Below are 57,374 nucleotides of genomic sequence, written 5' to 3'. Positions count from 1 at the left end.
GCTGCCAGTTGCTGGATCAAAAAAGCGGTACATCTGAATCGAACAAAACAAACGAACAAAAGAGCGCAGCAAATTCATCTACCCAGCAAAACTCAAACAATACAGCAGATTCATCGGATCAAGAGCTGACATTAAAGAGTGAATATTTCAATGACATCAAGGTGGTAAGTGGGTTGAAAACCATTCAAAATCCTGCAAACGTGCTAGCTCTTGTCAACAAAGAATACGCATTACCAGGAACCTATAAACCTTCTGATCTCGTTGTACCAAAAGTAGAATTCTCTTTTTCAGAGGATATTGAAAAACGATATATTCGTAAAGAAGCAGCGGAAGCACTTGAGAAGTTATTCAAAGATGCGAAAAAGAAAAACTTCGAGCTGGCTGCAGTATCTGGCTATCGCTCCTATGACCGTCAAAAAGTCATTTTTGATAGTGAAGTCAAATTAAAAGGCAAAGACAAAGCGCAGGAAGCAGTAGCTTTACCAGGCGAAAGTGAACATCAAACAGGCCTTGCCATGGACATTTCCTCAAAAAGTGCCGGCTTTGACATCTCTGAAAAGTTTGGTGAAACACCTGATGGCAAATGGGTGGCTAAAAACGCCTATAAATATGGTTTTATCATTCGTTATCCAAAAGGAAAAGAAGATATTACAAAATATGAATATGAGCCGTGGCATCTGCGCTATGTTGGAAAAGAAGCAGCAAAAGCGATGCATGATCACGATTTAACATTTGAAGAGTACATGAACAAAGTGAAGAAAATCTAATCAAATAAAAAGGCCTCCCAGCTATTCGGGGGGCCTTCTTTATTCTTCTTTTAAAAAAAGAACAATCCTGCTAATGCGAAACCTGTAATGAAACCAAGCCCGATGCCATAAGCCGCACCCCAGCCGTAGTACCCTCCGTAATAACCAAAGCCAAAGCCGCCGCGAGAACCGCCGACTGGACGAATATACACTTTACGGTTTGTCACCCGCTCAATGCGTCCGACATGTACTCTGCCATTACGATCTGTGATTCTAGCGACTTTTCCCATGTGCTGCTGACAAAGCTTTTGATAGCGCTCCATATTTTTCCTCCTTATGACAAACTCTTTTCACTCTTATCCTATGCGAGAGACCTCATAGAGTTTGGACAAAACATATAGGAGATTCGCTCATTTTATACGGTACATTCAAATAGAATGTGGCTTAGCTGCTTCCGGTGCGCTTGAATCAGATCGTAGTGTGTTTGCAGCGTTTCGTAAAGAGAAGGGGGGATGTGTTCAGATAATTCCATTTCTGTCGGCTCCTCCTGTACCATGTGTTCATCAAATGAGAGAATGCGAAAGTCATGGAATCCTGCTGCTTTTAGCTGCTCCTTCCATTCTTCAAGTGAAAAGAGTGAGTGAAACCCGTAAAAATCTCGTACGGTGGCGAGCTCCTCTGGTGTAAGGGGTGCTTTTAACACAGCTTCATTTGCGATCATTTGACTTCCAGGGGCAAGCACTCGTTTGATCTCAGCAAGTGCAGCAGGAAGGTTTGTGAAGCTTAAAACAGATTCACTGATGAGAAGAGTGAACGCTTCATCTGGAAATGGCAGCTGTTCAATCGATGCTTGCAATGCGCGGATCGGCAGTTCTTCTCGCTCAAATCGCAGGTTGGCCTTTTCAATCATCAAAGGATGTGTATCAATCGCCTCTACCTGATAACCGATATTTCCTAAATATGCCGCCGTTTGTCCTGTCCCGCATCCCGCATCCAGTATACGTGCATCCGGCGTCAATTTTATATGCTCAAGCATCGTTTTTGTTAACTCAATTCCGCCAGGATGGGCACTGGATACGCCAAAATAGGCAAGCATTTCTACATAATCACTCATGAAATCCCTTCTTTCCTTATCAAGTTCCTCTTTAAAGATTATGCAATGCAAGGTCAAATGGCTTATCTTTTCAAAGAGAACTTCGATCCTTTGGTTGACGGATGAAGCATCGTCCTTGATAATAATGAAAGGAGATAAAGGTGGTGTTTTTTTGAAAAAACAATTTAAGTTCGTGATCGCCATTCTGGTGACAGCGGCCCTGTCCTCTGCGATTACATTTGTGATCACAAAACAAGGGGCTGTCAGTGTCTCAGGAGACGAGAAGTTTAGTAAACTCATGGCGGCGTATACGAAGGTAAAAGATGAGTATTACGAAAAAACGGATGATCAAAAACTAGTAGATGGTGCGATTCAAGGAATGATTGCATCACTTGATGATCCATACTCTACATATATGGATCAGGAGGAAGCCGAAGGATTTAACAACACCATTTCATCATCATTTGAAGGAATTGGTGCACAAGTAGAAGAGAAGGATGGGCAAATTTTAATTGTCGCACCGATTAAAGGCTCTCCTGCTGAAAAAGCCGGGTTGAAACCTCATGATCGTATTTTAAAGGTGGATGGGAAAAGCACAAAAGGCATGTCGGTCAATAAAGCAGTTTCTCTTATTAGAGGGAAAAAAGGAACGGATGTCAAGCTGCACCTTAACCGCCAAGGAGTGGGCAATGTTGATGTGACGATCACAAGAGACACCATTCCGCTTGAAACGGTGTATGCAAAACTCACAAAAGACAAAATAGGAGAAATCCAAATTACGTCCTTTGCTGAAACAACATCGAAAGAGCTAGATAAAGCCATTGATGACCTCGAGAAAAAAGGGGCAAAAGGCTTTGTCATCGACCTGAGAGATAATCCAGGCGGCATTATGACAGAAGCGATTGAAATGAGTAATGACTTTATCGATAAAGGGAAAGTCATCATGCAAGTTGAAGAAAAAGGGAAGAAAGAAGAGTACAAGGCTGAAAAAGAACGTAAAGTTCATCAGCCGGCAGTTGTTCTTGTAAATGGCGGCTCAGCAAGCGCTGCTGAAATCATGGCGGCGGCTCTGCACCAATCTTCAGGTATCAAAATTATTGGTGAAAAGACATTTGGTAAAGGAACTGTTCAAAATGCACAAAGCTATAATGATGGTTCTAGCGTCAAGTTAACCATTGCCAAGTGGCTGACGCCGGATGGTTCTTGGATTCACAAAAAAGGAATTGAACCACAGGTCAAAGCATCGCTCCCAAGTTATGCAAAGCTGCCATACTTAAGTCCGAAAAAATCGTATCAGCTGAATGACAATGGAGATGAAGTCAAAGCGGCTCAAAAAATGTTCCAAGCGCTTGGCTACAAAGCAAAAGCAAATGGTGAGTACGATCAAGCTTTCCAGTCTATCGTCAAACGCTTCCAAACAGACAACGATCTGAAAACAGACGGTATTCTGACAGGAGATACAACGACAGTACTGATGACAAAGATCCAAGATAAGCTAAAGAACAATGATACACAAATGAAAAAAGCCATTGAAGTTTTGAAAAAAGAAATGAAATAAAGAAAGAGCAGTCCTCATAAGGGGGACTGCTCTTTTTATGTTTACACGTTGTTTACAGTCGCTTCTGTTTTTTCGTTATCTTTTTCAAAAAGATCATTTATGACAGAATTGTCTATGACATGCTTTTGGAAGAATGGATTCAAGATCAAGATGACCACAACGTTTGCTAGTAAACCGAGAAAACCTTCATAAAGACCGAACGTGACTTGTGAGATATTGGCTGTAAAGGTGACGATGATGCCAACAACTAACCCCGCAATCGTTGCTTCTCTCGATTGTTTTTTCCAGAACAAGCTGATCGCAATGGCTGGGAAAATTTGAACCATTCCTGAAACGCCAATGAGCTGAAGCGTCACAAGTGCTGTTGGGAAGAGCATCCCGAATAAAAGGGCCAGTCCGATGACGATAAACACCATTGAACGTGTAATGATGGTCAATCTTTTTGGTGATACATTCGGATGAATTAAGTCACGGTATAAATTATTGGCAAATAAATTCGATGCGCCAATGGCCATGATCGAGCATGGAATGAGGGAAGCCAGTGCAATTGTTGAATAAGCGAGGCCCTGCATCACACCACCATATGACGTTTGAATTAAATGAAGAAGAGCAAATCTTGGATTTGTATCTTCAGGTAAGACTAAAAAGGCAATAAATCCAAGGAAGATGACCAAAATCAATACGATGTTATAAAGAGGCAAAAACATACTGTTTTTACGGATGGCATCTGCACTTTTGGCTGTAAAAACCCCAGTTGCCGCATGTGCCCACATAAACAAAGCAAGGGCAGAAACGCCTGAAGCGGTAATGAACCATAAAATGCCTTTAGGACCGCCGTCAGGAATTGTCAGAAGCTGTGGCGCTTCCTTAGCTAACGTATTCATCATCGGGGTCCAGCCGTTAAAATGAATGATTGGCAGTGAAACCACCATAAACAGCATGATGACCCAAACGAGAATATCCTTAATAATGGCTGTATATGTAGGACCTTTAATACCACTGAAAAATGTATAAAGTGCGACTAAAATAAATGAAATAATAACAACTGCATTCACATTAATATAACTAGTACCAGCGACAGTTAACGTATCTTGAATCCCGCTCAGCTGAAGACAAATATAAGGAATCAGCATAAGTACTCCAATAATCGCAATCAAACTGGATAACAGCTTGCTGTCAAACCGCTCACGTGCATAATCAGCGAGCGTTGTGAGGTTGTGATTTTTCGCAACCGTCCATAGCTTTGGTAAGAAGAAATAAGCAATAAAATACGCTAGAACTGAATAGGGGATAGCGAAAAAAGCGACACTTCCAGCTGTATAGGCTGTACTAGTGAGCCCTAAAAAGGTATAAGCGGTATATAAATCTGCGCCTACGAGGAACCAGACGAGCAGACCGCCAAATTTTCTCCCGCCGACAGACCATTCCTCTACTGACTGTCTCGATGATTTATCCCGGCCAGCGGCAAATCCGATGACCACGACGATGAAAATAATACTTGCAGTAATCAATAAAGCTGTTAAATTTCCTTGCATTAGTCAGTTCCTCCATTTGAATGTTGCATCCGGTAAATGATGAATGTGCAGATTGGTGTGAGAACAATCCATAGTAAGAGCCAGAAGTGGAAAAAGGGCAGCCCTATCACAAATGGATGAATACGATTCGCAAAGGGCAGCAGTGCGAGCTGTCCGATGAATGGAATCGCTATAAGTAGTGCCAGTATCAATTTTTTATTCATGATTCCCTCCTGAATTTTTTGTAATTTCATAATAATAGCAGTTGTCAGATTAGATCACAAGTCCATTTTCAGAAAAAACAATCATTTTGGCGAATATCATACTAATATAACGCTTTCATTCTTAAAAAGGGAGAAAGAATGGAGGTGAAAAGGAGTAAAGTGAAAAGAAAGTATGTAGGAATAATATTTAAACCAAATAAAAAAAGCCTCAGCATGAAAGCTGAGGCCTTGCCAATTTTAAAGGAAATCAGATACTTGTTCGATGTCGAAACGATTGCTTTTATGAGCTTCTTTCGCTGCTTTACCAACTGAAATCAACATGACTGGCTCATAACGTCCGCTTACATTGAATTCTTTGATGAAGGCGTCTTTACTGAAACCACCCATTGCGCATGTATCATAGCCCATTGCTTTTGCAGCAATCATTAATTGCATAGCAGCTAATGAAGCATTTGAATACGCAGCTTCACGTGCATACTGCTCGCTTTGGTATGCGCCATTGATTTGAGTCATCAATGTTTCTTTGATGTCTTCAGTAATGAAGCCTTGTTCTGCCAGCTCACTGTAGATTTTTTCACCATTTTGATTGGCTTCAAGATCACCTAGTACAGCAATAACAGCTGATGCTTGTGAGATTTGCTTTTGGTTGTAAGCGATTGGAAGTAACTTCGCTTTAGATTCAGCACTATGGAAAACAGTGAAATGCCAATGCTGAAGGTTCCACGCAGATGGTGCTTTAGTTGTGATATCAAGAAGCTCTGTTAACTCTTCTTTTGTCATTTCATGAGTTGTATCATACTCTTTTACTGAAGCTCTTTGTTTTAAAATGTCAATTGTTTTTTGATCAGTCGCCATATGGATATTTCCTCCCGTTTTTGCAAATAGTATGGTACAATAACTAAAAAAGTGAGAAACTTACTTATTGTAACTAGAGCTATTTTAAATTGTATACCGTTAGTTTGTCAAACAATCATGAAAAGAAAGGCTGAAATTTATGGAATTTCAATTATGTCCACACATTCAGCAAGCTTTTTTACTGCTAGGCAAAAGGTGGAATGGTCTCATTATTCATGTATTGCTTGATGGTCCAAAGCGCTTTAAAGACATGACGGACATTATCCCATCTATCAGTCAAAAAATGCTCGCAGAGCGTTTAAAAGAACTTGAGCAAGAAAGGATTATAGAGCGAACTGTTCTGCCTGAGACGCCTGTTAAAGTCATTTATTGTTTAACTGAAAAAGGAAATGCGCTAAATAATGTGTTTCATGAGGTATCTAGGTGGGCAGGGGAGTATACAGAATCTCATGAAAAAAAGGAGCAAGCCTAGTTTCAGGTTTGCCCAAACGTTTTGACTCCTGATGAATATGCTGATGTTAGGCACATGACAAAGGAGGAGAAATGCATGTACCCTCATACTCCGTATTTCCGAGGCGGCGCCCCTGGCATTCCGCCATATGAATCCAGAGTCCCTTTGTTTTTTGGTTTTGGCGCTCCTTTAGTCGGCGGACTGCTTGGCGGATTTTTAGGAAGTGCGATTTTTAATTATCCCCGTCCATATTACCCGCCACCACCGCCTGCTCCACCACCTTATGGCGGCGGATATCCACCATACTATTAAGAAAAAAGAGTAAGCCTGCTTCTATATGAAAGCAGGCTTTTTATAATGGAATATCGATTTCAGAGATCCCCGGATCATCATGCTTTAAAAACATAATCTCCAAAATACCGTCCTGATACGAAGCCTTCGTTCCTTTTCTTTTTACAGCAGCAGGAAGGACAACTTTCTTCTGCGTGCCTTCCTCAGGAAAATGATCAATAAACAGCAGGTTGGCTGTATGTTTGATTTTTACTTTTTCTGTGTTCGGCCGAGCAAGCTCAATTTTAACGAACACGTGATCAGTGGTTTCGAATACTTCCACTTCGGGTTCTTTTTCTTTTTTGACGTCTGTTTCTTTCGTTTTTTGATGTTGAGAGAGTGGGTCCTGAAAAGGGAATTGAGCAGGATAATTGGAGCCGAATACACTTTCCATCACTTGATTGACGTACTGCTCAACGTCTTTAGGGTCTGAATTCTTTAAGGCTTCTTTTGAAAATTGCTTTTGAAAAGGGAATAATCGGTTCCAGTCAAACATGCAAATCATCCTTTCTAAATGCCCTGAATTAGTATATGCCCATTCACCTGAGTGCGTGCTATAATATACGATAGGTTTAGAAAGGAATGGTTAGATTGAACGATCAGCAACAATCAAAAGGTGTTCTCTATACGGCAGCATCTTTTACATTATGGGGACTATTCCCTTTATATTGGAAACTGATGGAGCATATTTCGTCAGGCGAAATTTTAGCGCACAGAATTTTATGGTCATTTGTTTTTATGTGCGGTATTCTACTGTATTTAAAACAAGTCCGGCCGGCGATGCAGACAGTGAAGGGTCTCATGCTGGATGGTAAAGCACTTTTTTCACTACTTTTATCTGCTATTTTAATTTCGGTTAACTGGTATGTGTACATTTGGGCAGTCAATCACCATCTCATGCTAGAAGCTAGTTTAGGGTATTATATTAATCCGCTTGTCTCTGTTTTACTAGGCATCATTTTCTTGAAAGAGCGGCTCAATAAATTACAAACCATTGCGATACTAATTGCCGCCACTGGGGTGATTCTTTCCACGATTCAGTACGGTTCATTTCCTGTCGTTGCGATATTACTTGCCTTTAGCTTCGGTTTTTATGGATTGATTAAAAAAAGAATGAGCTTCACGAGTGCAATTGGATTGACAATTGAAACGCTGCTTTTAGCCCCGGCGGCCCTTGTGTACTTATTGTTCTTCTTAAAAGAACCTGTGGTGACAATGAATCCTAACAGCTTCGGATCGCTTGGTCTCTTATTCTTTGCAGGGGTTTTTACAGCGGTGCCACTTCTTTTATTCTCTGAAGGCGCAAAAAGAATTCCTCTTTATCAAGTGGGCATTTTACAATACATTGCACCGACGATTACGCTGTTTTTGGGGTTATTTGTGTATCACGAGCATTTATCTTCAGCTAAAATCGTGACGTTTCTTTGTATCTGGGTGGCGATTTTATTATTTACTACCTCTCAATTACGCATGAAAAAAACAGCGAATTCTCATTAAGTGGAACAAGCAGTTTGCTTTTTTTTGAATGCGGATCATGTCATAATAAGTTGTTACCAAAACTGTAGAGGTGATTACATGTCATCTGCCAATGAGCTTGCAGCCGCTTATCAATCTTTATGGAAAAATCGTCAGCTTAATGTCGATGATATGTCTTCTTTACTCGAGGCGATATGTGATGATTTAAGCGATGCGCGCACTCATCCGCGGGCGAGAAAATCATTCCATCAAAAATATGTGCTCGCTGTAGAGAGAATATTAGAAAGTGAGCTTGAGCATGATCATCAGCTGCAGCTGATCAGCTTACATACAAAAAAGCTGCGAGAATTAATTCAAAATGAAGGAAGGAACCACTCATGAAACCAATTCAAACGGAAGATGTCACAACACATCTTGAATCGTTTTTAAATCGTCCAGTTTTCGTTCATCTTGAAACGACAACTGGTTCTTATTCAGCTCATGTAAATGAACAAAATATGACGGTCGTGGCTTATATCCGAAATGCGAAAGTCGTCTATTCACAGGCGAAAATAAAAGGACAAGGTCCGTACCGTGTTGGAATGAAAACAGAAGATGGCTGGATTTACGCAGAAGGATTAACGGATTATGTGTTTGATGACCATGGCCGCCTGCTGTTAGCAGGGCACTTGCCAGACGGAAAACTAGCGATCTCATTACAAATTAGTGAAACACCATTTCAGGTGTAGAAGAAAGGGTGACGAGTCATGAACGAACATGTACTAGTGATGTTGCCTCACCCAGATGATGAATCCTTTGGGGTTGCAGGTCTCATTGCACAAAGCAGAAAACGCGGAATCCCAGTCACGTATGCATGCGGGACACTTGGGGAAATGGGCAGAAATATGGGCAGCCCAACATATGCCAATCGCGAAACACTTCCTGAATTAAGAAAACAGGAATTAATCAATGCCTGCAAAGAAATGGATATCACAGACTTACGTATGCTTGGACTTCGTGATAAAACATTGGAATTTGAAGACGACGAGTATTTAGCTGATGTGATGGAAAACATCATTGATGAAGTCAAACCTACACTGATTGTCACGTTTTATCCAGGACACGGTGTACACCCTGATCATGATGCGACAGGAGAAGCGGTTATTCGCGCTCTTTACCGTAAGAAAAAAGAAGACCGTCCTGTCACATACTGCATGGCCATTACGAGAAATAGAGAAGAAGTGCTGGGAAATGCAGATATTATGATCGACATTACAGATGTAGCAGATATCAAATTAAATGCACTGAGAGCGCATAGAACGCAAACAGAAGGCATGCTGAGAGAGCTTGAACAGAAGCTGAAAAACAAAGAACCTGTCGTCCAAAAATGGTTCGATGAGGAAATTTTCTGGACGTACCAATGGAATGACTAAATAAAAAAGCAGCTGACATCGATCAGCTGCTTTTTTTGTGTCGTATTTAGTGATTGAGCGCTTGCTGAAGCAAGCGTTTTTCAATCAATCTGAGGCGGATAAAGAGGACGACGGCACCAGCGGCAAGTCCTGCAATGAGACCAATCCAATAGCCAAATGCCCCAAATGAGGTATAGGTGCCAATCAAATAGCCGGAAGGAAGACCGATCACCCAGTAAGAAACAAATGCGGCAATGAGCGTATAGTTCACATCTTTATAGCCGCGCAGAGCCCCTTGAATGGGTGCAGCAATTGCATCTGACAGCTGGAAAAAGATCGCATAAATCAAAAAGTGCTGTGTCAACTGTAAAACAGCCGATTCAGCTGTGTATAAACCAGCAATCTCTGGTCTAAATAACAAAATGAGTGCCGCCGTACACAATGAGAATAATACCGCCGTTCCAATTCCGATATAGCTGTAGTTTTGCGCGTCTTTATACCGCTTGGCACCGGATTCAAACCCAACGACAATTGTTAAAGCCATTGAGATACTGAGCGGTAAAATATATAAGATAGAAGCAAAGTTCATCGCAGCCTGGTGACTTGCAATCGTCACAGTATCAAAGTGACCCATTAACAGCGTGACAGCTGCAAAGATACTCGTTTCAAAAAAGATCGCAAACCCAATAGGAAGACCGATTTTCAGTATTTGCCCCATACGGGAGATATTGATTCGAGGCAGTTTTTGAAACAAACGAAATGAGGCAAATGGTTCTGCTTTCATGACAATACAAATACTCATGATGAAAATGGCCCAATACGTCATCGCAGATGCAAGGCCAGCTCCCGCACCGCCAAGCTTTGGAAAGCCAAAATTCCCAAAAATAAATACATAGTTTAAAGCAAAGTTAATAGGAAGTGCTGTTAACGTGATGAACATCGTCACACGTGTTTTCCCTAATGCATCAATAAATGACCTGAGTACCGAATAACCAAACAGCGGGATGATACCAAAAGCGAGAAAACTGAGAAAATGCCGCGCAATATCCTCTACGGATTGCTCAAGTCCAAGTCCACCTAATACGTAAGGGATGCTGATTGTACCAATCGCAATCACACCGATACTTAAAAGAAAGGATAAATAAATCGCCTGAAAGACAGCCTTGGGAACATCTTTTTTATGCCCAGCGCCCATCAGCTGAGCGACAATCGGCGTAACGGCCATTAATATACCAGCAAGTCCTGTATAAACGGGTGTCCAAATACTAGAACCGATCGCAACACCCGCAAGGTCTTCTGCACTCACTTTTCCAGACATTACGGTATCTAAAAACGTAATCAGCGAAAGACCCGCTTGAGTGATTAAAATCGGAATCAAAATGGTTAAAAATAGTGTCACCTTAGCTCGAATGCTATTTGTTTCTCTCATCATAAGTTCCTCTCTGAACAGAAATAACGAGAGGATTATATCATGCTATGTAAAAAAATCAATTCCCCGTCGGATTATTTTTCTTAGATGGCTTCGTTTTTTTAAACATTTGGGCATAAATAAAGGAAAGACTGACAACACCTAAAATGCTGCAAGCATATTGAATCACTTTCTGAATGGTCATATTAAGTCACCTCCATATCAATAGAATGCGCATAATTTGTTATTTTATGACAACAAAAAGGAGGAGGGAAAAGGTCAAATGATCAATCGTACGAATGAAGAAGCGCTATTTAAAGTGGACATGAGAACACACTTGATGAAAATCATGAAGGATGCAAGTGACATTATTGATTCCCTTGATGAGATCGAGCAATGTCTACTTTGTGATCTCGAGTCATTACATGATGAGTTTAATGAAATGCACGCAGAGGCTTCCTCGTTTTATTTGCAATCGTATATGGAAGAATTCACACCTGGATTTGCTCAATTTTCGTTAGCCATTGAGAACTTATCAAAACAAAAACACGGGGCACTTATTGTGATTCAAAGGCGTGATGAGGTTGAGGATTTTATTCAAAAAGGGACAAATCTTCATGCGAAAATTAGTGCTTCATTAATAGAAAGCATTTTCTACCCAGGAAATCCACTTCATGATGGTGCTCTTTTAGTCAAAGAGAATACACTCGTATCTGCTGCAAATGTGCTCCCGCTTACTTCAAAAAAAGTTAGTCCTTCTCTCGGGACAAGACACAGGGCTGCGATCGGACTCTCCGGTATGACCGATGCACTTGTTCTCGTCGTATCAGAAGAAACGGGGAAAATGTCGTTTGCGAAAGAAGGAGTCCTTTATCCGCTCACTGTAAAAGAACCTGAAATAAGGAAATAAAAATGAATCGCTGCATTCTTCATTCGGAAGGATGCTTTTTTTCATTTGAGGAGAAAAAACAGCCAATTGAGTAAAAAGTCATTTGATACAGAAAAATTTGTCATGTAGAATAGAACTATGAAACTAGCACCGTGCTTGTTTTGACAAATTTCTAAACGTCAACTTAAAAATTCCTTAAAAAATGTTTATAAATACAGCAAACTGCCGATAGAAACGATATGGCTTTGTTTTAGCATTTTGAGTTGGCTGCTTTAGCCTATTTGTTATTGCCCAACGTCTACATGTCGAGTAATATAATAGAAATAAAGATAAAATAGTGCAAGAGAAGCAGAACCATTAAATGCTAAACTCAAAACTAGTACATAAGTCTTATTGAATGAAATATGAAAGGCGGAGATTCATCTATGAAGAAAAAAGTAGTAACCGGCCTCACAGTTTCAGCGATCGCTGGCTCAGCTGTGTTTGCTGCACCGGCAGAAGCACAGACGATCAAAGTGAAAAGCGGTGACTCACTTTGGAAGATTGCCGAACAGTACAATACAAGTATTTCGGAACTTCAATCTCTTAATCAACTAAAAACGACGATGATTTTTGCAGGACAAAGCTTGAAAATTCCTGGCGCAAAAAGCAAAAAATCCAGCTCGTCAACTGGATCAAAAGCAACGAAATCAAATGCTTCAACGACATCAAGCTACACTGTAAAGCTTGGAGATTCTTTATGGCTCATTGCAAAAAATCATAAAATGTCAGTCGCAAGCTTAAAAAGTCTAAACAGCTTAAACAGTGACTTAATTCGTCCTGGACAAAAACTAAAGGTATCTGGAAGTATGAAGACAAGCGGGGGCCAGTCATCAAACTCCTCTTCAAATTCCAGCTCAAACAATAAGACAACGAACTCAAATAGTTCATCCTCATCAAGTACATACAAGGTTAAATTAGGGGATTCTCTCTGGAAAATTGCGAATTCGCTCAATATGTCGATTGGTGAAATCAAAACATTGAATGGGATAAAATCTGATATGATTTATCCGAATCAAGTATTGAAAGTAAAAGGGACGGCTGCATCAAAACCAAGTCAGCCGAAAGCACCTGCTAAACCAAGCAACCCGCCTTCAAGCGGGAAAGCGACATCTTATACTGTAAAATCAGGCGATTCCTTATGGAAAATTGCGAATCAATTTAAAGTGCAGGTTCAATCCATCCGCACAGCCAACAGCTTAAAAAGCGATGTGCTTAGAATTGGACAAGTTCTAAAAATTAATGGTGCAGCTTCAGGCTCAACTGGGTCGAATGGTTCTACGTCTAACGGTTCAACAACTCCGGTCAACAATAACAAAAATGATGTGCCGATGAATGCAAAAATCACGACGATGATCCAAGAAGGGAAAAAGCTGACAGGCATTCCTTACAGATGGGGCGGCAATACACCATCTGGATTTGACTGCAGCGGCTTTGTTTATTATCTCATTAACAAGGTTTCGTCTGTATCCAGATTAAGCACAGCAGGCTACTGGAGTATGATGACACCTGTGAGCACCCCTCAAGTTGGCGATTTTGTTTATTTCACAACGTACAAAGCGGGTCCATCTCATATGGGACTATACCTTGGCGGAGGAGATTTCCTTCATGCAAGTGACAGCGGAGTAGGGATATCGAACTTAAGCAACCCATATTGGAAAAAAGCCTATTTAGGTGCAAAACGTTTCTTCTAAAAAAAGCCGATTTTCGGCTTTTTTTTGTTTGCCTATTGATCAGGTTGTCCATACTGATATCAAAAGGGGGCAGTCATATGAAAAAGTCAGTGTGGATGATCATGATGTGTCTGGTCTTTGTCGCAACAGCATGTCATGCACCGCCGAAAAAAGAAACGACAGAAGAAACCAGTGAGGTTGCAGCACCTAAACAAGCACCAGTTACCACGACACTCATCAATGAAAACGGGCAAAAAATAGGAAGCATCGAAGTAAGAGACTCCTCAGAAAATGGCCTGGATTTACATGTGAAAGCGAAAGATCTGCCGCCAGGTCCTCATGGCTTTCATATTCACGAAACAGGAATATGTGAAGCGCCAGATTTTGAAACGGCAGGGGCTCACTTTAATCCAACACACCGGGAGCATGGCTTTGATAACCCAAAGGGCCACCATGCTGGAGATATGCCTAATTTAGAAGTTGGGGCAGATGGGCAAATTGATGTTGTCGTGAATGTGCCAGATGTGGCGTTAAAGGGAGGTCCAAACCAATTAATGGATCAAAATGGGCGTAGCTTTATCATTCATGCGGAAGCCGATGATTACTTAAGCAACCCTTCTGGAAACTCAGGGAAACGCATCGCTTGCGGAGCGATCACAAAAGAAATGGTAAAATAACAGATGTCTAGCCTTTATGTATTGAGTGCATAAAGGTTTTTTTAGTATACTTGGTGAGGAAAATGATCGAAGAGAGGAATTAATCATATATGTTTAACGAACAATCACTCCCAGAAGAAATTCAAGCAATGATTGAAGCAAAAGCAAAAGGACTAGAAGAAGAATTCCGTCCGCTTATTGGAACAGGCGGCTATGAATCACAGGATACGTCTATCATACAAGATGCGATGATTGCACTAGCACTCGGCAAAAACGTTCTTTTAAAAGGGCCGACTGGCTCAGGTAAAACAAAACTAGCAGAAACTTTATCTGCTTTCTTTCAGCAGCCGATGCATAGTGTGAACTGCTCGGTTGATCTTGATGCAGAAAGCTTGATTGGCTATAAAACCATTCACAATGATGGTCAAGTTGCTTCTATTGAATTTATTGAAGGACCCGTAACGAAAGCGATGAAAAAAGGCCATCTTTTATATATTGATGAAATCAACATGGCGAAGCCGGAAACACTGCCTATTTTAAACGGTGTACTCGACTACAGAAAAATGATGACAAACCCATTTACAGGCGAGGTCGTTCGAGCAGATGAAGGCTTTGGCGTGATTGCGGCAATCAATGAAGGCTATGTCGGCACAGTGCCTCTAAATGAAGCGTTAAAAAACCGTTTTGTTGTGATTGACGTTCCATATATCGGCGGCGGTATCCTAAAGGATGTACTGCAATCTCAATCTGTATTAAAGGATGAACGGTTAATCGATCAATTCGTGCAGCTCTCATCAGACCTCATTACACAGGCGCACAACGGGCAGGTAAGTGAAGAAGCGGCATCCATCCGCGCACTCCTAGACACATGTGATCTTGCGCAATACATCCCGCCGCTTCGTGCAGTTGAACGAGGGATTGTTGAAAAGCTAGAAGATGACCGGGAAAAAGCAGCGGTAAGAAATATTGCCCAAACATTATTCGAGTGAGGTTCTGACTTTTGAAATTCATCAAATTTAATGACAGCAGAATCGATTCATTTTTATTTATGGAATTAACGGATTTAGCTAAAACGTTAGCAAAAAGTGATGATGTCGAGCTTGAATACGGAGTGCATTCTTACTATGAGCCTTTTGAAAAGAAAATTTTCATCAGCCATTTTTGGGATGATCGTAAACAAGAAGACATGACAGCCGGGCTAAAAAGTGATGTGTTCCTCCGTGCAGTAGGAACTGTTTATAGTGATCTGACTGTCTTTCAGGAAATTATTCGCTATGCCCATACAATTTCCATTCCTGATCTATGTAAACAATTGTTTATGCTGTTTGAAGATATCCGGATTGAAGAGCGGATTAAACGCGATCGCCCAGGAACAAAAAAGGTATTTAAACGAAGAAGAGAGCTGTACCGGCGACACTTTAAGACTCAATTAACAATTAACCAAGAGCGAAGCATTCTAACGGATGCACTCTATTGTGCAATGTATGTGAAGCTGACAGCTGATTCGCCGCTGGAAGAGATTCCGCCTCTTCACGAGCGGATCAACCCAATGATTCCGTTTGTTGAATCAAGTCTTGAGCGTGTATATGAAGCGGGTTCAACCGGAGATATCGCAGTCATTGTCAAAGAATTAATGGAAGGCTTTGATGAGCTTCTTGATAAGGATATGCTGAATACGTACTTTTTCTTCCCGGAATTGGACTATGAAAAAGCGGCAAAAGAACCGCTGTTTCATGACTTGAAAAGAAAACCTAAATTAAGTGAGGACATCAAAGTCGACCGCGAAAAAGAGGGCGATGAAGATATCCACCAGGAGTATATGGAAGTGTGGCATCGAGAAACAGAAGCGCCGTCAAAAAGCTTCCTTCAATTTGATTTAGAGCACGGCGGTAAAAGTGATCTCGGGAAGGATGCAGCAAGAGAAGGCGATGACGGAGATCAAGCACTCGGCACTGTCCAAGGCTCTGCCAAGCAAACATACCGAAAAGATTATTCAAAGCTTGAGGCGCTGGAAGAGGCTGAAGGGGAAGAAAGCGGGGCGGATGCTCATGAGAATGGAAAAGAGAACAAATATGCGTTTCCAGTCATGATTTCACCTGATCCTCCCGCGCCAGAACAAATCGATGTATACAAGCAGCACGCTAAGGAGATTGAGCCTTATCAGAAACGCTTAAAACAGATGATTCAAAAAACGCTCGAACACAAAAAATCATGGCCAAAAACGGACCTTCATGCAGGACGCCTCAGTAAAAAGCTGATTCGGTATTTTACAGATTCTAACCCGCGTCTTTTCTATAAAAAACAGGCACCTTCTTCGGAGATTGATGCTGTTTTCACTTTATTAGTAGACTGTTCTGCCAGCATGTTTGACAAGATGGACGAGACGAAAAAAGGAATTGTTCTATTTCATGAAGCGTTAAAATCCGTTCAAGTCCCACATCAAATTGTAGGATTTTGGGAAGATACAAACGACGCAACCGAAACAAGTCAGCCGAACTATTTCAACACGGTCGTGTCGTTCAAAGATTCTTTATTTGATGCAGGTCCTTCCATTATGTCCCTTGAACCAGAAGAGGATAACCGGGATGGCTATGCGATTCGTCAAATGACAAAAATGATTTTAAAACGAAGAGAAGAGCAAAAGTTTCTCATTGTCTTTTCAGACGGAGAGCCAGCTGCCTTCAGCTACGAACAAAATGGGATCGTCGATACACATGAAGCAGTTCTTGAGGCGAGGAAAAAGGGTATTGAGGTGATCAATGTGTTTTTATCCAATTCGCCGATAGAAGAAGCACAGATAAAAACCATTCAAGATATGTATGGCAAGTTCAGCATTTTTGTACCAGATGTCGATACATTGCCGGATGTCTTATATCCATTACTGAAGAAATTACTGCATAAAAGCATTGGGGCATAAGGTTTTGCCCCTTTCTTCAAAATATTTTTCGGAATGATTTAAATTTTTTGTTTTTCTGTGAATTTTTTATCTTTAATTGAACAAAGAATGTAGAAAGTAATCCGAAACAGTGGTAGAATATTATTGGAAGCGTTTTATTACATAAATTTGGTCATTGTGTTCTGGAAGTTATATCGAGATAGTGTTCAATCACTTGATGATCAAAGTTGGGGGTAGTGTTCAAAATGTTTCAAAATGATGTGAAACAACCGTTGAGTTGGGAAGAATTTCATGGTCCGAACCTCGGCTATGTGCTCGAGCTCTACGATCAGTATGTCCAGGATCCTACTAGTGTTGATGAAGATCTAAGAGGCATATTTGATGAACTTGGTGCACCACCGAGTGAAATGAAGGAGGAAATTGGGAAAAAAGAAAATAGCGTAGTTACTTCTGAACAAATCCAAAAGATAGCATCAGTCGTTAAACTGGCAGAAGACATCAGAACGTATGGCCATTTAAATGCTTCCGTCAATCCTCTTCGCAAAGAAAAGGAATTACAAGAGCTGTTTCCTTTAAAGGAGTACGGTTTAACAGAAGAAGACGTCAAGAATATTCCAATATCTATTATTAGTCCTGACGCACCAAAACACATTTCAAACGGCATAGAAGCCATTAACCATTTGAGAAATACGTATAAGCGTACCATTTCATTTGAGTTTGATCACGTGCATGATTTCGAAGAACGAAACTGGCTCTCAAAATCGATTGAGTCTGGTGAACTATTTAAGAAAAAACCAGCGGATAAACTAGTTTCTGTTTTCAAGAGATTAACAGAAGTTGAGCAGTTCGAACAGTTTCTTCATAAAACATTTGTTGGGCAAAAGCGCTTCTCAATAGAAGGATTAGACGCACTTGTCCCAGTACTTGATGAAATTATTTCAGAGTCTGTTACACAAGGGACTTCAAATATTAACATTGGAATGGCACACAGAGGCCGTTTAAATGTATTAGCACATGTGTTAGGAAAACCATACGAGATTATTTTCTCAGAATTCCAGCATGCGCCAAATAAAGAGCTTGTTCCATCAGAAGGCTCTATCGGCATCAGCTACGGGTGGACAGGTGATGTAAAGTACCATCTTGGAGCAGATCGCCAAATTAAAGACGAAGATACAAAGAGTGCGAGAGTCACGCTTGCCAATAACCCAAGTCACTTGGAATTCATTGATCCAATCATTGAAGGAAGCACACGTGCCGCTCAGGAAACACGTACTCAAAAAGGTTATCCAGCTCTAGACGTTGAAAAGGCATTAGCCATCTTAATTCATGGTGATGCGGCATTTCCTGGAGAAGGAATTGTGGCAGAAACATTAAATTTAAGTCAACTTGTAGGCTATCAGGTGGGCGGAACAATCCATATCATTGCAAACAATATGATCGGATTTACAACAGAAAGCAATGAATCTCGCTCAACAAAATATGCAAGTGACCTTGCAAAAGGGTTTGAGATTCCAATTGTTCACGTCAATGCAGATGATCCAGAAGCATGTTTAGCGGCTGTTCAGCTAGCTGTAGAATACCGCAAACGCTTTAAGAAGGATTTCTTAATTGACTTGATCGGTTATCGCAGATTCGGTCATAACGAAATGGATGAGCCTTCTACGACTCAGCCGATGCTGTACGATGCAGTCAGAAAGCACAAAACGGTCAAGAATATCTTTGCAGATAAACTTGTAACAGAAGGTCTTCTAACGAAAGAGCAGCGTGAAGAAATCGAGCAGGCTGTAGCGACGAAAATAGAAGAAGCCTATCAAAAGGTGCCTTCAAAGAAAGAGCATACGATTCAAGAAATTGAACTGCCAGAACCAGTATCAAATGGCTTCCCAGCAGTGGATACATCAGTAGAATTTGATGTATTACGAAAGCTGAATGAAGAATTGATCAGCTGGCCTGAGGATTTCCAAGTATTTGGTAAGCTCAAGCGGATCCTTGAAAAACGTGCAAAAGTGTTTACAGATGACCGTAAAGTAGAATGGTCGCTTGGGGAAGCACTTGCATTTGCATCTATATTAAAAGACGGTACGCCAATTCGAATGACCGGACAGGATTCAGAGCGCGGTACTTTTGCTCAAAGAAACCTTGTTCTTCACGACAGTCAAACTGGAGATGAATTTATTGCTCTTCATGAGCTGAGTGATGCAAACGCATCATTTACTGTTCATAATAGTCCACTGTCAGAGGGCTCAGTGATCGGATTTGAATATGGTTATAATGTCTATTCTCCTGAAACGTTAGTCATTTGGGAGGCTCAATTTGGAGACTTCGCAAATGCGGCTCAAGTGTATTTCGATCAATTTATTTCAGCTGGCCGCGCAAAATGGGGACAAAAATCAGGTCTAGTGATGCTCTTGCCGCATGGATATGAGGGACAAGGACCTGAACATTCAAGTGGTAGAACAGAGCGTTTCCTGCAATCAGCTGCTGAGAATAACTGGACAGTGGCGAACCTGACAAGTGCAGCGCAATACTTCCATATCCTTAGAAGACAGGCGAAAATGCTGCTTCGTGAAGAGATTCGTCCGCTTGTCATCATGACACCGAAGAGTCTGCTTCGTAATCCGAACACATTGTCTGAAGTCCAGGAATTAACGGATGGACAGTTCCGTCCAGTTCTTGAACAGCCAGGCCTTGTGCATGAACACGAAAAAGTATCGCGCCTCGTGCTATCTAGCGGAAAGGTATCAATCGATATTAGTGATCGTTTTACTCAAATGGAAGAGACGAAAAATTGGCTTCACATTGCGAGAGTGGAACAACTATATCCATTCCCAGCCAAAGATATTAAAGCGATTTTATCGAAACTAACAAACTTAGAAGAAATCGTATGGGTGCAAGAAGAGCCACAAAATATGGGGGCTTGGGGATACATTGAGCCATATTTACGTGAGATTGCGCCTGAAAAAGTAAAAGTACGTTACATCGGCCGAAGAAGACGTTCAAGTACGGCTGAGGGTGACCCAACTGTGCATAAAAAAGAACAAGAACGAATTGTATCTGATAGCTTGACTCGCAAAAACTAAGGGGGAAATGAAAAATGGCGGAAATTAAAGTACCTGAATTAGCGGAATCGATCTCGGAAGGAACGATTGCTCAATGGCTAAAGCAGCCGGGCGATTATGTGGAGCAGGGAGAGTACCTGTTAGAACTTGAAACAGATAAAGTCAATGTCGAACTGACAGCCGAAGAATCTGGTGTACTGAAAGAAGTGCTGAAAGATTCTGGTGACACTGTACAAGTTGGAGAAGTCATTGGAACAATTGCAGCAGGTGAAGCTGGCGGAAGCGAGTCCGCAGCTCCAGCACCTGAGCAAGAGTCTGCACCAGCTTCGAAAGAAGAACCGGCAGCTGCCCAAAAAGAAGAAGCAGTGAAAGAAGAGCCGAAATCTGGTAATGGCAGAACCATCGCTTCTCCTGCAGCTAGAAAACTGGCGAGAGAGAAGGGACTAGACTTATCTGAGATTCCAACCGTAGATCCGCTGGGCAGGGTACGAAAGCAGGATGTCGCTTCTTATCAAAAGAATGAAGCACCTGCAAGTGCACCGAAAGCCGCGCCAAAAGCAAATGCTGCGGTGCAAAATGAGCAACCAGGAAAGCCAGTTGAACGTGAGAGAATGTCACGCCGCAGACAAACGATTGCAAAACGTTTAGTTGAGGTTCAGCAAACGGCTGCGATGCTGACGACATTTAATGAAGTGGATATGACGGCCGTGATGGACTTAAGAAAGCGCCGTAAAGATGCCTTCCTTGAACAAAATGATGTAAAGCTTGGCTTCATGTCCTTCTTCACAAAAGCAGTTGTAGCAGCACTGAAGAAATATCCGCTGCTTAACGCAGAAATTCAAGGTGATGAGCTCGTCTTGAAGAAATTCTATGACATCGGCATCGCCGTTGCTGCTAACGAAGGACTTGTCGTACCGGTTGTCCGTGATGCAGACAGATTGTCGTTTGCAGGGATTGAAAAGGAAATTGGTCATCTTGCGAAAAAAGCAAGAGATAACAAATTGTCTCTGAATGAGCTACAAGGTGGATCATTCACGATCACTAACGGTGGAACATTCGGTTCACTGCTTTCAACACCAATTTTAAACAGCCCTCAAGTTGGAATTTTAGGTATGCATAAAATTCAGCTTCGTCCTGTGGCAATTGATGAAGAACGTTTTGAAAACCGTCCGATGATGTATTTAGCTCTTTCTTACGACCACCGAATTGTCGATGGTAAAGAAGCAGTTGGATTCCTTGTCACGATTAAAAACTTGCTTGAAGATCCGGAGCAGCTATTGCTTGAAGGGTAATCTTCAATTTGAAAAGCTAGCACCCGTTAAGGTGCTAGCTTTTTTTCTTTTTCATTTTCAGGATTTCCTTTTTTTGACCAATATGTTGCAAGCCAGGAACCAGATAAATTATGCCACACACTAAAAATGGCACTTGGAACGGCTGCAAGTGGCGAGAAGTGCGCTGTTGCTAGAGTTGCACCGAGTCCAGAGTTTTGCATGCCAACTTCGATCGAGATCGCTCTACGAGAAGGGATATCCATTTTGCACCACTTTGCGATCAGGTAACCAAATAAAAGACCAAGTCCATTATGTAATATAACAACGGCCAATATCAGCAGTCCAGATTGAAGAATCTGCTCTTTATTTGCACTGACAACCGCAGCAATGATCACCACAATTCCAGCAACAGATACAAGCGGCAGTGCTTGAACCGCATATAATACTTGTTTTTTAAAAAACAATTTCACAAGAATACCTAAAATAATAGGGATTAAGACAACTTGTACAATGGATAAAAACAGAGCCTCTGGTGATACAGGTAACCAAGATCTTGCAAAAATTAAAATGAAAACAGGGGTTAAAAACGGCGCAAGCAATGTTGATATGGTGGTTACAGCTACAGATAAAGCTGTATTTCCTTTCGCCAAAAAGGTCATGACGTTCGATGCTGTACCGCCTGGGCAGCAGCCTACGATAACAACTCCTACTGCGATTTCAGACGGAAGCCGCAGTCCGTAAGCTAACAAAAAGGCAAGAAGCGGCATGAGTGTGTACTGCGTCAGCACCCCGATCAGAACATAAAGAGGTTTTCGAAACAGTTCTTTAAAATCTTCAGCGGACAAGGTAAGCCCCATTCCAAACATAATAATACCGAGTAAAAAAGGAATATACGGTCCAATCTTAGAGAATTCGGCAGGAAAGGCAAATCCAAGAAGTGCAAAGACAATGACCCAAATCGCAAAGGTCCTTCCTGCAAAGTGACTAATAGTTAAAAGAATCTTCATTTATTGTTTCAACTCTCTTTCCTTACATATCTTTTTTATTTTAAACGAATTTTCTGAAAAAACAACCCATTCTTTATAAAGGCGATCATAATAAAATTATGTAAACTAAATTGAATTAAAAACCCCCATATAAGCATTTGCCTATATGGAGTATCGTCTTAAAAAGGGGTCCATTTCACTTGCTGAGCTTGCTTTAGTCGTGCTTCTGGCTCACGCCAGTCAACGACATTCCACCAACGGTCTACATATTGTGCTTTTTCATTCAGATATTGCAGATAGTAGGCATGTTCCCATACGTCAAGAGCTAGAAGAGGGATCACATCCCATTGTGATAGAAATTGATGGCGTTCGGCTTGTAAAATCTCTAATCGTTGAGATCTTGGTGCCCATACAAGAATGGCCCAGCCAACACCTTCTACTTGTTTGGCTGCAGCTGAAAATTGGGATTTGAATGCATCATAGCTTTCAAATGATTGTTCAATGAGACGCAGCATTTGTCCAGTGGGCTTTCGTTTTCCTGAAGGACTCATAGAAAACCAAAAAATGCAATGTAAATAGTGTCCCGCACCATTGAAGGCAAGCTCCCGTTCCCAATGCTTGATCATTTTAAAATCATTGGTTCTTCTCGCTCTTTTTAAGGCAAGCTCAGCTTGATTCAGACCATCAACATATGATTGATGATGTTTCTGGTGATGCAAATACATAATCTCTTTTGAAATAAACGGTTCTAGTGCATCATACCGGTAAGGGAGCGGAGGTAATTTATGGTCGCCAGCTGCCACATCTCGCATTGCTTCTAGTGGTTTCATATCCTCTGCAATACTTTCAGCCAATTCGTACCACTCTTCTTCACTGGAATATTCATCATTCATGATGAACGATAAATGTTCTGTTTTCTGACGGATGTTGTCATCTTGAACTGCACCTTGAATGGAGCTAAGCCAATCTTTAAGCTGCATGCGATATTCTTCCTTATTCATTTTTACGCCTCATTTCTTCTAAAAATGTGGAACAAGCCATCATTGGAAAGACAAATGGATAGCTATGATAGGTGATGTAAAATTGCTTTGGAAGACCAATGCCTACTGGATAGTGCAAGGCTTCACTCGAGTGCTGATGATGAATCAAAAATGAGATGGCTTTTAAAATTATTGTGTGATCCGGCTTCTCATATTGTAAAAGTGCCTCAGCAGCCCAAGCCGTTTGAACCACTGTTCCAAATGGGAGCGGGACATATCTTTTTACCTCTGCACTTTTACACGATTCTCCGAAGCTGCCATCTTCCAATTGAATTGTTTTTAAAAATCGACACGCTTTTTGAACAGCAGGATGCGATGAGGGGATGCCAGCAGCCTTTAGTCCTGTTAATGCAGCCCAGGTTCCATAAATATAGCAAACACCCCATCTGCCAAACCATGATCCGTTGTTCTCTTGATGATCAAGAAGCCATTTTACGCAATGATCTTTTTGCCTTTGCATGAGTGGTGACATGTTGTTCTCTTCAAGACCGATGAGATGAAGCACACGACCTGTAATATCAGGAGTAGATGGGTCAATGGCCGCATCCTCAGCAGATTCGAGCGGAAGATGACGAAGCAAGAAGTGATCTTGATTTTTTTCAAAAGCAGAAAAGCCGCCATCACGGTTTTGCATGGAAAGAAGCCAATCAAACCCTCGTTTCCACTGAACGGGTGCGTAGATGTGAGGAATGGCTTTTAACACAATTTGCGTATCATCACAATCAGGGTTATTTGTGTTCAAATCTGAAAAACCAAAGCCTCCCGGAGCCGCATGCCGGTTATGAATCGCCCAATCTGCTTTCTTCATTTGCTGCCGGTTCAATAAGTACGTAAAAGACTTTTCGATAACTGGATCTTCTTGTGTTCTGCCTGCTCGCTGAGAAGCATAACTGACAAGCGCTGTATCCCAAACTGTGGATGTAGAATTCTCAGCATATTTCCTGCCCCCACAGTCAGTGACTATCTTTTTCATCCCTTTAACTGCTTTTAAAATGAGATGATGCCCAGGAGAGTATCCCAGACTCATGAGTGCATAGACCATAAAAATACTGGCACTTAAATAGCTGTACAGCGTGCCATCTTTTTCAAGTCGGTCAAACATATACCGCTTCGCTGCCTCATACCCGAAAAAGTCGAGGCGGCTGTCGAGTGCTGTATACGACCGCATGTACGCTAGAAAGTGGTGAGTGGAACGTTCTTCTCTTGCCATAAACCAGTCAAAAGGACTTTTAGACATGTTCGCATCAAGATGTGCTAAGCTTGGAAACTTTTCATGAGAGGTATATCGTTTGTTGAGTGCAATCATCATTGGGACAAAATGAATTCTTGCATATGCACTAAGATGATAGAAGTGCAGCGGAAAGTATGTAGGGATGAGTAAAAATGAAAGTGGCGCATAGAAGTATGGCCAAGGGTGCATGCCATTGACGGCAAGCATCCACTTTGTCATAAAATGAACGTCTTTTAATCCGCCTTTTGATCGAATAAAGTGTGCTGCTTTTTCCATATGAGGCTCATCTTGTTGAAACCTGCCTGAAACAAGCATTCCACAATAGCCTTGCACAGTCGCTGTTACATGTCCCGATTGATCATGATACAAAGAAAAAGAACCATCCTCATTTTGCTTTTCGCGAATCGCTTCTGCCAATTGATGAACGAGTGCCTGGTCCGAATCGCCAACAGCCTTTAACAGCATAATCAAAAAAGCATTTGTCATCATTGGGCCTTCAAAGCAGAAGACAAAAGCGCCATCTTCTCGTTGTCTGCGCTGCATTTGCATGTGCAATTCATCAATAAATTCGTTTACTTTCGTTTTGAAATCTTGCATATTCGGCCTTGCTCCTTTCCTTTATTACTATATTCAGGAGCCTGCCTGTCACATGCAATCACAAAAAAGCCGATGACATGGTCACCGGCTTTATAGGCGTCATTAGTCTTGGAGATTAATCCACACACTTTTGACTTCTGTATAGTTGTTAAGGGCGTATGTTCCCATTTCTCTGCCAAGACCTGATTGCTTGTATCCTCCAAATGGGGATGCAGCATCAAAGACATTATAGCAGTTGACCCAAATCGTGCCTGCTTCAAGACGTGCAGCAATATCATGGGCATGCTTTAAGTTTTCTGTCCAAAGTCCTGCGGCTAATCCATAATCAGACTGGTTGGCTCTTTCGACCACTTCATCAATGGAATCGTATGGAATGGCAGATAAGACAGGGCCGAAGATTTCTTCTTTTGCGATGGTCATGTCATCTTCTACATCTTTAAAAACAGTAGGGGAGACAAAATAGCCAGCCTCATAAGGGCAATCGCCACCGACAACGGCTGTTGCACCTTCAGATTTACCTTTTTCAATATAGCCTAACACGCGCTCGTGCTGTTCTTTACTTACAAGAGGTCCGATTTGCGTATCTTGATGAAGACCGGCGCCTTGCTTGAGTGATGTCGCATATTTGGCCATTTGATCGACAACCTCATCATATTGGCTCCGGTGAACAAAGACCCTAGAACCTGCAGAGCACACCTGGCCTTGGTTAAACATGACACCATTTAGAGCACCTGGAATGGCTTTCTTTAAATCGGCATCTGGCAAAATAATATTAGGTGATTTTCCGCCAAGTTCTAATGTGACCCTCTTAATGGATTTGGCTGCTTTCTCCATAATGAGTTTCCCAACACTTGTTGACCCCGTGAAGGCAAGCTTGTTTACATCAGGGTGATCGGTTAATGCGTTCCCAGCAGTTTCACCAAATCCAGGAACGATGTTAATCACACCTTCTGGGAAGCCGGCTTTATCCACTAATTCAGCTAAATAAAGAGCAGAGAGGGGTGTTTGTTCTGCTGGTTTTAAAACGATGGTGCAGCCAGTTGCAAGTGCAGCACCCATTTTCCACATGGCCATGAGCAGCGGGAAGTTCCAAGGAATGATTTGTCCTACAACGCCAACAGGCTCATGACGGGTATAATTAAAGTACCCTTGACTGACAGGAATGGTTTGTCCGCTTATTTTGGTCGTCCAGCCCGCATAATAGCGCATATGCTCAATGGCGAGAGGGATATCTGCATTTGTTGTTTCATTAATTGGTTTTCCGTTATCTAATGTTTCAAGCTGTGCGAGTTCTTCTTGGTTTTCTTCCATTAGATCGGCAAGCTTGAACATGAAGCGGGCGCGTTCAGCGGCAGAAATGGAGCGCCAAGGACCATGAAAAGCTTTTTTTGCAGCTTTTACTGCCTCATCAATGTCTTTTGCACCTGCTTCATATACATCAATAAGGGTTTCACCTGTGGCCGGGTTAGGAGTCGAAAAGGTTTTGTTATCGTGACTTGTGACAAACTGACCGTTAATGTAGAGTTTTTTCGTCCCTTGGAGAAAAGATTCGAGTTTTGAACTAATTTGAAGTGTTGTAGAGCTCATAAATAAACAAACCTCCTTAAAGATATGGATTGTTCTGCGAGTTCTAGGTGGAAAAGCGGACCTGAAGCAAATGAACCAGTATACGCACACATATGTAAACGTATACATTTATCATATTACACGACATGTTTGAAAGCAATCCATAACACTCATTGCATTTCACGAAAAATTGGCTACAATAAATATATAGATGAAAAAAGGAGTTTTTAAATCATGATCCATCAAAACTGGCAAACGGCTCAAACGTTAAAGCAAGTAAAATGTATACATACGAATGCGAAAAAATATATGGTCGATCGAGCACTAACGGTTGGAAGCACATATGAAGTGAAAAATGAGACAGAAGAATTCCTGTTTGTCGTTGATAATACAGGTAAAGTAGGCGGGTATTATAAAGAGTATTTCGAAGACATTTCTGCTGAATGATTTTAGTGATCATCACTCATACTAAGAAAAACAGTAAAGGGTGATGATGATGAAAAAGAAGCAAACAGACGAGCAGAATAATCAAAATGCTTGGCATGATCACGAAGATGCTGATATGGCGATTACGCTTGAGCAGATTTCCGATGTATATGCCGAGGGAACCATTGATACACCAAAAGACGAATAGTCCAGATTGTTGACAAAGTGCTAAAATGATCTTTATTTTAGCACTTTGTCTTCTTTTTCAGCGTGACATGAAAACCTTTGCGGTCTAGGAAGGACGAGTACCGGAGCGGAGCGAATTTGACATTCGTGAGCACCGGCGCGCAGGACTGACAAAGAATGCGAGGGTTTGTCTACACGCTGACAGTGATTTGAAAAAATCACTGTTTTTTTATTGGTAACATTCAGCAATTTTTCTCAAAAAGAACTGAAACTTTTTTCCTGCTTTAACTGTCTAAATAAGTAGAGGAAAGAGCATCGAATCAAAAAGAAAAAGTTAAATGAAATTTAATCTATTCGTAATGGAATAACGACCATTTATAGCGTATTCTATAAGTGAGAATAAAACGTACCCACAAGAGCGTGCGTCCGTTTTTTCATAAAGGAATTTGATGGAGGAAGAGGGGGTTTACGTGGGTATTTTTTCTGTCAGTAAACAAAATGATAAGAAATTCGAATCCTTACTAATTGAAGGGGAAAGAATTGAGGCTGTTTACAGACTGCGTCACGACCAAATTTGTTTCACCAATAAACGACTGATCTTTGGCGATAACCGCGTATTTTCTAAGAAGAAAGTCAGGGTCTCCTTGCCGTATCGATCAATTGAAAGTTTTGCCATTCAAGAAGCTGGCGTGTTTGATCAGGACACAGGTATGCTGCTTGTCACAAGCTCAAAAGTATTTGAACTCGATTTTTCGAAAGAGACGGATTTGAGTGATGTGCAAGCCATTTTGACAAAACATCTTTGCTGATCAACCTTGCGATTACATAGATCATGCACTTTTCTCATTCTACTTATTTTAATAGATCGCACATTGCCTGAGCCCTTACCCATATTTTCTGGGAAGGGCTTTTTTTGTTTAGGTGTTTGAATGATAGCAAAAAAGGATAAAGATGAAACAGATACAGAAAGGAGAATGAACAATGAAAGTATTAGTTGCTGGAGCAAATGGACATACAGGCAGGCTCGTCATTCGTTATTTAAAAGAAAAAGGACATGAGCCGCTTGCTCTCATTCGAGATGAAAAACAAGCGGATGCGCTAAAGGAACTTGGTGCAGCGCCTGTCATCGGTGATCTTGAAAAGGATGTGACAGATGCTGTGAAACAAGCAGATGCTGTCATCTTTGCAGCTGGTTCAGGCTCAAAAACAGGTGCAGATAAGACGATTGCAGTGGATCAAGAAGGTGCAAAACGCCTTGTCGACACAGCGAAAAAAGAAAACATTCAGCATTTTGTTATGCTGAGTTCCTATAATGCCGATGATCCAAACCAGGGAAAAGGGCAAGGAAGTATGGAAATTTATTATGAGGCGAAAAGAAAAGCAGATGAACACTTAAAACAGTCTGGGCTTTCCTATACCATCGTCCGCCCAGGTGCCTTGCTGCATGAGGAAAAGACAGGAAAGATTGAAGCTGCGGAGCATATTCCAGATGATCAAAACATTGAGATTTCAAGAGAGGACGTAGCCGCTGTACTTGTGGAAAGCTTAACGGAATCCAATGTGAAAAATAAATCCTTTGACTTGATTAAAGGGGATAAACCAGTAGAAGAAGCACTTCGCACCATGTAAGAGAAGAAAGCTGCTGCCAAAAAGGCGGCGGCTTTTTTGATGTTTTCAATTCCCTTGCAGCGGGAAGGTAATGAGAAAGGAGTGATTGACCGTGGGCTTAACGAAAGAACAAAAAGCTGATTTATACGAAAGATTGAATCAATTAAAGGGAGATGTAAAAGGATCAAAAAAGAAAGAAGAATCTATGCTAAGTGAATCCAGCGAGATTTCAAATGGTGTTGGGAACCATATCGCTGATCATGGGAGCATCTATTTAGACCGCATGACAGAACAAACGCTGGATCAAGTTGATGGCGAGCTTGAAGACGAAATTGATGCAGCACTGAAACGAATGGAAGACGGAACATATGGGATATGTGAGAAAACAGGGAAAGACATTCCATATGAACGTTTAAAAGCAGTCCCCTATACACGTTATTCAATCGATGCGAAGAAAAACGAAGAAACGACTCAAGACCCAAACGAGTTTGACCGTAATTTCTCTGATCAAATGCGTGATTTAACAAATAGGGAAACAATGGATCAGATGCATTCAGATACGTATGAACGATTAGAGGAAGAGCAGGATGTTGACATAGACGAAGAAAAATAGGATAATAAGTTGAAGTTACATTTTTTCAGAATAATGTTTTCTTATGTGTGCAAGGACAAATATCTTGTATATATAAGTATTTCTTAGAAAAAAGATCTCTTGAAATTTAATAAACTTTCGTGTAATATAGTTTAAAGGCTGCGATGCGCGTAATGTTAATTAAGTTTTAACCTTTAAGCTGTAATAGGGAGTTTTATATTGAAGCCGGAATGTCATGCCTCCTTAGAGAGGAAGACAGGAACGTTTCTGCAAACACCCACTTTGAGGAGTGGTGGTTTAAAACTTTCTTACTTAGATTACGGCATCCGCAGCTTTTCCTAGGATGATTCAAGCCATTTTCCATTTCGGAAAATGGCTTTTTATTTTGTGAAAATGCGAAATTGGACAGATCGCCTGTAGAGGCAAGAATATATGTTAAAATGGACAAAACTAATGACGGAGAGGGAATTGGATGTTAGAACAAGCAGAAGCACTCCTGAAACAATACTATGGCTTTGATGTCTTTAGAAAAGGACAGAAACAAGCCATTGAAGCGATTGTAAATAAACAAAAGGATACTGTCTGCATTATGCCGACAGGCGGTGGGAAGTCAGTTTGCTATCAGATCCCTGCCCTCATGATGGAAGGTACAACGATCGTTGTATCTCCGCTTATTTCTTTAATGAAGGATCAGGTCGATGCGTTAAATGAGATGGGAATACGTTCTTCCTTTTTAAACAGCACACTTTCCGCAGCTGAAATGAATGAAAGGCTGAAAAAATGCGAAAATGGGGAATATGAGCTGCTTTATATCACACCTGAACGCTTACAAAATGAACGTTTTTTTCAGCTGCTGGATCGGTTAACGATCCCTTTAATCGCGATTGATGAAGCGCACTGTATATCTGAGTGGGGGCATGATTTTAGGCCAAGTTATCGCTTCATTCAAGAATGCTTGAACAAGCTGTCAAAAAGGCCGGTGATTGTCGCATTAACAGCTACAGCGACGAAAAAGGTTCACCAAGATATATGTGAACAGCTTGGCATGAACGGAGAAGAAACCATCTTTACTGGGTTTGCTAGAGAAAATTTGTCCTTTCAAGTGATCAAAGGGGAAAATAGTGACCGTTTTATCACACAATATATGAAGAAAAACAGTCTTGAGTCTGGCATTATTTATACAGCAACTCGTAAAGAAGCGGATAACATTTATAATCGACTAAAAAAACAAAAGATCAAAGCTGGCGTTTATCATGGCGGATTGGATGACCATACGAGAGAAGAGCAGCAAAACCTGTTTTTAAATGATGACATCCAGGTTATGGTCGCTACATCAGCATTTGGCATGGGAATCAATAAGTCGAATGTACGTTTTGTGATCCATCATCAAATTCCAAGGGATATTGAAAGCTACTATCAAGAAGCTGGGCGTGCCGGCAGAGACGGGCTTGAAAGTGAGTGCATTTTACTGTTTTCACCACAAGGCGTAAGAGTGCAGCGCTTTCTCATTGAGCAGTCAACAGAAGATGAGGTGCGCTATCAGCATGAACTGCTTAAATTAAGGCAAATGGTGGACTACTGTCATACCGAGCAATGTCTGCAGCAATTTGTGATGGACTATTTTGATCAAACAGCTAGTTCGCCTTGCGGTAAATGCAGCAACTGCCTTGATGAGAGAGAGCGTGAAGAGGTCACAAGAGAAGCACAGATGGTGTTATCTTGTACAGTGAGGATGAATGAGCGATTCGGTAAAATGATGATAGCCCAAGTACTGGCAGGCTCTAAAAACAAAAAAGTGCTTGAGCTAGGTTTCGACCGTCTCCCTACATATGCTTTAATGAAACAACATTCGGCTCAGCAAATCAGTGACTTCATTGAATTTTTAATTACAGAAGAGTATTTGCACATGTCTGAAGGTGCTTACCCAACACTTAAGGTGACCCATAAAGGGAAGAAAGTGTTAGTTGGACAAGAGACAGTGTATAAAAAGCAGGCGATCAAAGCAGAGGCCATTCAAGAAAATGATGCATTATTTGAGCGATTGAGATCGCTGAGAATGAAGCTAGCCAGAGAGCAAGGTGTCCCGCCGTTTGTTGTTTTTTCTGATCAAACATTGAAGGAAATGTCAGCTGTAGAGCCTCAAACAGATGAAGAATTACTCCAAATTAAGGGGATTGGCGCTCAAAAAAGAGAGAAATACGGAGATGTTTTTTTAGAAGAAATTCGTTTATTTATAGAAAAAGAGAAAAAATAAAGTGTTTAAAGAAGAAAAATAAATTTTTTTCGCTGCACTTGGACACGTTTTCATCAGGTCGTTTTCGATCCTTTTAAAACCTTGATATGGCGGGGAATCAAGCCGTTTTGTGGGCTGATTTACCAATGGAGAGAGATGTTTCATGTAAAGGAACTGTAATCTAAAACATATCGTTTTGTTATTGAAATGACATTTACATATGTTACGATAGCACTCGTTAGCCGCCATAAAAAGCTAACAAGGGAGGATTTACTTTATGAAGAAGACTATTATGTCCTTGGTTGCTGTTGCAGCAATCTCAACAACAGCATTTGGAGCGCAGCAAGCTTCTGCAAAGGAAATCACTGTGAAGAAAGGTGATACACTTTGGGGAATCTCTCAAAAAAATGATGTGTCTCTAAAAGACCTAAAGGGTTGGAACAATTTATCTACTGATATGATCTATGTAGGTGATAAATTGACAATCTCTTCAAAAGAGAAAACTCAGGAGCAGTATAAAGTCCAGAAGGGGGACAGCCTCTGGAAAATCGCTCAAAAATTCAATGTGTCAATTAGCGATATTAAGTCTTGGAATAACTTAAACTCAGATATAATTATGGTTGGTTCAACACTAAGTGTTGCTGGTCAAAGCTCGGCTCCGGTAAGCTCAGAACCTGTTCAAAAACAGGAACCTGTCCAAAAAGAGCAAACAACGAAAAAAGCTGCTCCTAAAAAGGAAACAGCTAAAGCAGAATCATCTTCTGCTAGTCAAAGTGTACAAAAAGAAATGACTGTTACGGCTACGGCTTATACAGCAAATGATGGTGGCATCTCAGGTATCACTGCAACAGGGGTAAACTTAAACAAAAACCCAAACGCAAAAGTCATTGCAGTAGATCCTAATGTCATTCCACTAGGAAGTAAGGTTTATGTTGAAGGCTACGGTGAAGCCATCGCAGCAGATACTGGCGGCGCAATTAAAGGTAACAAAATTGATGTACATGTACCAAGCAAATCCCAAGCGCAAAATTGGGGCGTAAAATCAGTCAAAGTAAAAGTACTTAACTAGTAAACAATTGTTTTTTGGAAGAAAGCATCAGGTGGCCACCTGATGCTTTTATTATACCCTTTTTTTGGTCAAAAATACACATATTTTTCTGAAAAGTTTGCATTTTCGACAAAAAGCAGCGCATATCTTATGATACACGCTGGTTTTTGTCGTTAGCTGTCCACCCAATAAATTTCTCCGCTTTGTTCTTTCCAATTGATTTGGACATCAAATTGATGTTTTTCATAAAAATGAATCAAGCGATCCACGTGATTCCAGTCCCTTTTGACGAGGTCGCCAGTAATCACTGGTATGTTCTGCTCTCTTGCGATTTCTTTTAAATGCTTCATACAGATGGAGCCGTACCCATTATCTGGCGGGCCTTTAATATCGGCAATATGAATCTTTCCTTCTTCAGGATATTCCGCAATTAAGGAAAAATCAGATTGTCCGCGATAAGCTTTTTCACAATCGCTCAACATAATTTTACATGTATCTGCACTTTCAATGGCAGAGACGATCATCCACTCATCTTCTTTCGCTTGATCGATGCCAATGATTTTTGCTTTTTTCGAAATATCTTTCATATTTTCTTGCATTCGATACATTTGGAACTGCAATTGCTGTAATTCTTGCTCTAACGTCTTCACATCTTTGGCTGTTTCCTGTAAGATTGACAAGTCCATTACTCCTTTCATATCAGAAATGATAAAAATCACATAAATTCCAATTCTAAAGGAAGTGGATGGATCTTTCAAGCCGTTAGAACGCCTGCAACCCTTAAGTTTGTCTAAAATTCGACGAAGACAGCGAATTCATTGACTTTATAGAGAAAGTTAAATAACATACTCTTAGTCGGAACTAATAAAGAGAGGTTTTCAAACATGAACGAACAGAATCAAAAACCGAAAAATTTCACTGGTATTGTGATCATTTTAACAATTGCCATAAACGGATTAATCGCTTTATTATTTTTAATGCCAAAATCAGATAAATTTAGTCATCTGGATATTACATTTTTGCCGTTACTTAATGCCGTGATGAACAGCTTTACGTTTATCTTTTTACTTTCAGCACTCATCATGATTAAACAAAAGAACATTAAAGCGCATAGACGATTTATCTTTGCTGCATTTTCAACGACACTTGTCTTTTTAATTTCGTATGTGACATATCATTCAATGGCAGCTGATACCCATTTCGGAGGAGAAGGGATCATCCGTCCAATTTACTTCTTTATTTTAATCACACATATCGTCTTATCAGCTGTAATTGTACCGCTTGCCCTGATTACTCTTTTTAGAGGTGCACAGATGCAAGTCGAGCGTCACCGTAAAATTGCCCGCTGGACAATGCCGCTATGGCTTTATGTCAGTCTCACTGGCGTCATTGTGTATATGATGATATCTCCATACTACAGCTAACGTATGCCCAACTGGACATACGTTCTTTTATTTACAAGAGGCAGTGCTTTGGATAAAATGGGAATTGGGTATCCGACTTGCACGGTATCTTCCCATCTATAGACTCACATCATTTCTGGCCGTTTGCTCGTTTGGAGAACAACAATTGAACGAAACGGGGGTTATATGATGACTGAACAACTGCATTATAAACCGGGGCTTGAAGACATTGTGGCAAGCGAAACGTCTATCTCATACTTAGATGTGCAGCAAGAAGAAATTGTAATTCGCGGGTATGACCTCATCGAGTTGGCACAAAAAAAGACCTATTTAGAAACAGCCTATCTGCTTATTTATGGAAGATTACCAGATACCATGGAATATCACCAATTTCAGCAAGACATTTCCTCACAAACTAACTTACATCCAACCATTCAAACCATTTTAACAAAGCTGCCAAAAACCACTCATCCTATGGATGCCATGAGAACGTGCATATCTGCTCTTAGTGGGTACGATGATGCATTACATGATCGATCAGAAGCGTGCCAGCAAAGGCGTGCTGTTCGATTACTCGGCCAGCTGCCGGCCATTGTTGCTGGAAGCTATCATATTCTCACAAAAGACGCCGCTATTTCTCCAGATCAGACCAAATCCTACACTGAAACCTTTTTAGCCATGCTCACAGGACGTACTCCAACACAAGACGAAATCACCGCTTTTGACCAAACACTCACATTATATAGTGAACATGAACTGCCTAATTCAACGTTTGCCGCTAGAGTCATCGCATCCACACATTCTGACATGTATGGTGCTTTTACTGGAGCGATTTCTTCATTAAAAGGTGACTTGCACGGGGGAGCGAATGAAGCTGTCATGCACATGCTTCTCGAAGGAAAAACAACGGAAGGATTCCTTGCGCTGATTGAACGAAAATTAGCCGCAAAAGAAAAAATGATGGGCTTTGGCCATAGGGTATACATGAGAAAAATGGACCCAAGAGCCGCTCTTTTAAAACGATCATTGAAAACGCTTACGGAATCAAAGGGAGATACAACGCTTTATGACATGTGTGTAGCAGGAGAGGCATACATGAAAGAGAAGAAAAACCTCTATCCGAACCTTGATTATTACGCTGCACCTATTTATTACGTGCTCGGGATTCCAATTTCACTTTATACACCGATTTTCTTTGCTGCAAGAGCTAGTGGATTAGCTGCCCATGTCATTGAACAGCATTTGCATAATCGCATTTTTAGACCGAGAGTCCGGTATTTAGGGCCAAGAGGATTAAAAGTCTCAGATGATGATAGAAAAACGGGGGAATGAACATGAATAAAACAGCAGTCGCCAATCAAACGGATCAGCTATTGGAAGAAATCGCAGCCTATGCAGTAGACGGGGAGATTACGAGCAAAGAAGCCATTGAAACAGCGCGGTATGTACTGATAGACACACTCGGCTGCGGAATGCTGGCGCTCAATTTTCCGGAATGTACGAAGCATCTTGGCCCCATCGTACCTGGTACCGTTGTGCCTAACGGAGCAAGAGTTCCAGGCACTTCGTTTGTGCTAGATCCTGTTCAAGCGGCTTTTGATATAGGCTGTATGATTCGCTGGTTAGATTATAATGACACGTGGCTTGCAGAGGAGTGGGGACATCCGTCAGATAACTTAGGCGGAATATTAGCTGTAAGTGATTACATCAGCAGAACGCGGCTTGCAAACGGTGAAGAGCCGCTTTCGATGAATGACGTACTGCATGCGATCGTCAAGGCACATGAAATTCAAGGTGTGCTCGCTTTAGAAAATTGTCTGAATCGAAATGGCTTGGATCATGTGTTATTTGTCAAAGTGGCAACAAGTGCTGTTGTGTGTGCATTGCTTGGCGGAACAAAGGAAGACGTGCAGCATGTTTTATCGCAAGCGTTTGTTGATAATTCTCCGCTTAGGACGTATCGCCACGCCCCAAACACAGGATCAAGGAAATCGTGGGCAGCGGGTGATGCAACAAGCCGCGGGGTAAGACTGGCAATGATGACACTAAAAGGGGAAATGGGCTATCAAACACCGCTTAGTGCTGAGAAGTGGGGCTTTGAAGATGTTCTTATGCAAGGAAAATCTCTCACACTCGCTCAGCCGCTAGGATCATACGTCATAGAAAATGTGCTTTTCAAAATTGCTTATCCTGCTGAGTTTCATGCCCAGACGGCTGCAGAGGCCGCTATGATGCTGCATGATGCTGTAAAAGATCGATTAGATGACATTGACCGGGTAGAGATTACAACACATGAATCAGCGATTCGGATTATTGATAAGAAGGGGCCACTGTATAACCCAGCAGACCGCGATCATTGCTTGCAGTATATTACCGCGATTGGATTGATCTATGGTGAGCTGACAGCTGACCATTATGAAGAAGAAACGGCGCAAAATCCGGCCATTGATCGTCTCCGGGATCAAATGGTCGTCAAAGAAGATAAACGTTATACAGCAGATTATTTAGATCCGAAAAAGAGATCAATAGCAAACTGTGTGCAGATCTTCTTTAAAGACGGGACGATGACAGATCGAATTGAAATTGAATACCCGCTTGGTCATCGCAGAAGAAGGCAGGAAGGCATTCCGCTGCTTGAAAAGAAATGGCTCTATCATTTGAAGACAAGATTTCCACAAAAACAAGTGGATCAAATTGTGTCACTCTGTCAAAATCCAAATCAATTAAAAACAACAACCGTACCATCATTTATGGACCTATTCGTCATATAAGGGGGAACTAGTGTGTGGATCGTGAATGATGAATCAAGTCAAGCAGATTTAGCCGCAGCCTTTAAAGAACAAATGCACAAATCAGCTTTATTTCAAATCCCAGGCGTTCACGATGGAATGTCTGCGCTTTATGCAAAAAAAATGGGCTTCCAAGGGCTCTATTTATCTGGCGCCGCTTTTTGTGCCAGCAAAGGACTGCCTGATCTCGGCATGATCCATTCAACGGAAATGGCTGAAAAAGCGAAGGAAATCATTCGAGCTTCTCAGCTGCCGCTTTTGGTCGATATGGATACTGGCTATGGCGGCGTATTGAATGCTGCAAGGGCGGCCAAAGAAATGGTAGAGAGCAAGGTGGCAGCTGTTCAAATTGAAGATCAGCAAATGCCGAAAAAATGCGGACATTTAAACGGAAAGTCGCTCGTTCCAGTAGAAGAGATGATCGCGAAAATCAAAGCCATCAAACAAGCGGCACCAACGCTTTTGGTGATTGCAAGAACCGATGCAAAGTCTGTAAACGGGATGGAGGATGTCATCCGCAGAGGCAATCTTTATCTCGAAGCAGGAGCTGATGCTATTTTTCCTGAGGCGCTCATTACAGCTGAAGACTTCACGCATGCGTCAAGCAGCATAAAAGGACCTCTTCTTGCAAATATGACGGAGTTTGGTAAGACACCTTATTATCATGCAGACGAATTTTCGATGTTTGGATTTCAGATGGTCATATACCCTGTGTCATCACTTAGAGTCGCTGCAAAAGCGTATGAGCGTTTATTTACAGAAATCATGGAGAAGGGGACGCAGCAAGGAATGCTGAAGGACATGCAAACGAGAAAAGAGCTGTATGAAACGATTCAATATGATGAATATGAGGAAATGGATCAGCATTTAGCGAAAACGATCCTGCCGGAAATCGGGAAAGAACAGCGATAAAATGAAAAGCACTTCCTAAACGGAAGTGCTTTTTTACGATGATGGTGTGGATGATGAAGCCAATTTCATCTTTTCTTCAACTGTTTTCGTTTTTTCTTTTACTTTTTCAGCATAAGTGAAATCACCGTAGCAATACGGATAGCGGAAGTTATCTTTGTTGCCTCCGCACGTATAGACTTCGGGGTTTTGTTTCACTTGCTTTTTGGAGTATTGCTTTGCCAATTTCTCGGAATGTTTTCCCCCGTTTTTTGCAACAAAATCAATATAGCCGATTCCCATATTATAGCTTTGAATAATGGTTTCCAAATCAACGCCTTTTTTCTTCCCATGCTTGTACATAGTAGAAAAATGATGGACTCCTTGTCTAATGCTTTTCTGAGGGTCATTGATTTCATTTCGTTTCAAACCAAGAGATTCAGAGGACTGCATTGGATCTCCGCCTCTGCCTTTTGATTCTTGATACATCATACCGAGGATTAACGCGGTATATTGATCTAAATCTTGATCTCTTAGCTCTGTTTCTACAAGCGGCTTGTAATCATCCAATCTCGACAAAACAATTGATTCCGTATCAATCGGCAGCTTTTTTAATTCCTTTTGATTAAAGGACATGACAATGGCTGCTAATACGAAAACAAACAGAAAAATCGTGAAGCAGCCTGAAATGGCAAAACATCCTGTTTTTTTCTTTTTCAAGGTCAGTTCACCCCTGTTTTGCCCCGCTTTTAAAAGGGAAGTACAGCCTTTTTATTATGCCATATCCTGCACAGGATACCAAGTGAAAACCTTATAATCAATCATACCCAAATGTAAATTCGGGTCTTGTTTTCAATCTGTAGCAGAAATAAACAAAACCGATAATCAGCCAAAGCATACCAATGATTAATGCATTTGTACTGATGCTCGTTAACAGCCAAATACAAAAGGCCGTCCCGCACAGAGGGATCAATGCGTATCTCAATGTATTGAGTACACCTCTTTGTTTTTGTCTGACGAAATAGTACGCAAAAACAGACAAGTTCACAAAAGTGAATCCAATCAACGCGCCGAAGCTGATAAAGGAATAAATGACTTCAAGTTCGCCAACGACTGCGGTTAAGGAGAAAGCACCAATTAATAAAATATTAAAAACAGGGGTTTTTAATCTCGGATGAATATATCCGAAGAAACGCTTCGGTAACGACTCATCTCTACCCATTGCATATAACAGCCTTGCTGCACTTGCATGTGACGATAAGGAAGAAGAGATGACAGCGACCATTGTGCCAGCTAAAAAGAACGAGTGGAGAAATGCGCCCCCCACAAATTCCGAAATTTCAAGTGAGGCAGCATCGGGATGCTTGAACTGTTGAAAATTTGGAAATACCTGCTGCAAAAAATAAGACGTCAAGGTAAACAGTACGCCTCCAATGGCGACGGTTAAGAAGATGGCAAGTGGGATCGTCTTTTTTGGCTTAATGGTTTCCTCAGACATGGTCGAAATTGCATCAAATCCTAGAAACGAAAAACATAAAATGGTCGCTCCTGAAAAAATAAGCGCTGGTTCTAAGCTCGCTGAATAAAAAGGCCGGGCGGACAATAATTCTCCACTTCCAGCGTTTTGTGTGAGCCCATAAATAACAAACCCAACAAAAGTGACGGCGACAATGACCTGGAAGGTCACAAATAGTGCCGTGATGTTGGCTGTAAGCCGAATACCGATTACATTGACAGTCGTTATGGCGATAGCAAGTATGATGATCCAAATGTAATGAGGTACATCAGGAAAGGCTGCGGTTAAATAAGCACTTCCGATCGCAAAATTCACCATAGGCAAAAATAAATAATCCAGTAAAAGTGTCCAGCCCACAAGGAAGCCGACATGAGGATGAATACTTTTTTGCGCATATGTATAAGCAGATCCTGCTTTTGGAAAAGCCTTCACCATATTCCCATAGCTAAGCGCTGTCAATAGTAATGCAAGTAACGTAAATATATAAGCTGCAGCGACGTGTCCTTTCGTCAGCTGAGCAACAATGCCGTATGAATCAAATACGACAAGTGGATCCATATAAGCAAGCCCGATCACAACAAGTGGAAAGACAGTCAGGCTGCGTTTTAGTCTTGGCTCTTCAGTCAATTTGCCTATCAGCTCCTCTAAAAAAATGAATAAATAATGCTCATTTTAAAAAGAATGCTACCAAGTGTCAATGCTATTTGAGTAAATCTTTTTTCTAAAGTGTGCCCGCTTTGCATGCCGGACGTTTTGGTATATGATGATACAGAGAATAAGTCGTGATTTGACGGACAAGAAAGGTGAAGCAAAATGAAGGAAGAACTGAATACAAATCAAGAACAGGAACGGATGGAGCTGGATGAAGAAAGTCTATTTCTTGTCTCCCAAACCTTTAAAGCTTTATCTGATCCGACTCGTATTCGAATTCTGCACCTGCTGTCTCAAGGTGAACACTCGGTAAATGATATAGCAGAAACACTGAATCTCATGCAATCAACCGTTTCTCATCAGCTGCGCTTTTTAAAAAACCTTCGTCTCGTGAAATCTAGACGAGCAGGGACCTCGATTTTTTACAGCCCTGAAGATCAGCATGTGATGGAAGTGCTTGAACAGATGATTCACCATGCACAGCACGATTGATAAAAAACCTTCCTACGCCTATAGGAAGGTTTTTATGCATGATGCACATGTGACGATCGTTTACTTGCTTTCATCATGTGATAAGAAAAAACAACATAGTAAGCAGCTAAAAGAAAAAAGCTGAGCATGGTCATCGCATCATCGCTCACGATATGCTGATATAGTTCAACGACACTGATCTTGGTCATCGAATGGTTTGTCAGCTCAACCAGCTTAAAACTAAGCCTGGATAAAAACAAACATAAAATGAAGCTTTCAATCCATTTACTCGTTTTCATATACAGCCGGCCATTTTCTTCTTTCATTCGAATCGTCTGATAGGCATGAATAGCCAGGCTGCTTCCAAAAAGCATGCCAATAGCGGCATAGATGAAGATACTGTGATTTTGCCATCCTTCTGATAGGAGAATAAGGGCAGAGAGACCAAAGATATACATTCTCATCAAAAGACTGATGGGGCGTGCAAGCTGATAGCGTCTCATTCGATTCATTCGAATCATGATGCAGATCAACATAATGCTCCCAATCATGAACAACTGCCACACGTTATGTGTCATGATGCAACCTCCTCCTGCACGTGCAGGGATGTAAACGAATGCTGGCTGTTACTTATCTTTACCATTCTTTCTTTTTTTATCAAAACAAAACCTACATTTATGAAAAAGAGGAAAAGTCATGAAAATCGACCGCATTTTATCTATTGTGATGCTGCTCATTAGCAAGAAGCAAGTACAGGCGAAAGATCTTGCTGAACTCCACGAAGTGAGCGTGAGGACCATTTATCGTGATATTGATACCATCAATCAAGCGGGAATCCCTATTGTGACAACCCAAGGAGCAGGTGGAGGCATTTCACTTGTTGAGGACTATCGTTTAGAGAAAAAATTATTTACCGATGATGACATCGAGGTCATTTTAACAGCCCTCGAAAGCATGACGAGTGCGTACTCCTTTAAAGAAAGTGAGCATGTACTGAAAAAAATCAAATCGCTCATTCCCACGCATACGGGTGAGAGCGAAAAACAGCATCATGTCTTCATTGATTTAAGCTCCTGGGGAAAAGACAGCCAGGCTGAGCAGAAGCTCCAGCTCATCCATACAGCTGCCTCAGCGCACCAATATATTCAGTTCACCTATCGCAATGCGAAAGGCGAAACACTTCCACGCAAAGTGGAGCCTTATACGCTTGTTTTAAAAGGAAGGCATTGGTATTTGTATGCGTTTTGTTGTGTGAAAAAAGCTTTTCGTCTGTTCAAGCTGACCAGAATGACGGGTCTTGTCACCATTTCAGGATATTTCCAACCGAAAAGAATCAAAAACGAAGAGAAGCCTTGGAATGACTCTTGGCAAGAACAACCATCGGTCAGCTCTGTCACGCTCAGGTTAACGGAAGCATCAGTGGGCAAAGTGAAGGAATGGGTGGATGAGAACGAATTGAACGTATGTTCAGACGGAAGCTATCTTGCCACCATCACTGTACCTCAAGATGATTGGTTAAATAGTTTCCTATTCCATTTAGGTCCAGATGTCGACATTCTTTCCCCGAAGCATGTCAAAGAAGCGTTTGATCTCCAGTTGAAACAATTTCTCAAACGAATGGAAACTTGACACAATGTTGTCAGGTTTCTTTTTATATGATAGAAAAAAAGGAGATGAGAATGTATGTACGATATCGTGACATTAGAGAAACAATGGATGAAAGGGTTGTCTGTTCGAACAACAAACGAAATGGAGCTGACAAAAGAGCGGAAGATTGCACCTCTTTGGCAGCAATTTTTTGCGCAGCAGCCTCACGGGGGACAAGCGCCCGTCATAGGGCTGTATTCAGATTATGAAAAAGATGAGCATGGCTCTTATTTATTCACAGCGGGACACTTTGTGGATCAGCACTTAGAACATGTAAAAGAGATTCCCTCGTCCACGTACGCAAGATTTCGAACGAGAAAGGGGCCGATTGAAGAAGTTGTGCTTGAAACATGGCAGCAGATTTGGAATTGGGATCAGCGTTATTTTCGCACATATACAGGGGATTTTGAATGGTACGATGAAAGGTCTATTGATCCAAAAGAAACGCAAATCGATATTTATATTGCGGTCGATGAAAAAATAGTTGCTAAAACTAATAGTATTAGTTAATATAAAACTAACAACATTAGTTTTGGGGGGACACTTGATGAGATTGACAACTTTTGACCGTCTGCACCAGCTCACATTGATGCCGCGATTATTTCCGGTAAATTGTTATGTATTTGAGGAAGAGAATGGGCTCATCTTAATTGATGCTGCTTTAAAAATGGCAGCAAAGCCGATCATCGAATTTGCCCGTCAAAAGAACAAACCCATACACAAAATTATTCTCACCCATAGTCATATGGATCATATAGGCGCATTAGATGAAGTGAAAAAAGTTTTTCCAGAGGCAGTCGTCTATTTATCAAAACGCGATGCCCGCCTATTTGAGGGTGACTTATCCTTGCTTCCTGGCGAACCCCAGCAAAAAATCAAAGGCAGTTTTTCGAGAAATATTCACACAAAACCGGATGTGCTTGTCGAAGAAGGAGATGAGATTGGGCCGCTGAAAGTCATTGCGACACCAGGGCACACACCTGGCAGCATTTCCTTATACGATGGAAGGTCAGGAGTTGTGATTGCTGGGGATGCCCTTGTAACAAAAGGCGGCTTATCAGTAACGGGTGAATTTCGCTGGACCTTTCCGTTCCCGGCCTTTGCTACATGGGATGCAGAAACCGCACTCAATAGCGCCGAAAAATTACTGGCACTTCGCTTATCCTGTCTTGCTGCAGGACATGGCGATCTCATCATAAAACCTCATGAAAAGCTGCAAGCTGCCGTTCGTAAAAGGCAGCAGCAGCTGAAGAAAGGGGAGCAGTAAACCGTGTCTCCAAGAATGGGTATCACGCAAGAAAAAATTATGGATACAGCAGCTGCATTTGTTGATGAAGAGGGGTTTTCTGCATTGACCATTGCTACATTGTCTAAAAGGCTGAACATCAGACCGCCTTCCCTTTATAATCACGTATCCGGTCTTCATGAGATTCAGGCGGCACTCGCAGTAAAAGGGCTGTCCATGCTTTGTGAAGAAGGCATACACGTAACAGAGGGGCTGGATAAAGAAGAAGCTGTTTTAGCCTTCGCCAGGCAGTATGTTGAATTTGTCCGGGAACATCCAGGTCTCTATGAAGCTGCCTTTTCACACATGGATGAGAAAAAAGTAAGAAGCGAGGCAGAGCGCCTTGCTGAATTTGTCCAATCCATCATGTCCCGCTTTGGTGTAAAAGAAGAAGAGATGACACATGTGGTAAGAGGACTAAGAAGCTTATTGCACGGCTTCGGTGATATTTCAAATAAAAAGGGATTTCAACGAAAAGAACAGCTTGAAGACAGTGTGAGCTATGCGGTCAGGCTTTATATCTCAGGTGTGTTGCAAAAAGAAGATCTGTCTCATTGACAGGTCTTTTTTTTGCAGTGAATAGATATCTTAAAAGGGCGGCCGTCTTGAAGAATTTTTTAACAGAAAACGAATAAAGATTTGACAGTTTTGTGAAACATGGTATGCTTATTATGTGAAATAATTCACATAGAGGAGTAGAGGCAGATGAAAAGAAAGCCTGTTTATGTGGAAACAACCATTCATGCACCTATAGAGAAAGTCTGGGAATATACGCAAAATCCAAAGCTTCATGAACAGTGGGATTTGCGTTTTTCAACCATTTCATTAAATGAACCCCAAAATGAACAGCCCCAATCCTTTTTGTATGAAAAGCATCTTGGGTTTGGTTTAAGTGTCACAGGGACAGGAGCGTATCGAACAAGAATGATGGATGAACGGAATGAGCGGGCATCCTCACTCAATTTCAAATCGTCGCACCCATTGTCTTTTATCAAAGAAGGCAGCGGCTACTGGAAGTATATGAAAACAAGCGATCACATTGTATTTCAAACTCAATTTGATTACGAAACGAAAGAAGGAAAAGGTTGGACATGGGCAGACCGGATTCTTTTTCGCCCGATGATAGGATTTATGACGGCCTTTAGTTTTGGCGCTTTAAAGACGTGGCTTGAAAAGGGAACGCATCCTCGGTTATTACTAGAGAGAACACTTGCTCATTACGGGATTTGTTTGCTGTTTGCCATCGTCTGGCTATGCCAAGCGGTCATCCCTTTTTCACATTCTGCTTTTGATCATAGCATGGGATTTCGATTGTTTTATGCGCTTTTAGGTGTATCATGGCTGATTCCTAAGCTGTCAAAAAAATATCTTTTCATTCTACAAAGCATTTTTTTTCTGATCATGCTTTGTATAGGGATCCTATCCCCGCAAACGACGCTTCATGAGCCGCTTGTGATGAGTGCATTTTTCATCTTGTCGATTGCAGGTATGATCAATTTAAGAGATTGTATAGATGTATTTTCCATCAAACGAAAAAGGGGAGGTAGACATGGTCGTTCATCGTCATCAAGTAAAGGATTACGATAAGCTGCATCCAAAACTAAAAGAGAGATACAACCGCGCGTTTTCTGCTGAAGGCACCATGGAGGAGATAGGCGGCGGGTCAAGACTCATTCGATTGATCTTCAGAATTGGTCCATTGTTTCGCTGTTTTTTCCCTGAGAGAGGAAAAGATATTCCTTTCCAAATTGTCAATGAGCCCTTTGTGACAAATAAGGGGGAGGAAGGGATGCACTGGTATCGAACGTTTTATTTCCCAAAGCAGGAGCGGCACTTTGATGCAGATATGATCATTGAACAGAAGAGTCATACAGTACTAGACTACTTTGGAAAGCCTAGACTTCTTGTGTCAGAGCTTCATTTTAAAGTAACAAAGCATGGTTTCCTGCGTATTCAATCCGGCCGGCAGAAGTTTTTGATGTTCGGCAGGGAATGGCCGCTGCCTTCATGGCTTTATGGTGTGTCAGATGTAACGGAAGGCTACGATGAGCATGCAGGTGAATATACCATTGATGTCCACGTGAAAAATCGCCTGTTTGGTACTCTTTTTACATATAAAGGCCGTTTTACAGAAAGGGTGTCTCCTGATGAATAAGTGGCATTTGACATCCAGTCTGATCTTTATGTCTTTTTTTATCGCCACCCGTTTGATGACAGGTCCGATAGCAGAATTTTTTGTTCTCATGGCGATTCTATTTTTTCTTCCCGCTGCCTTACACTTTTTTAAGAAAGAAGGGAAGAAACAAAAGCCAGGGATGCTGATCGGCTTTTTAATGAAAGCCTTTCCACTAGCGGCTCTTTGTGCAACCGCTGCTTTTATCTATCATTCCGCCTAGTTTGCATCGGGCTGGCTTTTATATACATTCCTGTTGGCGTTATTTGGCTTTGCTCGTTTGCTGAAAAGAGGAATCTTTCCGCTTCATGAGCTGATGATCGATGGCGCATGGATGTATATCGCTTTAGGCGGGCTTTGGTTTTGGCTGTACACAGCAGATATACAGGTGATGACATTTTCGCCGATCATTGTTCTTTTGACCGCTATTCATTTTCATTACTCGGCTTTTTTTATCCCGCTTTTTTATGGATTATTAGGGAGACAGCGAACAAAGGAGACAGCTTTATACAAAGCGGCGGGCTGGGTGATTTTGCTGTCGCCTGTGATGATTGCTGTTGGGATTAGCTTCTCCCGTCTATTTGATACGTTCAGCGTCATTCTTTATGTGGTTGCCCTCTACATATATGGAATCCTTTGTGTGAAAACAAGATTTCGGTTAACTTTCGCAAAAGGTCTTGTTGTGTTTTCTAGCTTTGTTTTAATGGGGACGATCGTGTTATCTCTTCTTTATTCAGCGGGTATGCTTATGCGCGTGACCTACATCAGCATTGATCAGATGATTTGGTTTCATGGCAGTATCAATGCTTTTTTTGTGATTTTGCCAGGTTTAATTGGCTGGGTGATCGAAGGACCGAAGGATCAATTGAAGCAGAAGGATTTTCCGATTTCGAAAGTGCATGGTCGCTTTCATTTGATCTCTTTTCAAGAGGAAAGAGTGCACGATCGAGAGAAGCTCGGTTTAGTCGATTCACTTGATGAATTAAATGGAACGACATTTTCAGCTGATCGGGTTTCACCTGTGATTCGCAGATTTTATGAGAACCCTATGGCTTTTACGTTAAAAGCAGCCGTTAGCTTTCATTGGTGGGTGAGGCCTTTTGTTTTTTTACTTCAGCCAGTGTTTAAGAAAATAGGTCAGCTTTATTTGGGGTCATCTCGTATTCCTTATGAAATGCCGGGAAGCCTTTGTAGATTTCAACACCCTAAGGAAGAAAGAGAGAATGTGCGTGCGTGGATTCGTCATAACGCAAAAGGGGAGCAAGTCTTTTTTGCACTTTATGCTCTTCATCACGATGCAGCTGCGGGTTATATGAATATTGCGCTGCCGCTTCCGTATTCTCAGCTGACTGCCATTTTAAAGCCTTTTAATGAAAAGGAAGACTTTCTATTAAAAAGCACACGTCCAAAAGGCAGTACCGGTGACGAAGGATTGTATTTACATACGCCTTTTATCACCATGAAACTGCCAATGGAAGAAAGCTTTCATATGAAGCCGGAGACAGATCAAAGTCTCACAGCGGTACACCAAATGAAGCTGTTCGGTATTCCTTTTTTAACGATTCATTATCATATTGACAGCGAAAGTCATCATGTTAGTCAATGATGTCACATGGTTCACCGTGCCGAATGATGTTCACAATCGCTTGCCCATCACTCGGATGATGATCTGCATACTGGACTGGCAGCAGTGCAAAAAATACATAGTAGACTGAGAAGTAAGCAAATTGATAGAAAAATTGGTGCTCTGGCAGGAAATCATTGGCGATCATTGTATTCAGTATGAGAACACTGAGCAGGTTGCATAATGAACCGCCTAAGTAGACAAGAATGTGCGAAAATCGGTTATTTTTCCTCATTTCTTCATAGTGGCAAAATGCATCTAGAAAATAGATTCGTCTAATTTCAACGACGCCTACTTTCAACACTTTTTTGCCTCTGCCAAGAGCAAAGGAAACCTTTGCCCCAAACATCCACGCGACCACAATATGGCCAAGCTGATGCAGGATGGCAACGATAGGAAGAATGACGAAAAACGACCAGCAAAACGTCCACATATCCGATAATGTAAACAAGTGTGAACCCTCCCCAATATATTCGGGAGGAAGCAGTAGGATTATTTGCCATTTTACTGAATTCATTTTCAGGATGCAAACATTTAATACACGACTATAAATTTATTATGTAAACTAAAAGGGTGATTTTAGCGCTGAATAGGCTTTTTGAACCTCCTTTTTGACGAAATGAATGTGCTACAATGGATAATCAATAGATTACGTTACCTTTCGTGAAGGGGAGAGAGTCATATGGCAGATATTGAACAGTTTTTGGCGTTAGATATTCGTGTTGGGACGATCATAGAAGCAGAATTTTTTGCAGAGGCAAGAGTGCCTGCGTTGAAACTCAAGATTGATTTTGGTGAAGAAATTGGTGTAAAACAATCTAGTGCTCAGCTGACAAAGCGTTATACAGCGGAGAATCTTACCGGCAAACAAATTGTAGCAGTCGTTAATTTCCCGCCAAGAAGAATTGCAGGGTTCAAATCAGAAGTGCTTGTCTTAGGAGGCATGCCATCAAAAGAAGACGTGGTTTTGCTAGCCACAGATGAACCGGTTGAGAATGGAACAAAAATAGGGTAAGAAAAAAGACATCTTCCTCAGAAGATGTCTTTTGCGTATTGAGGCGGAATAACCACACGCCACATTCGTGTGTGTCTCAAAGAGACATGTTACCCGACTTACACAATTCAGCTCATCGCTTGATTAATATAGCATGGGATGAGCTTGAATGCAACCATTAAATGAATTCTTTCAGATTTTCATGTCATTTTACAAGATGAATGACAAGAAATCGATTATTTGGATTATTTTTTCAAAAAATATTGAAAAGTCAGATCAGATTTTATAAAATGAATTCATCTTAGTTTGTTTGGTCAATAAACTAAGATGAATTTCAAGCATTGATTCCTATATTGAAGGAGATGATTCCGTCATTCAACTGATTTGCTGCTTAAATGGGCTAAGCTGAAAGGATGAGATGTTCAGCTACATTTTTACAACAAATTGAAAGCGCTTTATATTTCCCGCATTGATTGCTGCTGCCCTCCATCATCTGTTCGTTAGAAGAGGCTAAGTGAAGAAGGGAGAAAGCTCATGGTTAGTGAGAATTTAAAGAAGATTCGTATGTCTGAAAAAGTGGGATATGCTTCAGGGGATTTCGCATGTAATTTGATTTATGCAACTGTCTCTACGTATCTATTATTTTTTTATACAGATGTGTACGGTTTATCAGCGGCAGCAGCAGGGACGATGTTTTTGGTTGTTCGCGCCATCGATGCGCTTGCAGATCCATTTATTGGTGCATTGGTGGACCGGACGAACAGCCGTTTTGGCAGGTTCAGACCTTACTTGTTATTCGGTGCGTTTCCTTTCGTCGTACTTGCCATCCTTTGCTTTACAACACCTGATTTTTCCGAAATGGGTAAACTCATTTATGCCTACATCACGTATGTTGGTTTATCGCTTACATACACATTCATCAACGTTCCTTATGGTGCTTTAACTTCCGCAATGACAAGAAATAACCAAGAGGTTGTCAGTATTACGTCCGTTCGTATGGTTTTTGCCAATCTAGGCGGTCTAGTTGTGGCTTTTTTTGTTCCTTTTCTTGCGACCTTTTTAAGTGATACGACAGGAAATACAGCACTCGGCTGGCAGATGACGATGGCTTTTCTCGGCGTTCTTGGCGGTGCATTACTGATTTTCTGTTTTAAAAGCACGAATGAACGTGTCACGCTTCAAAAGCCAGAGGAAAAGATTAAATTCAGTGATATCTTTGTCCAGTTGCGAGTGAATCGTCCGCTTGTTGTATTAAGCATTTTCTTTATTATTATTTTTGGTGTGAACTCGATCAGCAACTCTGTTGGGATCTATTATGTGACGTATAACCTTGGCAGAGAAGATTTAGTGAAATGGTACGGACTCATTGGCAGTCTGCCAGCTTTAATGGTGCTGCCGTTTATTCCTAAGCTGCACAAGCTGTTAGGAAAGAAAAAGCTGCTGAATTATTCTTTATTGCTGAATATCGTAGGTCTTCTTGCATTACTTGTGATACCGTCGAGTCAAATCACTTTAATACTTGTTTTTAGGCTCGTCGCTGCTGCGGGGAGTATTACAGCCGGTGCTTACATGTGGGCACTTATTCCAGAGACTGTTGAATATGGCGAATATAAAACAGGGAAAAGGATGGGCGGGCTCATCTACGCAGTCATTGGGTTCTTCTTTAAATTTGGGATGGCATTAGGCGGGATTGTTCCGGGGCTTGTACTCGATCGATTTGGCTATGTCGCGAACCAAATACAGACACCTGAAGCATTACTTGGCATTTTAATCACGGTAACGGTGATTCCTGTATGCTTACTGATTTTAGCGATGATTGATATTAATTTTTACAACCTAGATGAAGAAAAACACAAAAAAGTTGTAAGGGAGCTTGAGAATAGGGATCAAGTATATATCGATCATATGGATGATTTTAAAATGTAGGTCGTGAAGAGGAGGAAGTTGAATGAAAATTACCAATCCAGTGCTCAAAGGGTTTAACCCGGACCCAAGTATTTGCCGTGTAGGAGAAGATTATTACATGGCGGTCTCTACATTTGAATGGTTTCCAGGGGTGCAAATTTATCATTCGAGGGATTTAGTCCATTGGCGGCTTGCTGCGCGTCCTTTGCAAAAAACGTCGCAGCTGGATATGAAGGGGAATCCTGATTCTGGCGGAGTATGGGCACCGTGCCTAAGCTATGCAGATGGTCAGTTTTGGCTCATTTATTCAGATATCAAAGTAGTGGATGGTCCATTTAAAGATGGTCATAATTATTTGGTCACGGCAAGTGAAGTGGATGGTGATTGGAGTGAGCCGGTCCGTCTCAATAGCTCTGGCTTTGATCCCTCTTTATTTCATGATCAAAGCGGCAAGAAATACGTCTTAAATATGCTGTGGGATCATAGGGAAAAGCACCATTCATTTGCGGGTATTGCCCTGCAGGAATATAGCGTGACGGAAAAGAAACTCATTGGTCAGCGGAAGGTCATTTTTAAAGGCACGCCGATAAAATTGACAGAAGCGCCGCATCTTTATCACATTGGTGATTACTATTATTTATTAACAGCAGAAGGAGGTACCCGGTACGAGCATGCGGCAACAATTGCCCGTTCCTCGCAGATTGAAGGGCCTTATGAGGTTCATCCTGATAACCCCATTTTAAGTGCTTTTCACGCACCTGAACATCCGCTTCAAAAATGCGGGCATGCTTCCATCGTTCAAACGCATACAAATGAATGGTATTTGGCTCATCTCACTGGCCGCCCCATTCAATCAAGCAAGGAATCTATTTTTCAACAGAGAGGGTGGTGTCCTTTAGGAAGAGAATCAGCGATTCAAAAGCTCGAATGGAAGGATGGCTGGCCGTATGTTGTGGGCGGAAAAGAGGGGGCGCTGGAGGTTGAAGCGCCAGCGATAAACGAAAAGGTTTTTGCTCCTACACACCATACAGTCGATGAATTTAAAGAATCAACGTTAAATAGACACTTCCAAACATTAAGAATCCCTTTTACTGATCAGATCGGTTCATTAACGGAAAAACCTCAGCATTTAAGGTTATACGGTCAGGAATCTCTAACATCTAAGTTTACCCAAGCTTTCGTTGCAAGGCGCTGGCAAAGCTTTTATTTTGAAGCAGAGACAGCTGTGTCGTTCTTTCCAGAGAATTTTCAGCAAGCCGCTGGTCTTGTGAATTATTATAATACGGAAAATTGGACAGCGCTTCAGGTGACATATGACGAGGAACTTGGCCGCATTCTTGAACTATCTGTCTGTCAAAACCTTTCCTTTTCTCAGCCGTTGACACAAAAAATCGTCATTCCAGAGGAGGTCACGTATGTGTATTTAAAAGTGACCGTTCAGAAAGAGACATATACCTATTCTTATTCTTTTGATCAAAGAGAATGGAAGGAAATTGATGTGTCATTTGAATCAAGCCATTTATCCGATGACTTCATTCGAGGAGGGGGATTTTTTACAGGGGCATTTGTCGGCATGCAGTGCCAGGATACAAGCGGCGAGCGTCTTCCTGCTGATTTCAACTATTTCCGTTATGAGGAAACAGATAAATAAAAAAGACAACACGCTGAGAGCTGTCTTTTTTATCTATGAACCTGTCATGGTGAGAGGGTGGCATCTTGCAGGAAAGCTTCAATGACTAGAGATGTCATCCCTAATACCGGTGCGTTGTGTCCTAATGACGAAGGAAGCAGCTCCACATGTGAACTGAATTGAGTATCTATCCTTGAGGATACCTCCTCTTGAATCACACGTAAAACCGTTGGCTGCGCTTCAATCACCTTGTTTCGTAAAATAATCGCTTGCGGGTTAAAGGTATGCAGGACGTTTGTGAGACCGACTCCAAGGTAAAAACCAAAGTTGCGCAGGGCATTGAGCGTTTTCATATCATTTAACGTCGCCAGCTGTTCCAAGTCTTGATGGGAGATGGGCTGATCATTTGTTTGAAGAGACTGAAACAAGGCTTTCTCAGATGCATACAGCTCCCAGCATCCACGGTTTCCGCAGCTGCATGTTGGTCCATTAAAGTCGATGGTCATATGTCCCATTTCACCAGAAAAGCCGTATGCGCCTCTGTATAAATGATGATTGATAATGATCCCGATCCCAATGCCAGTGCCGATGCTGGCATAGATCAAATGATCATAGTGTTTAGCAGCGCCAAAGATTTTTTCACCATATGCACCCGCGTTTGCTTCATTTTCAATGAAGACGGGTACTTGGAAAGCGTCTTGGAGCGTTGTTTTCAGGTCAACATTTTTCCATTTGGAATGAGGCGTAAACACGATTTGCTCATCGGCATCCACTAACCCAGGTATACATAGGCCAATACCTATGAGCCCGTATGGGGAAGAGGGGATTTGTGCCATCAACTGCTGTATTAATTCAATTAAAATGCGTATGGTCACATCAGGAGAGCTTGATGGGAGCTTGATCTGCTCTTCATGAAGAATGGACCCTTCGAGGTCGGTTAAAATGCCGTTGACATAATCAACGCCGACATCAATCCCGATGGAGCAGCCAGCACGTTTATTAAACATCAGTAAAACCGGTCTTCTCCCGCCGCTAGACTCACCTTGACCGATCTCATAGACGAGATGCTCTTTCATTAATGTACTTACTTGAGAGGAAACAGTCGATTTATTTAACCCAGTGCGTTCAGATAATTTTGCTCTGGAAATTGGCGCATGCTGGAGAATTTCTTTTAATAATAGCTTTTGATTTATTTTTTTCACAAAGTTCTGATCAGCGATATCCATGTTATCCACTCCATTTGTTTCGTCTTTAGATTAAGTTGAAAAAAAGTTACTTTTGTTCGCCTGTATTCTGTAAGAAGGATGATTTTAACTTTATTATAACGAAAATATTTCTAAAAAACTAAAAAATGTGGAAAATTCAAAGTGAATTGATCATAGATTGAACATTAGTTTGTTGGATCAACTTACTAAGTATATTCATAGGAGGAATAAAAGATGGCCAACTCAAATATGAAAACGTTACACAGTTTAGAAGGAATCGGAAAAATACAATATGAAGGAAAACAATCAAAAAATCCACTCGCTTTTAAACACTATGATCCAAACGAAATGATTGGCGGAAAAACAATGAAAGATCACCTGCGCTTCTCAGTCGCTTATTGGCATACATTGACTGCAGATGGAACAGACATGTTTGGAACTGGCACGATGCAGAGAGCCTGGGACTCCTATAGCGGGATGGATTTAGCGAAAGCTAGATTGGAAGTGGCCTTTCAACTTTTTGATCTATTGGATGTTCCGTATTTTTCCTTCCATGACCGTGACATTGCACCGGAGGGAGATACGCTTCAAGAGACCAATCAACAATTAGACATCATTTTAGATAGAATGAAAGAATACATGCGGGATAGCGGAGTAAAGCTGCTCTGGAACACGGCCAATATGTTCAAACATCCTAGATTTGTACACGGCGCAGCGACATCTTGTCATGCAGATGTCTTTGCCTATGCGGCCGCACAGGTGAAAAAAGGCATCGAAACAGCTAAAGAACTCGGCGCTGAAAACTACGTTTTCTGGGGAGGACGAGAAGGATACGATACTCTGCTGAATACAGATATGAAAAGAGAGCTTGACCACATGGCGTCGTTCTTGCATATGGCTGTTGATTATGCAAAGGAAATTGGGTACACTGGCCAATTTTTAATTGAGCCTAAGCCAAAGGAGCCAACCACTCATCAATACGATGCAGATGCAGCGACATCTATCGCCTTTTTAAAGCAATACGGATTAGATTCACATTTTAAATTGAATATCGAGGCAAATCACGCGACGCTTGCTGGTCATACGTTTGAGCATGAATTACGAGTAGCAAGAATACATGGATTGCTCGGTTCTGTGGATGCGAACCAAGGGAATACGCTGCTCGGCTGGGACACTGATGAATTTCCAACAGATTTATATGCCACAACTCTTGCCATGTATGAAATTCTGCAAAATGGCGGACTAGGAACTGGTGGTCTCAATTTTGATGCAAAAGTTAGAAGAGCTTCTTTTGAGCTTGAAGATATTTTGTATGCCCATATTGCGGGTATGGATGCATTCGCAAAAGGACTGCGGGTCGCTCATAGACTCATAGAAGATCGTGTGTTTGAAGATGTGATAAAGCACAGGTATCGCAGTTTTTCTGAAGGGATTGGCCGTGACATTTCAGAAGGAAAGGCAAACTTTCATACTTTAGAAGAGTATGCGCTCAAACACCCTTTGATCAGAAACGAATCGGGAAGAGAGGAACAGTTGAAAGCCCGGTTAAATCAATATTTGTTAGAAGATTGATTGAAGGAGCGGACCTGTTTTGAAGGAGTGAAGACATGAAGTATGTGATGGGAATTGATCTTGGAACGAGCGGAGTCAAAGCAATATTAGTAGATGAGAATGGAAAGGTGTGCTGCGAGGCCTCTAAGCCTTACCGCCTCATTCAAGATAAACCTGGATATTGTGAGCAGAACCCAGAGGATTGGGTTGAGCAAACAGTGGCTGCGATGAAAGAACTGATGGCAAGACAGCCTGTTCATTCAAAGAAAGTAGAAGGCATCAGCTTTTCTGGACAGATGCATGGTCTGGTTCTTTTAAATGAATCCCGCAAGGTACTCCGCCCTGCGATTTTATGGAATGATACACGAACGACAGCGCAATGTACACGCATCACAAAAAAGCTGGGGGAACGGCTGCAAAAGATCACGAAAAATCAGGCGCTAGAAGGATTTACACTGCCAAAATTATTATGGGTAAAGGAACATGAACCAGAAATTGATCAACAAATCGACATGTTTTTACTCCCGAAAGATTATGTCAGATTTCGTTTAACAGGGTCTGTTCATATCGATCATTCTGATGCGGCTGGCACATTGCTGTTAGGTATTGGAGAGCAAAAGTGGAGTGAAGAGATTTGTCAGGCATTTGATATTCCTCCTCATATTTGTCCGCCGCTTGTCTCATCAGAGGATGAGGTCGGTACACTATTGCCGCATATTGCACGTGAGGCGGGGATCGAAGAGGGTGCAAAAGTCTTTGCTGGCGGGGCAGACAATGCTTGCGGAGCAATTGGAGCTGGCATTTTATCCTCTGGCCGCACGTTATGCAGCATTGGCACATCTGGCGTCATTCTCTCTTACGAAGAGGATCATGAAAGAGCGCTTCAAGGAAACTTGCATTTGTTTCATCATGCAAAAAAAGACGCTTTTTACACAATGGGTGTCACCCTTTCAGCAGGATATAGCCTTAACTGGGTAAAACACTTACTGGCTCCAGAGGAATCGTTCCAATCGCTTTTAGAGGGTGCGGTTGATGTCGCGCCAGGAGCGAATGGATTGCTCTTTACGCCATATTTAGTCGGGGAGAGAACACCTCATGCGGATTCTACCGTTCGTGGAAGCTTGATTGGATTAGACAGCAGACATGAAAGGACACATATCGTAAGGGCTGTGCTAGAAGGGATTACCTTCTCGTTAAATGAATCCATCGCCTTATTCCGGCAAGCAGGGAAACACATAGATTCTATTGTCTCCATTGGGGGCGGCGCGAGAAGCCGGACATGGCTTCAAATGCAAGCAGACACTTTTCAGGCTGAGGTCATCCAGTTAGACAATGAACAAGGGCCTGCTTTAGGTGCAGCTATGCTGGCCGCCGTTGGCTGCGGATGGTATCCATCGCTTGAGGCATGTGCAGATCAGTTTATTCATCAAGCTGCTGTCTATGAGCCAGAGCAGCAGCATGCAAGTATATATGCTGATCTATTTCATCTGTATCAAAAGATCTATACACAAACAAGAGACATCCATGCCGGGTTAGAACAATACCGTTCTGTCTAGCAAGAAAGGTTACATGAAAGGAGGTGATGGGCTCGTTTCATCTTAGAGAAGGCAGAATAATATGAATGAAAAAAGGAGAGGGATGAAAAATGAATTTGAAAAGATTGAGGCTGTTGTTTGTGATGTGTATTGGATTTGTGCTGACACTGACTGCTGTACCAGCTCATGCGGAAACGATTTATGATAATAGAATAGGCACACACAGCGGATACGATTTTGAATTATGGAAGGATTACGGAAATACCTCAATGACACTCAATAATGGCGGAGCATTTAGCGCACAATGGAACAATATTGGAAATGCTTTGTTTCGAAAAGGGAAGAAGTTTGATTCCACTAAAACTCATCATCAACTTGGCAACATCTCCATCAATTACAACGCAGCCTTTAACCCAGGCGGGAATTCCTACTTATGTGTCTATGGCTGGACACAATCTCCATTAGCTGAATACTACATTGTTGAGTCATGGGGCACATATCGCCCAACAGGAACGTATAAAGGGTCATTTTATGCCGATGGAGGCACATATGACATTTATGAAACGCTACGTGTCAACCAGCCTTCTATTATTGGGGATGCTACCTTTAAGCAATATTGGAGTGTACGTCAAACAAAACGTACGAGCGGAACTGTATCCGTCAGTGAGCATTTCAGAAAATGGGAAAGCCTAGGTATGCCAATGGGGAAAATGTATGAAACAGCATTAACTGTAGAAGGCTACCGAAGCAATGGAAGTGCAAATGTGATGACCAACCAGCTGATTATTCGATAAAACCAAATGAAAAAAAGCCAGCAGTTTTTGCTGGCTTCAGCGTGTAGACAAACCCTCGCATTCGTTGTCAGGTCTGCGCGCTGGTGCTCACGAATGTTAAATTCGCTCCGCGCCAGTGCTCGCCCTTCCTAGACTTCAAAGGTTTTCTATCACGCTGAAAAGAAGACAAAGTGCTAAAATAAAAATCATTTTAGCACTTTGTCAACAATCTAAAGCCAGCAGTTTTTGCTGGCTTTTCTTCTGTCTATGATAATTTTTCAACTTCCACTCT

General features: G+C 41.5%; 58 protein-coding genes, 1 other RNA gene and 1 pseudogene (2 of these 60 running past the window's edge). 41 read left to right on the top strand and 19 right to left on the bottom strand.

What is annotated here, in order from left to right; translation table 11 throughout:
• Positions 1-767: the 3' portion of a M15 family metallopeptidase gene (locus tag ACP7A0_RS03415; RefSeq protein ID WP_060596558.1), read on the top strand. Its footprint begins 64 nt before the window's first position; 767 of the gene's 831 nt are visible here — the last part of the coding sequence; the start codon falls outside the window, past its left edge; it ends in the stop codon at positions 765-767.
• 50 nt (positions 768-817) lie between these two features.
• Here the strand turns inward: ACP7A0_RS03415 and ACP7A0_RS03410 are convergent, their stop codons facing one another.
• Both ACP7A0_RS03410 and ACP7A0_RS03405 read right to left on the bottom strand, forming a co-directional pair.
• On the bottom strand, positions 818-1,069 hold the full coding sequence (locus ACP7A0_RS03410) for a hypothetical protein (protein WP_003216113.1): 252 nt from the start codon (positions 1,067-1,069) through the stop codon (positions 818-820).
• Positions 1,070-1,161: 92 nt separating this feature from the next.
• Positions 1,162-1,860, bottom strand: a complete 699-nt coding sequence (locus tag ACP7A0_RS03405) for a class I SAM-dependent methyltransferase (RefSeq protein ID WP_060596696.1) — start codon at positions 1,858-1,860, stop codon at positions 1,162-1,164.
• A 151-nt stretch (positions 1,861-2,011) separates the two neighbouring features.
• Between ACP7A0_RS03405 and ACP7A0_RS03400 the strand changes: the two genes are divergently transcribed.
• On the top strand, positions 2,012-3,397 hold the full coding sequence (locus tag ACP7A0_RS03400) for a S41 family peptidase (RefSeq protein ID WP_034660946.1): 1,386 nt from the start codon (positions 2,012-2,014) through the stop codon (positions 3,395-3,397).
• 41 nt (positions 3,398-3,438) lie between these two features.
• Here ACP7A0_RS03400 and ACP7A0_RS03395 read toward each other — a convergent pair whose 3' ends face one another.
• From ACP7A0_RS03395 to ACP7A0_RS03385, 3 genes are all read right to left on the bottom strand, one after another.
• Entirely contained in the window at positions 3,439-4,932 is a 1,494-nt protein-coding gene (locus tag ACP7A0_RS03395; RefSeq protein WP_375565737.1) for a sodium:solute symporter family protein, read from the bottom strand.
• A complete protein-coding gene (locus ACP7A0_RS03390) occupies positions 4,932-5,135 on the bottom strand; it encodes a DUF3311 domain-containing protein (protein WP_034660942.1) in 204 nt (67 codons plus the stop codon). Before ACP7A0_RS03390 ends, ACP7A0_RS03395 begins: the two co-directional genes overlap by 1 nt.
• A gap of 237 nt (positions 5,136-5,372) precedes the next feature.
• Entirely contained in the window at positions 5,373-5,990 is a 618-nt protein-coding gene (locus tag ACP7A0_RS03385) for a nitroreductase family protein (protein ID WP_034660941.1), read from the bottom strand.
• 139 nt (positions 5,991-6,129) lie between these two features.
• Between ACP7A0_RS03385 and ACP7A0_RS03380 the strand changes: the two genes are divergently transcribed.
• Both ACP7A0_RS03380 and ACP7A0_RS03375 read left to right on the top strand, forming a co-directional pair.
• Complete coding sequence (locus ACP7A0_RS03380; protein ID WP_034660940.1) at positions 6,130-6,462, top strand: winged helix-turn-helix transcriptional regulator; 333 nt, start codon at positions 6,130-6,132, stop codon at positions 6,460-6,462.
• Positions 6,463-6,537: 75 nt separating this feature from the next.
• On the top strand, positions 6,538-6,753 hold the full coding sequence (locus ACP7A0_RS03375; protein ID WP_034660939.1) for a hypothetical protein: 216 nt from the start codon (positions 6,538-6,540) through the stop codon (positions 6,751-6,753).
• A gap of 40 nt (positions 6,754-6,793) precedes the next feature.
• Here the strand turns inward: ACP7A0_RS03375 and ACP7A0_RS03370 are convergent, their stop codons facing one another.
• Positions 6,794-7,267, bottom strand: a complete 474-nt coding sequence (locus ACP7A0_RS03370) for an Hsp20/alpha crystallin family protein (protein ID WP_060596556.1) — start codon at positions 7,265-7,267, stop codon at positions 6,794-6,796.
• A gap of 95 nt (positions 7,268-7,362) precedes the next feature.
• On the opposite strand from ACP7A0_RS03370, the gene rarD reads away from it, so the two are divergent.
• The 4 genes from rarD (at position 7,363) to bshB2 (ending at position 9,659) form a co-directional block, all read left to right on the top strand.
• Entirely contained in the window at positions 7,363-8,268 is a 906-nt protein-coding gene (rarD, locus tag ACP7A0_RS03365; RefSeq protein ID WP_095285293.1) for an EamA family transporter RarD, read from the top strand.
• 78 nt (positions 8,269-8,346) lie between these two features.
• Positions 8,347-8,628, top strand: a complete 282-nt coding sequence (locus ACP7A0_RS03360; RefSeq protein WP_375565733.1) for a hypothetical protein — start codon at positions 8,347-8,349, stop codon at positions 8,626-8,628.
• The gene (locus tag ACP7A0_RS03355; protein WP_034660934.1) at positions 8,625-8,975 is read left to right on the top strand and encodes a YojF family protein; all 351 of its coding nucleotides are present in this window, start codon (positions 8,625-8,627) and stop codon (positions 8,973-8,975) included. Before ACP7A0_RS03360 ends, ACP7A0_RS03355 begins: the two co-directional genes overlap by 4 nt.
• A gap of 18 nt (positions 8,976-8,993) precedes the next feature.
• Entirely contained in the window at positions 8,994-9,659 is a 666-nt protein-coding gene (gene bshB2 / locus ACP7A0_RS03350) for a bacillithiol biosynthesis deacetylase BshB2 (RefSeq protein WP_034660932.1), read from the top strand.
• A gap of 46 nt (positions 9,660-9,705) precedes the next feature.
• On the opposite strand, the gene ACP7A0_RS03345 is transcribed toward bshB2, so the two are convergent.
• Both ACP7A0_RS03345 and ACP7A0_RS03340 read right to left on the bottom strand, forming a co-directional pair.
• Entirely contained in the window at positions 9,706-11,067 is a 1,362-nt protein-coding gene (locus tag ACP7A0_RS03345; RefSeq protein WP_034660931.1) for an MATE family efflux transporter, read from the bottom strand.
• 58 nt (positions 11,068-11,125) lie between these two features.
• On the bottom strand, positions 11,126-11,251 hold the full coding sequence (locus ACP7A0_RS03340) for a hypothetical protein (protein ID WP_262416988.1): 126 nt from the start codon (positions 11,249-11,251) through the stop codon (positions 11,126-11,128).
• A 78-nt stretch (positions 11,252-11,329) separates the two neighbouring features.
• On the opposite strand from ACP7A0_RS03340, the gene cdaS reads away from it, so the two are divergent.
• The 7 genes from cdaS (at position 11,330) to odhB (ending at position 21,550) form a co-directional block, all read left to right on the top strand.
• Positions 11,330-11,956 carry a sporulation-specific diadenylate cyclase CdaS gene (cdaS, locus tag ACP7A0_RS03335; RefSeq protein ID WP_034660930.1) on the top strand — a complete coding sequence of 209 codons (627 nt, stop codon included), beginning with the start codon at positions 11,330-11,332 and terminating at the stop codon, positions 11,954-11,956.
• Between the two features lie 404 nt (positions 11,957-12,360).
• Entirely contained in the window at positions 12,361-13,668 is a 1,308-nt protein-coding gene (locus tag ACP7A0_RS03330) for a LysM peptidoglycan-binding domain-containing protein (protein WP_426004266.1), read from the top strand.
• Positions 13,669-13,745: 77 nt separating this feature from the next.
• Positions 13,746-14,324, top strand: a complete 579-nt coding sequence (locus ACP7A0_RS03325) for a superoxide dismutase family protein (RefSeq protein WP_334749438.1) — start codon at positions 13,746-13,748, stop codon at positions 14,322-14,324.
• Between the two features lie 89 nt (positions 14,325-14,413).
• On the top strand, positions 14,414-15,292 hold the full coding sequence (locus tag ACP7A0_RS03320) for an ATP-binding protein (protein ID WP_003215912.1): 879 nt from the start codon (positions 14,414-14,416) through the stop codon (positions 15,290-15,292).
• 11 nt (positions 15,293-15,303) lie between these two features.
• On the top strand, positions 15,304-17,220 hold the full coding sequence (locus ACP7A0_RS03315) for a vWA domain-containing protein (RefSeq protein ID WP_034660927.1): 1,917 nt from the start codon (positions 15,304-15,306) through the stop codon (positions 17,218-17,220).
• A gap of 224 nt (positions 17,221-17,444) precedes the next feature.
• The gene (gene sucA / locus ACP7A0_RS03310; RefSeq protein ID WP_034660925.1) at positions 17,445-20,279 is read left to right on the top strand and encodes a 2-oxoglutarate dehydrogenase E1 component; all 2,835 of its coding nucleotides are present in this window, start codon (positions 17,445-17,447) and stop codon (positions 20,277-20,279) included.
• 14 nt (positions 20,280-20,293) lie between these two features.
• Complete coding sequence (gene odhB / locus ACP7A0_RS03305) at positions 20,294-21,550, top strand: 2-oxoglutarate dehydrogenase complex dihydrolipoyllysine-residue succinyltransferase (protein WP_034660924.1); 1,257 nt, start codon at positions 20,294-20,296, stop codon at positions 21,548-21,550.
• A gap of 26 nt (positions 21,551-21,576) precedes the next feature.
• Here the strand turns inward: odhB and ACP7A0_RS03300 are convergent, their stop codons facing one another.
• The 4 genes from ACP7A0_RS03300 to ACP7A0_RS03285 all read right to left on the bottom strand — a co-directional run bounded on the left by ACP7A0_RS03300 (position 21,577) and on the right by ACP7A0_RS03285 (position 26,970).
• Positions 21,577-22,536, bottom strand: a complete 960-nt coding sequence (locus tag ACP7A0_RS03300) for a bile acid:sodium symporter family protein (protein WP_426004262.1) — start codon at positions 22,534-22,536, stop codon at positions 21,577-21,579.
• Between the two features lie 158 nt (positions 22,537-22,694).
• Positions 22,695-23,516 (bottom strand): superoxide dismutase, encoded by an 822-nt coding sequence (locus ACP7A0_RS03295; protein WP_060596547.1) that lies wholly within the window; start codon positions 23,514-23,516, stop codon positions 22,695-22,697.
• Entirely contained in the window at positions 23,509-25,383 is a 1,875-nt protein-coding gene (locus tag ACP7A0_RS03290; protein WP_106037674.1) for a terpene cyclase/mutase family protein, read from the bottom strand. The genes ACP7A0_RS03295 and ACP7A0_RS03290 overlap by 8 nt, the downstream gene beginning before the upstream one ends.
• A 102-nt stretch (positions 25,384-25,485) precedes the next feature.
• The gene (locus ACP7A0_RS03285) at positions 25,486-26,970 is read right to left on the bottom strand and encodes an aldehyde dehydrogenase family protein (RefSeq protein WP_095285289.1); all 1,485 of its coding nucleotides are present in this window, start codon (positions 26,968-26,970) and stop codon (positions 25,486-25,488) included.
• 213 nt (positions 26,971-27,183) lie between these two features.
• Between ACP7A0_RS03285 and ACP7A0_RS03280 the strand changes: the two genes are divergently transcribed.
• The 8 genes from ACP7A0_RS03280 (at position 27,184) to ACP7A0_RS03245 (ending at position 33,063) form a co-directional block, all read left to right on the top strand.
• Entirely contained in the window at positions 27,184-27,396 is a 213-nt protein-coding gene (locus tag ACP7A0_RS03280) for a DUF6501 family protein (RefSeq protein ID WP_012010250.1), read from the top strand.
• 49 nt (positions 27,397-27,445) lie between these two features.
• Complete coding sequence (locus ACP7A0_RS03275) at positions 27,446-27,583, top strand: DUF4025 domain-containing protein (RefSeq protein ID WP_223249850.1); 138 nt, start codon at positions 27,446-27,448, stop codon at positions 27,581-27,583.
• A gap of 448 nt (positions 27,584-28,031) precedes the next feature.
• Positions 28,032-28,370, top strand: a complete 339-nt coding sequence (locus tag ACP7A0_RS03270) for a PH domain-containing protein (RefSeq protein WP_024422682.1) — start codon at positions 28,032-28,034, stop codon at positions 28,368-28,370.
• Positions 28,371-28,542: 172 nt separating this feature from the next.
• Positions 28,543-29,190, top strand: a complete 648-nt coding sequence (locus ACP7A0_RS03265; RefSeq protein WP_034660919.1) for an SDR family oxidoreductase — start codon at positions 28,543-28,545, stop codon at positions 29,188-29,190.
• Between the two features lie 91 nt (positions 29,191-29,281).
• Positions 29,282-29,782 carry a TraR/DksA family transcriptional regulator gene (locus ACP7A0_RS03260; RefSeq protein ID WP_034660918.1) on the top strand — a complete coding sequence of 167 codons (501 nt, stop codon included), beginning with the start codon at positions 29,282-29,284 and terminating at the stop codon, positions 29,780-29,782.
• Positions 29,783-29,914: 132 nt separating this feature from the next.
• Positions 29,915-30,100, top strand: a non-coding RNA gene (gene ssrS / locus ACP7A0_RS03255) — 6S RNA.
• Positions 30,101-30,233: 133 nt separating this feature from the next.
• Entirely contained in the window at positions 30,234-32,015 is a 1,782-nt protein-coding gene (gene recQ / locus ACP7A0_RS03250) for a DNA helicase RecQ (RefSeq protein WP_106037676.1), read from the top strand.
• Between the two features lie 256 nt (positions 32,016-32,271).
• The gene (locus tag ACP7A0_RS03245; RefSeq protein ID WP_034660916.1) at positions 32,272-33,063 is read left to right on the top strand and encodes a LysM peptidoglycan-binding and 3D domain-containing protein; all 792 of its coding nucleotides are present in this window, start codon (positions 32,272-32,274) and stop codon (positions 33,061-33,063) included.
• A 152-nt stretch (positions 33,064-33,215) separates the two neighbouring features.
• Here ACP7A0_RS03245 and ACP7A0_RS03240 read toward each other — a convergent pair whose 3' ends face one another.
• Positions 33,216-33,728, bottom strand: a complete 513-nt coding sequence (locus ACP7A0_RS03240) for a GNAT family N-acetyltransferase (RefSeq protein WP_034661967.1) — start codon at positions 33,726-33,728, stop codon at positions 33,216-33,218.
• Between the two features lie 198 nt (positions 33,729-33,926).
• On the opposite strand from ACP7A0_RS03240, the gene ACP7A0_RS03235 reads away from it, so the two are divergent.
• From ACP7A0_RS03235 to prpB, 4 genes are all read left to right on the top strand, one after another.
• Positions 33,927-34,466 carry a DUF420 domain-containing protein gene (locus ACP7A0_RS03235; protein ID WP_003215636.1) on the top strand — a complete coding sequence of 180 codons (540 nt, stop codon included), beginning with the start codon at positions 33,927-33,929 and terminating at the stop codon, positions 34,464-34,466.
• A 168-nt stretch (positions 34,467-34,634) separates the two neighbouring features.
• Complete coding sequence (mmgD, locus tag ACP7A0_RS03230) at positions 34,635-35,777, top strand: citrate synthase (RefSeq protein WP_095285285.1); 1,143 nt, start codon at positions 34,635-34,637, stop codon at positions 35,775-35,777.
• A gap of 2 nt (positions 35,778-35,779) precedes the next feature.
• Positions 35,780-37,216, top strand: coding sequence for a bifunctional 2-methylcitrate dehydratase/aconitate hydratase (locus ACP7A0_RS03225; protein ID WP_034660914.1), 1,437 nt, complete (start codon positions 35,780-35,782; stop codon positions 37,214-37,216).
• 12 nt (positions 37,217-37,228) lie between these two features.
• The gene (gene prpB / locus ACP7A0_RS03220) at positions 37,229-38,146 is read left to right on the top strand and encodes a methylisocitrate lyase (RefSeq protein WP_106031096.1); all 918 of its coding nucleotides are present in this window, start codon (positions 37,229-37,231) and stop codon (positions 38,144-38,146) included.
• A gap of 33 nt (positions 38,147-38,179) precedes the next feature.
• Here the strand turns inward: prpB and ACP7A0_RS03215 are convergent, their stop codons facing one another.
• Both ACP7A0_RS03215 and ACP7A0_RS03210 read right to left on the bottom strand, forming a co-directional pair.
• A complete protein-coding gene (locus tag ACP7A0_RS03215) occupies positions 38,180-38,842 on the bottom strand; it encodes a lysozyme family protein (protein ID WP_034660911.1) in 663 nt (220 codons plus the stop codon).
• A gap of 97 nt (positions 38,843-38,939) precedes the next feature.
• A complete protein-coding gene (locus ACP7A0_RS03210; RefSeq protein WP_426004254.1) occupies positions 38,940-40,265 on the bottom strand; it encodes an APC family permease in 1,326 nt (441 codons plus the stop codon).
• Between the two features lie 186 nt (positions 40,266-40,451).
• Between ACP7A0_RS03210 and czrA the strand changes: the two genes are divergently transcribed.
• On the top strand, positions 40,452-40,781 hold the full coding sequence (gene czrA / locus ACP7A0_RS03205) for a Zn(II)-responsive metalloregulatory transcriptional repressor CzrA (protein WP_007500691.1): 330 nt from the start codon (positions 40,452-40,454) through the stop codon (positions 40,779-40,781).
• Positions 40,782-40,813: 32 nt separating this feature from the next.
• On the opposite strand, the gene ACP7A0_RS03200 is transcribed toward czrA, so the two are convergent.
• Positions 40,814-41,338, bottom strand: a complete 525-nt coding sequence (locus tag ACP7A0_RS03200) for a mother cell-specific membrane sporulation protein (RefSeq protein WP_426004251.1) — start codon at positions 41,336-41,338, stop codon at positions 40,814-40,816.
• A gap of 118 nt (positions 41,339-41,456) precedes the next feature.
• Here ACP7A0_RS03200 and ACP7A0_RS03195 point away from each other — a divergent pair, with 118 nt between their 5' ends.
• The 7 genes and pseudogenes from ACP7A0_RS03195 to ACP7A0_RS03165 all read left to right on the top strand — a co-directional run bounded on the left by ACP7A0_RS03195 (position 41,457) and on the right by ACP7A0_RS03165 (position 47,471).
• Positions 41,457-42,389 carry a helix-turn-helix transcriptional regulator gene (locus ACP7A0_RS03195; protein WP_034660908.1) on the top strand — a complete coding sequence of 311 codons (933 nt, stop codon included), beginning with the start codon at positions 41,457-41,459 and terminating at the stop codon, positions 42,387-42,389.
• A gap of 54 nt (positions 42,390-42,443) precedes the next feature.
• Positions 42,444-42,917 (top strand): GyrI-like domain-containing protein, encoded by a 474-nt coding sequence (locus ACP7A0_RS03190; protein WP_375565717.1) that lies wholly within the window; start codon positions 42,444-42,446, stop codon positions 42,915-42,917.
• A gap of 37 nt (positions 42,918-42,954) precedes the next feature.
• Complete coding sequence (locus ACP7A0_RS03185) at positions 42,955-43,674, top strand: MBL fold metallo-hydrolase (protein WP_034660906.1); 720 nt, start codon at positions 42,955-42,957, stop codon at positions 43,672-43,674.
• A gap of 3 nt (positions 43,675-43,677) precedes the next feature.
• Entirely contained in the window at positions 43,678-44,250 is a 573-nt protein-coding gene (locus ACP7A0_RS03180; RefSeq protein ID WP_034660905.1) for a TetR/AcrR family transcriptional regulator, read from the top strand.
• Positions 44,251-44,397: 147 nt separating this feature from the next.
• A complete protein-coding gene (locus ACP7A0_RS03175; RefSeq protein ID WP_106037682.1) occupies positions 44,398-45,279 on the top strand; it encodes a hypothetical protein in 882 nt (293 codons plus the stop codon).
• Positions 45,242-45,847, top strand: coding sequence for a DUF4166 domain-containing protein (locus ACP7A0_RS03170; RefSeq protein WP_375565715.1), 606 nt, complete (start codon positions 45,242-45,244; stop codon positions 45,845-45,847). Before ACP7A0_RS03175 ends, ACP7A0_RS03170 begins: the two co-directional genes overlap by 38 nt.
• Positions 45,840-47,471 (top strand): annotated as a pseudogene (locus ACP7A0_RS03165) (YndJ family protein). Before ACP7A0_RS03170 ends, ACP7A0_RS03165 begins: the two are co-directional and overlap by 8 nt.
• Here the strand turns inward: ACP7A0_RS03165 and ACP7A0_RS03160 are convergent.
• Positions 47,461-47,940 (bottom strand): site-2 protease family protein, encoded by a 480-nt coding sequence (locus ACP7A0_RS03160; RefSeq protein ID WP_034660901.1) that lies wholly within the window; start codon positions 47,938-47,940, stop codon positions 47,461-47,463. The pseudogene ACP7A0_RS03165 and the gene ACP7A0_RS03160 sit on opposite strands and share 11 nt — an antisense overlap.
• Before the next feature lie 231 nt (positions 47,941-48,171).
• Here ACP7A0_RS03160 and csaA point away from each other — a divergent pair, with 231 nt between their 5' ends.
• The 3 genes from csaA to ACP7A0_RS03145 all read left to right on the top strand — a co-directional run bounded on the left by csaA (position 48,172) and on the right by ACP7A0_RS03145 (position 52,039).
• Positions 48,172-48,504 carry a chaperone CsaA gene (gene csaA / locus ACP7A0_RS03155; protein ID WP_003215734.1) on the top strand — a complete coding sequence of 111 codons (333 nt, stop codon included), beginning with the start codon at positions 48,172-48,174 and terminating at the stop codon, positions 48,502-48,504.
• Between the two features lie 513 nt (positions 48,505-49,017).
• Positions 49,018-50,409, top strand: a complete 1,392-nt coding sequence (locus tag ACP7A0_RS03150; protein WP_106037685.1) for an MFS transporter — start codon at positions 49,018-49,020, stop codon at positions 50,407-50,409.
• A 22-nt stretch (positions 50,410-50,431) separates the two neighbouring features.
• Complete coding sequence (locus tag ACP7A0_RS03145; RefSeq protein ID WP_426004245.1) at positions 50,432-52,039, top strand: glycoside hydrolase family 43 protein; 1,608 nt, start codon at positions 50,432-50,434, stop codon at positions 52,037-52,039.
• Positions 52,040-52,083: 44 nt separating this feature from the next.
• Here ACP7A0_RS03145 and xylR read toward each other — a convergent pair whose 3' ends face one another.
• Entirely contained in the window at positions 52,084-53,244 is a 1,161-nt protein-coding gene (gene xylR / locus ACP7A0_RS03140) for a transcriptional repressor XylR (protein ID WP_340876130.1), read from the bottom strand.
• A 213-nt stretch (positions 53,245-53,457) separates the two neighbouring features.
• Between xylR and xylA the strand changes: the two genes are divergently transcribed.
• The 3 genes from xylA (at position 53,458) to ACP7A0_RS03125 (ending at position 57,103) form a co-directional block, all read left to right on the top strand.
• A complete protein-coding gene (gene xylA, locus ACP7A0_RS03135; RefSeq protein ID WP_066030784.1) occupies positions 53,458-54,795 on the top strand; it encodes a xylose isomerase in 1,338 nt (445 codons plus the stop codon).
• A 35-nt stretch (positions 54,796-54,830) separates the two neighbouring features.
• Entirely contained in the window at positions 54,831-56,330 is a 1,500-nt protein-coding gene (gene xylB / locus ACP7A0_RS03130) for a xylulokinase (RefSeq protein ID WP_426004243.1), read from the top strand.
• An 89-nt stretch (positions 56,331-56,419) separates the two neighbouring features.
• Positions 56,420-57,103, top strand: coding sequence for a glycoside hydrolase family 11 protein (locus ACP7A0_RS03125; RefSeq protein WP_034660895.1), 684 nt, complete (start codon positions 56,420-56,422; stop codon positions 57,101-57,103).
• Between the two features lie 244 nt (positions 57,104-57,347).
• Here ACP7A0_RS03125 and ACP7A0_RS03120 read toward each other — a convergent pair whose 3' ends face one another.
• Positions 57,348-57,374, bottom strand: partial view of a molybdopterin oxidoreductase family protein gene (locus tag ACP7A0_RS03120; protein ID WP_426004240.1) — the 3' end only. It continues 2,016 nt past the right edge of the window; the window shows 27 of its 2,043 coding nt (coding positions 2,017-2,043); its start codon lies beyond the right edge, outside the window; it ends in the stop codon at positions 57,348-57,350.

It is taken from the genome of Bacillus sp. DWP3-1 (assembly GCF_049896565.1).
Lineage (GTDB): Bacteria > Bacillota > Bacilli > Bacillales > Bacillaceae > Bacillus.
Note: the sequence above shows the minus strand (reverse complement) of the source record. Positions and strands in the feature narration are given on the sequence as shown.

Excerpts from the sequence above, each read along its gene's own strand:
- ACP7A0_RS03370 (WP_060596556.1), bottom strand. The coding sequence starts at position 7,267 with ATGTTTGACTGGAACCGATTATTCCCTTTTCAAAAGCAATTTTCAAAA.
- ACP7A0_RS03300 (WP_426004262.1), bottom strand. The coding sequence starts at position 22,536 with ATGAAGATTCTTTTAACTATTAGTCACTTTGCAGGAAGGACCTTTGCG.
- ACP7A0_RS03245 (WP_034660916.1), top strand. The coding sequence starts at position 32,272 with ATGAAGAAGACTATTATGTCCTTGGTTGCTGTTGCAGCAATCTCAACA.
- ACP7A0_RS03330 (WP_426004266.1), top strand. The coding sequence starts at position 12,361 with ATGAAGAAAAAAGTAGTAACCGGCCTCACAGTTTCAGCGATCGCTGGC.
- ACP7A0_RS03320 (WP_003215912.1), top strand. The coding sequence starts at position 14,414 with ATGTTTAACGAACAATCACTCCCAGAAGAAATTCAAGCAATGATTGAA.
- ACP7A0_RS03375 (WP_034660939.1), top strand. The coding sequence starts at position 6,538 with ATGTACCCTCATACTCCGTATTTCCGAGGCGGCGCCCCTGGCATTCCG.
- ACP7A0_RS03150 (WP_106037685.1), top strand. The coding sequence starts at position 49,018 with ATGGTTAGTGAGAATTTAAAGAAGATTCGTATGTCTGAAAAAGTGGGA.
- ACP7A0_RS03125 (WP_034660895.1), top strand. The coding sequence starts at position 56,420 with ATGAATTTGAAAAGATTGAGGCTGTTGTTTGTGATGTGTATTGGATTT.
- ACP7A0_RS03275 (WP_223249850.1), top strand. The coding sequence starts at position 27,446 with ATGAAAAAGAAGCAAACAGACGAGCAGAATAATCAAAATGCTTGGCAT.
- czrA (WP_007500691.1), top strand. The coding sequence starts at position 40,452 with ATGAAGGAAGAACTGAATACAAATCAAGAACAGGAACGGATGGAGCTG.
- bshB2 (WP_034660932.1), top strand. The coding sequence starts at position 8,994 with ATGAACGAACATGTACTAGTGATGTTGCCTCACCCAGATGATGAATCC.
- ACP7A0_RS03390 (WP_034660942.1), bottom strand. The coding sequence starts at position 5,135 with ATGAATAAAAAATTGATACTGGCACTACTTATAGCGATTCCATTCATC.
- ACP7A0_RS03355 (WP_034660934.1), top strand. The coding sequence starts at position 8,625 with ATGAAACCAATTCAAACGGAAGATGTCACAACACATCTTGAATCGTTT.
- xylR (WP_340876130.1), bottom strand. The coding sequence starts at position 53,244 with ATGGATATCGCTGATCAGAACTTTGTGAAAAAAATAAATCAAAAGCTA.
- ACP7A0_RS03395 (WP_375565737.1), bottom strand. The coding sequence starts at position 4,932 with ATGCAAGGAAATTTAACAGCTTTATTGATTACTGCAAGTATTATTTTC.
- xylA (WP_066030784.1), top strand. The coding sequence starts at position 53,458 with ATGGCCAACTCAAATATGAAAACGTTACACAGTTTAGAAGGAATCGGA.
- cdaS (WP_034660930.1), top strand. The coding sequence starts at position 11,330 with ATGATCAATCGTACGAATGAAGAAGCGCTATTTAAAGTGGACATGAGA.
- ACP7A0_RS03190 (WP_375565717.1), top strand. The coding sequence starts at position 42,444 with ATGTACGATATCGTGACATTAGAGAAACAATGGATGAAAGGGTTGTCT.
- ACP7A0_RS03325 (WP_334749438.1), top strand. The coding sequence starts at position 13,746 with ATGAAAAAGTCAGTGTGGATGATCATGATGTGTCTGGTCTTTGTCGCA.
- xylB (WP_426004243.1), top strand. The coding sequence starts at position 54,831 with ATGAAGTATGTGATGGGAATTGATCTTGGAACGAGCGGAGTCAAAGCA.
- ACP7A0_RS03200 (WP_426004251.1), bottom strand. The coding sequence starts at position 41,338 with ATGACACATAACGTGTGGCAGTTGTTCATGATTGGGAGCATTATGTTG.
- ACP7A0_RS03145 (WP_426004245.1), top strand. The coding sequence starts at position 50,432 with ATGAAAATTACCAATCCAGTGCTCAAAGGGTTTAACCCGGACCCAAGT.
- ACP7A0_RS03235 (WP_003215636.1), top strand. The coding sequence starts at position 33,927 with ATGAACGAACAGAATCAAAAACCGAAAAATTTCACTGGTATTGTGATC.
- ACP7A0_RS03410 (WP_003216113.1), bottom strand. The coding sequence starts at position 1,069 with ATGGAGCGCTATCAAAAGCTTTGTCAGCAGCACATGGGAAAAGTCGCT.
- mmgD (WP_095285285.1), top strand. The coding sequence starts at position 34,635 with ATGACTGAACAACTGCATTATAAACCGGGGCTTGAAGACATTGTGGCA.
- recQ (WP_106037676.1), top strand. The coding sequence starts at position 30,234 with ATGTTAGAACAAGCAGAAGCACTCCTGAAACAATACTATGGCTTTGAT.
- ACP7A0_RS03295 (WP_060596547.1), bottom strand. The coding sequence starts at position 23,516 with ATGAATAAGGAAGAATATCGCATGCAGCTTAAAGATTGGCTTAGCTCC.
- ACP7A0_RS03285 (WP_095285289.1), bottom strand. The coding sequence starts at position 26,970 with ATGAGCTCTACAACACTTCAAATTAGTTCAAAACTCGAATCTTTTCTC.
- ACP7A0_RS03405 (WP_060596696.1), bottom strand. The coding sequence starts at position 1,860 with ATGAGTGATTATGTAGAAATGCTTGCCTATTTTGGCGTATCCAGTGCC.
- ACP7A0_RS03240 (WP_034661967.1), bottom strand. The coding sequence starts at position 33,728 with ATGGACTTGTCAATCTTACAGGAAACAGCCAAAGATGTGAAGACGTTA.
- odhB (WP_034660924.1), top strand. The coding sequence starts at position 20,294 with ATGGCGGAAATTAAAGTACCTGAATTAGCGGAATCGATCTCGGAAGGA.
- ACP7A0_RS03280 (WP_012010250.1), top strand. The coding sequence starts at position 27,184 with ATGATCCATCAAAACTGGCAAACGGCTCAAACGTTAAAGCAAGTAAAA.
- ACP7A0_RS03385 (WP_034660941.1), bottom strand. The coding sequence starts at position 5,990 with ATGGCGACTGATCAAAAAACAATTGACATTTTAAAACAAAGAGCTTCA.
- ACP7A0_RS03360 (WP_375565733.1), top strand. The coding sequence starts at position 8,347 with ATGTCATCTGCCAATGAGCTTGCAGCCGCTTATCAATCTTTATGGAAA.
- ACP7A0_RS03340 (WP_262416988.1), bottom strand. The coding sequence starts at position 11,251 with ATGACCATTCAGAAAGTGATTCAATATGCTTGCAGCATTTTAGGTGTT.
- ACP7A0_RS03290 (WP_106037674.1), bottom strand. The coding sequence starts at position 25,383 with ATGCAAGATTTCAAAACGAAAGTAAACGAATTTATTGATGAATTGCAC.
- ACP7A0_RS03195 (WP_034660908.1), top strand. The coding sequence starts at position 41,457 with ATGAAAATCGACCGCATTTTATCTATTGTGATGCTGCTCATTAGCAAG.
- ACP7A0_RS03225 (WP_034660914.1), top strand. The coding sequence starts at position 35,780 with ATGAATAAAACAGCAGTCGCCAATCAAACGGATCAGCTATTGGAAGAA.
- ACP7A0_RS03265 (WP_034660919.1), top strand. The coding sequence starts at position 28,543 with ATGAAAGTATTAGTTGCTGGAGCAAATGGACATACAGGCAGGCTCGTC.
- ACP7A0_RS03170 (WP_375565715.1), top strand. The coding sequence starts at position 45,242 with ATGGTCGTTCATCGTCATCAAGTAAAGGATTACGATAAGCTGCATCCA.
- ACP7A0_RS03380 (WP_034660940.1), top strand. The coding sequence starts at position 6,130 with ATGGAATTTCAATTATGTCCACACATTCAGCAAGCTTTTTTACTGCTA.
- sucA (WP_034660925.1), top strand. The coding sequence starts at position 17,445 with ATGTTTCAAAATGATGTGAAACAACCGTTGAGTTGGGAAGAATTTCAT.
- ACP7A0_RS03345 (WP_034660931.1), bottom strand. The coding sequence starts at position 11,067 with ATGAGAGAAACAAATAGCATTCGAGCTAAGGTGACACTATTTTTAACC.
- csaA (WP_003215734.1), top strand. The coding sequence starts at position 48,172 with ATGGCAGATATTGAACAGTTTTTGGCGTTAGATATTCGTGTTGGGACG.
- ACP7A0_RS03185 (WP_034660906.1), top strand. The coding sequence starts at position 42,955 with ATGAGATTGACAACTTTTGACCGTCTGCACCAGCTCACATTGATGCCG.
- ACP7A0_RS03175 (WP_106037682.1), top strand. The coding sequence starts at position 44,398 with ATGAAAAGAAAGCCTGTTTATGTGGAAACAACCATTCATGCACCTATA.